This is a genomic window from Prevotella sp. P3-92 (genome assembly GCF_002251205.1).
In the GTDB taxonomy this organism is placed as follows: Bacteria; Bacteroidota; Bacteroidia; order Bacteroidales; family Bacteroidaceae; genus Prevotella.
Window position 1 is genome coordinate 115,344 of the sequence record NZ_NPJE01000062.1, and the last position, 57,000, is coordinate 172,343.

Consider the following 57,000-nt stretch of genomic DNA (forward strand, 5'->3'; position numbering starts at 1 on the left):
GCCAAGAAATATCCGTTGGCGACGGACTGATTCTGACAACACACATCCATGAGATTAGAAACAAAACATCCAATTTACACCATTCCACAACACGCCAAGACTCTAACAAGATCGCTTCTGATCATTTGAAACAACAAAATCATTCTAAAAACCAAAACCACAGCACCTTCGACTATCAACGATTTATGGCAAGCAGAGGATTCACAGGCGAAGCATACGTACGCCCCTTTGATTGGGACTGGGGAATTGTGGATATCAGCCACCTCTCACGCATCGAACGCCTACGGCTGCGCTTCATGACCTATCGCAGCATCCTGCTCAAGCATATCCAAGAATGGAAACTGGACAAAGCAACAGAAGGAGTCATCAAAGCCATGACATTAGGCGACCGCTCCGACCTCTCTCCTACCGTCAAAACCACCTATACTCAGGCTGGAGCCTCCCATATCCTCGCGCTGAGCGGCATGCACCTAACCATCATTTTCTTCATCATCAACCTTTTGATGAACTGGCGAAAAGCAGAACTCATTTCCCAAGCCATCATCGTGACCACATTATGGGCCTATGCCTTACTGGTAGGACTATCGCCAAGTGTCACACGTTCGGCATTCATGATATCTGTCTATGCCTTGCTTTCTGTTGGCTATCGTGACTCCGCCCCTATCAACACATTATCATTCACAGCCATTGTCATGCTAATAATCAATCCATTAGCATTATACGACGTCAGCTTCCAACTCTCCTACGTTGCCGTATGCGCAATACTATTAGGAAACAGTTTCTTTAAAAAAGTCATCCCCATCGAATGGCTCATGAACCATCGGATAGTCAAATGGATATGGGGCATAACCCTTGTATCCCTTGCAGCACAAATAGGAACGGCCCCTTTGGTGGCTTATCACTTCGGAGTTTTCAACCCCTGCGCCTTGTTGGCAAACTTCTTTCTTATACCCCTTGCCACCCTAACCATTATCCTCACCATCCTCGCCCTGACAACAATATGGTTTCCGTGGCTATCCGACCTATTTGTCATGGCCCTTTCGTTCGTGGTAAAAACCATGAACCACCTACTTCAATTAGTCACAGAAATACCATACAGCCACCTCAATTTTGAGCCTTTTAGTGTGGTTTTGACACTATTTATTTACATACTCATGGGATTTGCATTTATTTTATATATAAAATATCTTAAAATGCATTGTATTATCAAATAATTGTGTACTTTTGTAACCATAAAACAAAAAAAACAATATTAGTACTAAACAACAAATTCATTATGACAAGTAACAACATTCCTCAAGTCAAGCTCGGCATCGTAGCCGTTAGCCGTGATTGTTTCCCCATTGCGTTGTCAACACAGCGTCGTGAGAACATCGTTAAAGCCTACAAAGGCGAAGTTTTCAACTGCCAGACAACAGTAGAGAACGAACAAGATATGCTCAAGGCCATTGAAGAAGTAAAAACTGCAGGTTGCAACGCATTGGTTGTATTCCTCGGCAACTTCGGTCCTGAGACTCCTGAAACTTTGATTGCTAAGAACTTCGACGGTCCTTGCATGTTTGTCGCAGCAGCAGAAGGCGACGGCGACATGATCAACGGCCGTGGTGATGCTTACTGCGGTATGCTCAACTGCTCTTACAACCTTGGCATGCGCCACCTCAAGGGCTATATCCCTGAGTATCCTGTAGGTACAGCAGAGGAAGTGGCTCAGATGATGGCAGAGTTTGTTCCCATAGCTCGCGTCATCCTTGGTCTCAAGGGCTTGAAGATTATCACCTTCGGTCCTCGTCCTCAGGACTTCTTCGCCTGCAACGCTCCTATCAAGGGCTTGTATGAACTCGGCGTAGAGGTTGAGGAGAACTCAGAGCTCGACCTGCTCGTAGCTTACAAGAAGCACGAGAACGACCCACGCATCGACGCTGTATGCGAGGATATGGCAAAGGAGATGGGCGAAGGCTGCTACTATCCTACTCTGAGCCGCCGTCTGGCACAGTTCGAACTCACCCTGCTCGACTGGGCAGAGGAGCACAAGGGTTCACGCCAGTATGTGGCATTTGCCGACAAGTGCTGGCCTGCATTCCCAAGCCAGTTCGGTTTCGAGCCTTGCTACGTAAACAGCCGTCTCGTAAGCCGCGGTATTCCTGTTGCCTGCGAGGTTGACATCTACGGTGCTCTCTCTGAGTACATCGGTATATGTGCAAGCGACGATACCGTCACTCTGCTCGACATCAACAACTCAGTGCCTAAGTACATCTACGATGAGGACATCATCGGCAAGTATGGCTACAAGCTCACCGACACCTTCATGGGCTTCCACTGTGGTAACACTCCTCAGTGCAAGATGTGCTCCAACCGCAAGATCAAGTATCAGCTCATCCAGAACCGTCTGCTCGAGAACGGTGGCGAGCCTGACTTCACACGCGGTACTCTCGAGGGCGACATCGCAGCCAGCGACATCACATTCTATCGCTTGCAGTGCGACTCTCAGGGCAATCTCCGCTCTTACATCGCCGAGGGTGAAGTGCTCGATGTTCCCACACGTTCGTTCGGTGGTATCGGTATCTTCGCAATCCCCGAGATGGGACGCTTCTATCGTCACGTCCTCATCCAGAAGGGTTATCCTCACCACGGAGCCGTTGCCTTCGACCACGTCGGCAAGACCCTCTTCGAGGTATTCAAGTATCTCGGCGTGAAGGATATCGCTTACAACCAGCCTAAGTCTCTGCCTTATCCCACAGAGAATCCATGGGCATAATACGAAAGTAACATTTCCCAAATAAAATCAGCAACGGCTGCCTCCATATCGGATGGCAGCCGTTTTCTTTATTTCCAATCTTTAAGCCCACATCTACAGAAAGGCCTATAAAACAAAAATCATTTCTATATTTGGAAACGTCCCAGACAATAGTCATTTGGTTTCACATCAATATAACCACCTTTTCCACGCACATACTCCATCAACTGACTGAAGGTATGGTTCATGCTGAGCAAAGCAGGATTGCCAACCATAATCATATTCAACCGAGCACGAGTCATAGCCACATTGAGTTTGCGGTCGATAATCACGCCATTCTCTTCAAAAACATTATTGGTCAAGAAGTTGAGTTGATAGGGCTGATGAACAGTAAAACCATAAACGATATAATCGCGTTGACTACCTTGATAACGTTCCACCGTATCGATGGTAATATCGTGAAGGACGGAGATACCGTACTGATCGATTGCATTACGCACAGTTGAAATTTGGTTTCTATAGGGTACGATGACGCCAACAGTCGCTTCTGTAGAAAACGAATGTTCCGTCAGTTTATAGATCTGAAAAACCGTTGCAGCAATCATCCGTGCCTCAATAGCATTTGTTTTTACCGATGGAGACAGACGTGGACGTTCTGCTGCCACGAAAGCGATACGATGTGTTGCCAACATCTTGACAATACCATTATCGGAGTTCACTTGGAGCTGTGGCAACAACTGATGGCCGAGCGGCACTACATCGAGTTTGTCACCATAGAAGGCATGGTTTGGAAAATCGGCAATATCCCGATGCATACGTCCCTGTTTGGTAAGCATATAGACAAATCGTGAATCATAACCATCTGCGGTCTTGAAATGAGCCAGCAAGCGTTCAAACAACGAATTACGACAGTCTGTGAGATGAATATCATGTAGTATGGTTTCGCTGACAGCCGACTCTCTTTCCGATTGTTGCACAACAGCGGGCAACTGTTTGTGGTCACCAATCATTACGATGCGATCTATAGCTTCCTTAGGACCATCATGCGCACTTAGCAATCCTATGAGATGTGGTTCGAGAATCTGTGACGATTCGTCGATAATGGCCAGCGAGAAATGTTTGAGAGAGAAGATAGACAGACTGGCGTTAAATGCCGCTGTTGTACCACAGAACACCCTTGTAGTATCTATCAACCGTTTGACAGCATTTCCTGTTTTCTCCTTGACTTTATTGCTGAGCAGATAATCACAATACTCTTTGGCGCAAGAGAGTTCACTACCAATACGTATAAAATCGAAATCAGCATTCTCTTCACGTATTTCCACCAGTTTGCTGCATATCTCATCAACCGCTCTATTGGTATATGACAACAACAGCACGCTGGTACCTTCTTCCAACAATTCTTCCTTGAGGAGATTGACGAGTCCATAGGAAGTTTTTCCAGTTCCTGGCGGTCCGATAATCAAGAAGAGGTCGCGTGCTTGCTTTGCACGAAGAGTCAAGGTATTGAAGTTACCATAGTTGCCTTTCAACACACACGAAGTATCAATCTTAGGATCGCGTTGCAATAGAATCAGATCACGCCGACTTTTGGTCGCAGAAAGAAAACTATGCATACCGCTATATAATGCATTGGAAGATGATTCAAACATATCATGTTCTATCGCCCACCAATCATCTTGATGGTCATCAAAGATTCTGGGATTCTGGGCATAACGAAGTCGAAGACGTATCTGTTGCTCACCAATATCCTCGATGTTCGCCCTGATAATCATCTGCTGGCAGGCATCAGGCACCTGTTCTTTCTCATAACGATAGAGAATAACGATATCGCCCACACGGAAATTGGTTGCATCAGCCGACTCCGTGTCGTTGAACTTGAAAGTGACACTACAAACACCTATTTGATTACTCTCCATACTATCGATACTGAGGCTATCAAAAATATTTCCTGCCGCCTTTTTATCTTCAAGAGTGGCATGCCAGATATTGGCAAACCCAGAGTCCTCCTTTTCTCGGTTACCCACTTTTGAGAGGAGAGTCTCATTCTCGATAAATCGCATGAATCGAAGATAGTAAGCACGTTCAAGATCTGTAGCTCGTCCGATGGGATCAAGCAAGTCCGATAGTTCTTGCCGTGTATATCTCTCCCACAATCCTGTAGTCGACTTTTTGCTGTTTAGCTTATCGGGGGTGAGTTGGGTTAGGATATCCATACCTTCTTGGGCATACATAATTTCCGACCATGCGATCATATTACGTATCTTAATGGCACGCAACAGCAGTTCGGGACTTTGCGGTACCATGAGCAGACCTTTTTCATACTTGGAATAGAGCAGCATCAGATGTTTGAGTTGTTCGGCATATTTATTGAACTGATACTGAAAAAGTGCACGATACAGGATAATCTGTACAGCATGGCATTCACGAGCTCGTGGCACATCGGGATCATAACCAGGAGTATTATAGCCAACAAACTCGCCTTTTCCTGATTTCTGCTCTATAATGGTATATGTCCCATCCTTTTCATAGAGCAGGTCGAAACGACCTTGTATGCCGAGCACATCGCTGAAGAAAGTCGGTTCGAGCATGACATCATTACTGTTATATTCACCAATAGCCTGAGGCAAATCATGCCCAATGAGTTTATCGATATTCCGCTGTTGCACGGCAGCATCATTTTTAAACTGTGCGAAACCCTGCCTAACCTCGCTACAGGCTATCAGCGCCAACACATTATCTTTAACGAACTCACGGACACTCTCATCAACAGACACATGGCGACCATGAATGGTATCGTCAAGCATACGACCAGCCAGAAGGCCGAGATGGATGGCAAGTGTATTAGACTGTGGTTTGATTTTATTGATGAGGTTGACGACAGCCGACTCTGCATAAGTGGTGAAACAGTTGGCAATATTGGTGATATTGACCAGATAGTCAGGTTCTAGGATTATTAATTCTGGATAATATATTTTACCCCTATCGTCCTTACGGAGACGCACCAGATTGAGCTGTGCTCCATCCCATAAAGCATCTTTCAAATAGCCCCAATCAAACTTTCCCTCACGCGTCAATATTCTATTGTCTTTACCATAGCAAATCTTCAGCGTACTGTTGTTCATCTCTTCCGTTGCCCAGATATAATCATCGTCCCACCGTTCGACAACTACACGCATGACACGCTCATCGAATTTTCCCCAAGTGGTTTTTCTGTCAGCAATGGGGAAATACCGCTTTAACGATTCCGGCAACGGTTTCTTTCCACAGATATGATAGACCAACAATGCAGTTGCCTTGAGGTTATGAGGAAAAGCATCTGCCAGCTTCGACTCCGTAAGAATGCCCTTTCTGTTATATTCAGGGAAGAGTTCTTTTCGCGTCAACTGTATGAGCGATGCCACCCGATATGGTATCTGATATTCCTTGATACAATAGTCTAATTTTGCAAATGCTCCCACAAAGGCGATGCGGCAGTCAGCAATGCCCTGTTCCACAACACGTCGGAACACATCTCTGACCATATCATATCTGACATTGACGGGATCGGTAGTGGTGCATGCCTTTTCTAGCAGCAGATAGAACGATGAAGCAGTATCCGGACCTATGGTTTTTACTGCTGTATGGTTTTGCCCTACCTTTCGTTCCCATTTTTTCTGACTATATACCTTATATTTCATAATTTTGGCATTTCTTTCATATCCTTCGACGTGCAAAGATACAAAATCTATCTCACACGTCCTACAAATTGACAGGATATCATGACACAAGGAAACAAAAACGAAATAGAAAAGGTAGCCTTTCGCTTGGTTGTTTCAAAAGAATTGCTTATTTTTGCAAACACATCACAAAATCCCCCTAAGGATGTAATAGATTATCTACTAAAACAAACTACATAAACAAAATGACAAACAAGAAAAACATTTACCCATCCGGTGTCTTTAAGTGCATCATCATGGTCACACTGTTTCTGACCACTATAACAGTTGAAGCCAAAAAGAAAGCCACACCAGCCACATGGCCTGACGGAACTGTCATGGACGCATGGTTTACAAACAAAACAAAGATCAATCCGGAAACACTCGGCAGACAGTATATGGTTACTGACTACGGCGTGAACAACGACAGTACTATCGTACAAACAACAGCCTTGCAAAAGGTCATAGACAAGGCCGCCAAGGAAGGAGGCGGTGTGGTAGTTGTACCTGAGGGCACATTCCTCACCGGCGCTCTTTTTTTCCGTCAAGGCACACATCTGCATATAAAACAAGGAGGAAAGTTGAAAGGTTCAGACAACATCATCGATTTCCCTGTACTGACCACCCGCATAGAAGGAGAAACCTGCAAATACTTCCCTGCCCTCATCAATGCTGACGGACTCGACGGTTTCACTATCACAGGTAACGGCACTATCGACGGTAATGGTCTGCGCTACTGGCAGGCATTCTGGACACGTCGTTCATGGAATGCCAAATGCACCAACAAGGATGAGCAACGCCCACGACTGACCTATCTATCCAACTGCCGCAACGTTACCATTCAGGATGTGCGACTTATCAATAGTCCCTTCTGGACCAACCACATCTACAAAAGCGACCACGTGCGCTACCTCGATTGTTATATCTATGCTCCTACAAGTGGCATCTATCCTCCAGATCCGAAACGCGGTGCCCCCAGTTCAGACGCCATTGACATTGATGCCTGTACCGATATTTTAGTTAGCGGTTGCTATATGAATGTGTGTGACGATGCCGTGGTATTGAAAGGCGGAAAGGGAACATGGGCCGACCGTGACTCCACCAACGGTCCATGTGAACGCATTCTTATAGAAGACTGCCACTATGGTACTGTTCATGGATGTCTGACGCTAGGATCAGAATCTCTCCACGACCGCAACATCATACTGCGCCGTTGCCATACCGACAATGCCAACCGCGTGCTGTGGCTCAAGATGCGACTCGACACTCCTCAGCACTATGAATATGTGACGGTAGAAGACATTACAGGCTATTGCCGTCGGTTCCTATTCATCCACCCATGGACACAGTTCTTCCAAAAAGGAGACCGTGATCTGCCTCCATCCCGATGCAACAACATCTCCATGCAACGCATAAAGGTAGAAACACCAGATATGTTCGATGTGAAGCCATCCGACAAATACATCCTTGATGATTTCACATTTGACGGGAAACCCATGACATTCTAACAAAAAAACGACGGATGACCTATGACAGAAACAGCGGTCATCCGTCTTTCTTTTAAGAAAACCGTCATATCATCTACTGACTCAAGAAACCAAAGACAATGCAACAACAATACCACTTTGCCGTTGACCTCGGAGCAACAAGCGGACGCACCATCATAGGCGCCATTGCCAACGGCAAGCTACAACAAGAGGAACTGACACGCTTCGACAATCCGCTCATCACCACTGGCGGACATGTCTATTGGGACATCTTCGCCCTTTATCAGGAAATCATCAAGGGACTCACAACTGCTGCCAAACGACAACTCAACATCGTCAGCATAGGCATCGACACATGGGGTGTGGATTTCGTACTCGTGGGCGAAGATGATGCCATCATGCGCAATCCCCTATCCTATCGCGATCCATATACTATAGGACGCATGGAAGAATACTTGGAGCAAGTGTGCAGCAGACAACAAGTATATGGGACAACAGGAACACAATTCATGAATTTCAACTCGTTGTTCCAACTCTATGCCATGCGACAGGAAGGCAATGTAGCGCTAAGTCACGCCAAAAAGATTCTCTTCATTCCAGATGCCCTAACATGGATGTTGACAGGAACAAACATCTGTGAACGTACCATCGCATCGACATCACAAATGTTGAACCCAAGGACTGGAGACCTCGACCCCGCACTGTTAGAAACTGTGGCATTACAACGTAATCAGTTTGGCGACATCGTAGAACCAGGCACTATCGTAGGCCATTTGACAGAAGAGGTACAGCACCTCACTGGACTGGGATCCATACCCGTAGTGGCAGTAGCTGGACATGATACCGCCAGTGCCGTGGCAGCCGTACCTGCCACTGACAAGCACTTTGCCTATCTTTCCAGCGGTACCTGGAGTCTGATGGGTATAGAAACACCAGAGGCCATCATCAACGAACAAAGTCAGGCATACAACTTCACCAATGAAGGCGGTATAGAACATACGACACGTTTCCTCAAAAACATCTGTGGCATGTGGCTCTACGAACGCTGCAGAAAGGAATGGGATGAAGAGGTCAGACAGATGGGGCACGCCCAACTGCAGGCATTGGCCATGAAAGAGACACCGTTCCGTTCGCTCATCAATCCCGACGACAACTCGTTTGCCAACCCTTCAAGTATGACCACAGCCATACAGGAGTATTGCCACAACACCAACCAGCCCATACCGCAAACCCCAGCAGAGATCTGCCGTTGTATCTTCGATTCTCTGGCACTTCGCTACCGACAGGTATTCGGATGGCTGAAAGACTTTGCGACAAGTCCTATCCACGTGCTCCACATCATCGGCGGAGGATCACTCAACAAGCATCTGAATCAGATGACAGCCAATGCCATAGGCATTCCCGTTATAGCAGGACCGCAGGAAGGTACAGCCATCGGCAACATCATGATGCAAGCCCAAGCAACAGGAGGTGTGACTACTATCTGGGAGATGAGACGCATCATAGCCGATTCCATCGAGATGCAACGCTACGAACCTAAAGACAAAGACGCATGGGATGCCGCATACTCGAAATTCTTGAAAATTACAAAACAACAATAATAAAACTAACAAAACAATGAAAACAGATCTGATAGAAAAGGCTTATGCCGTAGCGAAAGAGCGCTACGCTGCCATCGGTGTAGATACAGACGAGGCTATTGCACTACTCGAAAAGCAACAGATTTCACTACATTGCTGGCAAGCTGACGATGTAGTGGGATTTGAGCGCAACGATGCCTTGAGCGGTGGCATACAGACCACGGGAAACTATCCAGGAAGAGCCCGAAACATTGACGAGGTCAGAAAGGACATCGAATTTGTAAAAACCCTGATAGCAGGAAACCATCGTCTCAACCTCCATGAAATCTATGGTGACTTCGGTGGAAAGTTCGTTGACCGTGACCAATGCGGTGTAGAACATTTCCAGAGTTGGATAGACTGGGCAAAAGCCAACAATATGAAGCTCGACTTCAACTCCACATCATTCTCACATCCCAAGAGCGGCAGTCTCTCGCTGTCTAACCCCGACCAAGCCATTCGCGACTTCTGGATAGAGCACACCAAGCGCTGTCGCCGTATTGCCGATGCCATGGGCAAGGCACAGGGCGACCCCTGCATCATGAACATCTGGGTTCATGACGGTAGCAAGGATGTTCCTGTACAGCGTAAGAAATACCGTGAACTGTTGGCTGACTCGCTCGACCAAATCATGGCAGAGAAACTCGATGGAGTGAAAAACTGCTTCGAAGCCAAACTCTTCGGTATCGGACTGGAATCATATACTGTAGGATCACACGACTTCTATACCGCCTACTGTGCTACCCGCAAACAGATGTACACCCTCGACACCGGTCACTACGAACAGACCGAGAACGTTAGCGACTTTGTATCGACCCTTCTCATGTACGTGCCCGAACTGATGCTCCATGTCAGCCGTCCTGTACGTTGGGATTCAGACCACGTGACCATCATGAACGATCAGACGCTCGACCTCTTCAAAGAACTGGTTCGCTCAGACGCGCTCGACCGTGCACACGTCGGCCTCGACTATTTCGATGCCTCCATCAATCGCATCGGCGCCTATATCGTAGGCACTCGCGCCACACAGAAATGTATTCTCCAGGCACTGCTTGAACCCAAAGCCCTGCTCCGTGAGTATGAAGACAACGGCCAGTACTTCGAGCGCCTTGCCCTGATGGAAGAAGCCAAATCAATGCCTTTTGGTGCAGTATTCGACTATTTCAACATGAAGAACAACGTGCCCGTAGGTGAAGAGTATATGGCCTGCGTGCAACAATACGAGAAAGACGTGACATCAAAACGCTGATATTTGTCACAGAGATAACACGAAAAATCACCCCAAACCGCCTCCCCCTGCATCAGAGTGAGGCGGTTTCACCTTATTTATATAGGCTGTTTTTGAAGAATACCACAAACATGGTATGCGGAATGCCCCATATAGGGTATTTCGGGTATGCAGATTTCGCCGTACCTTTGCAACGTCAATCAGACAAACAGGATGAAGCGACAGCATAACATTCCATCACCTGTTACAGAGAACGACACAAAATAAAAAACAATATAAACACAAAATAAAAAAGAAAGGAAACAAGTTATGAGCAACAACAAGAAACTTCACTTCGAGACACTCCAACTGCATGTAGGTCAAGAGCAACCCGATCCAGCAACCGATGCACGTGCCGTACCCATCTACCAGACTACATCATACGTGTTCCGCAACTCACAACATGCTGCCGACCGTTTCGGTCTGCGTGACGCAGGAAACATCTACGGCCGACTGACCAATTCAACCCAAGGAGTCTTCGAAGACCGCGTTGCCGCATTGGAAGGCGGTGTGGCAGGACTGGCTGTAGCCAGTGGAGCAGCTGCCGTAACCTACGCACTGCAAAACATCGTATTGAACGGTGACCACATCGTTGCTGCCGATAACCTCTATGGTGGTTCGTTCAATCTCATCACCCATACACTTGCCAACCAAGGTGTGACAAACACGATTGTCAATGTAAACGACCTTGATGCACTTGAAGCTGCCATTCAGCCCAATACCAAGGCAGTATATGCCGAAACCTTTGGCAACCCCAATGCCGATGTCACCAATATCGAAGCAGTAGCAGAAGTGGCACACCGCCATAACATCCCCCTCATCATTGACAACACCTTCGGCACCCCATACCTCATCCGTCCTATCGAACATGGAGCCGACATCGTCGTTCACTCAGCCACCAAATTCATCGGTGGACATGGTTCAAGTCTTGGCGGCGTGATCGTTGACGGTGGAAAATTCGACTGGAAAGCCAATGCCGATAAATATCCCACACTGGCCAAGCCGGATCCCTCATACCATGGTGCAGTATTTGCTGATGTTGCAGGAGCAGCAGCCTTCGTCACCCGCATCCGTGCCGTCATCCTTCGTGACACCGGTGCCACGATCTCTCCCTTCAATGCCTTCATCCTGTTGCAAGGTCTGGAGACGCTGAGTCTGCGCGTAGAACGCCATGTAGAGAACGCGCTGAAAGTGGTAGAATTCCTCAGCAAGCATCCCAAGGTGGCTAAGGTCAACCATCCTTCGCTCGCCTCACACCCCGACCACGAGCTCTACAAGCGCTATTTCCCTCAAGGCGGCGGCAGCATCTTCACCTTCGAGATTAAGGGTGACGAGAAAGACGCATGGAAGTTTATCGACTCACTGGAGATTTTCTCCCTCCTCGCCAACGTTGCCGACGTGAAGAGTCTGGTCATCCACCCCTATACCACCACACACTCACAGATGAGTCCCGAAGAACTGGCACAGCAGCACATCACCCCCAGCACCATCCGCTTGAGCATCGGTACAGAACATATCGACGACATCATCGACGACCTATCCCATGCATTCGACAAAATATAAACCGTAAATTCTAAATAACTATGGCAAGAATCGCAAAACAACTGACCGAACTGATCGGCCATACCCCATTACTCGAACTCACTAAGTTCTCTGCTTCCCATGGACTGCAGACCCCCATCATTGCCAAGGTGGAATATTTCAATCCTGGCGGCAGTGTAAAAGACCGCATCGCATTGGCGATGATAGAAGATGCCGAACAGCGGGGAATCCTCAAACCCGGTGCAACCATCATCGAGCCGACCAGTGGCAATACTGGTGTAGGCCTTGCATTGGTATCGGCAGTAAAAGGCTACAAACTGATCCTCACCATGCCCGAAACAATGAGCATCGAACGCCGCAATCTGGTGAAGGCATACGGAGCCGAGGTTCGGCTGACCAGTGGCAAGGACGGTATGGCAGGAGCCATCAAGGCCGCCGAAGAACTGCGCGACAGCATACCAGGCAGTGTCATCCTGCAGCAGTTTGAAAACGGTGCCAATCCAGCACGCCACTATGCCACAACCGGTCCTGAAATCTGGCAGGACACCGATGGAAAGGTAGATATCTTCGTAGCCGGTGTAGGCACAGGAGGAACCGTCAGCGGTATTGCCAAATACCTCAAGGAGCAGAATCCCAACGTAAAGATTGTTGCCGTAGAGCCCCTCTCTTCGCCTGTTCTCAACGGTGGTCAGAGCGGTCCACATAAGATTCAAGGCATTGGTGCAGGTTTCGTGCCCAAGACCTATGATGCCTCGCTGATAGACGAAGTGCTCGACATCGACAACGACGATGCCATCCGCACAGGTCGCGAACTGGCACAGCAGGACGGTCTTCTGGTAGGCATTTCTTCTGGAGCAGCAGCCTATGCCGCCTCGGTATTGGCCAAGCGCCCGGAGAACGCAGGGAAAACCATTGTCACCCTATTGCCCGATACCGGTGAACGATACCTCTCTACTGTGCTCTATGCTTTCGACGAATACCCACTATAAGCTTCATATTGACGTTATTTGATAAAAAAGAATAATAAAATTTTGTAATGTAACCTATTTTGGTTATCTTTGTGGCTGAATAACTATAAAGATATTCTCAGCAACAGATGCAAAGAAAACCAAACAAAAGGTTCATATATACATTGGTAGCCATAGTCCTTTTCAGCACTATGGCTGCCAATGCTTCGTCTCCCAACAATCATACAAGAACATACACCAACGAACATCCGCTGATCTATGAAGACTGTTGGGATATGTACCCCTACTCCTTTCTTAACGAGCAGGGCAAGCCCGACGGCTACAACATCGAGGTCATTAAGATGATCTTTGAGAAGCTCAAAATCCCTTATACCATTGTATTAAAGCCAGCCACACAAAACCAGGCAGACCTCAACCATGACAATGCCGACCTTATCGTCGTCAGATCAACAGGATTCTTCAGTCGCTTCGGCCATTATAGCCGCAACTCCATATCACTCATCACCATGAGTCTGGCAACACCAATCGACAAACCCGTCAACATCCATACGTTCAGCGACCTGAGTAAGCAGCGGGTCACTGTCCTCGACAGCGGTATGGTGCATCGCCTGATGATTGACTACGAATGGGGAGCGAATGCCATCCCCGTGAAAGACATCAACGAGGCCATTCTCAGAGTGAGCGATACCGAACAGGGGCAGGTCATCTGGTACAAGCCGTCGCTGGAGTATCTGAAGCGGACGTACGACCTCGACAACATCCAGATTACCGATGTCGATATCCCCCTGGGTGAGGCGCGTTTTGTATCCCACAACCAGCAATTACTAAACCAGATAGACAGTGTCTATACCCTGCTCAATTCCGAAGACCGCTTCGAACCGCTGCAGAACAAATGGTTCTACCCCGATCGTGGCGAATGGCAGATGCCGGCATGGGCATGGTGGCTGATGGGCATTGCCACACTGCTGACCATACCATTGCTGTATAGCCTATACTACTTCCGTCGCAAAGACAGGCAGCTTGCCAAGTCCTACGACTTGCAGAACCAGCGTATGTCGCTGATTCTTGAAGCCAGCGGCGTAAGAATGTGGACCTACAACGTCCACACCAAGTCCTTCAACTGGTATGATCGCGACAGCATGAACTATATCACCTATCCTGCTGAAAAATTCTCTCACCGCTACTACCCTGGCGACTTCAACCGTCTGATGCGTGTCATCGAGCAACTCATAGACGGGAGCATCACCGACGAACAGGTATCGCTTGACATCAAGGCGATGGATGCCGAAACAGGCGACAATCAGGAACACGACTTCCAGATACAGCTCTCCGTCCTGCAGCGCAACAAGAAAGGCAACCCTATTGTCATTCTTGGCACGAAGAAAGATATTACCGACGAACTCCGCATGGAGCAGGATGCCGAAGAGCGACTCATTCGCTACAAGACCATCTTCGACAGTTCGACGATCGGCATCATCGTGTTCAACGCAGAAGGACAGCTCACCAATATCAACGAAAAGGCATGCAGCCTCTTCCAGTGCGACAAGAAAGACATCATCCGCCAGTCGCCCTCTTTCCGTACACTTTTCGAACTCGAAGAGGATCACATCGAAGCGTTGGACGGTGTATCGATGTGTCGAAAGGTGGACTTCGACAATCATCTCACCAGCAAGGAGCTGGGCCATATCATCAACCAGAGCGGCACACAGATCTTTGAGATTCACATGATGGTGGCTTGCGACGAAGCCAACGAGCACGCCAACAATCTGTTGGTGGTCGTAGAGGACATCCGCCAGCACATCGAGATCAAGAAGCAATGGAAAGATAAATTGGCAAGGAAACGAGACCTGCAGCATCAGCTCGACAACTATATCGACCATACCAACTACCTCTTGAAGGTCAGCGGCATGCGCATAGTGCACTATTCTCCAGAAACCCATACGCTGTGTGTCAAAGACAATCTCAGCCATGTGCAGTACGAACTGACCCAGACCCGTTGCATGACATTGGTTCACGAGCGTTCGCAGAAACGCGTCATGCACCTGTTGAGCAAGATGGACAACCGTTCGCAGGAACCTTTCTGCATGGAGGTGATGACCGTCATCCGTTCGGGCGAGAACCCGTTGTGGCTCAGATTCTGCATGACACCTGTTCATGATGATATTGAAGAGAAAGACGCCTATTTTGGCATCTGCTACGACATCAGCGAACTGAAAGCCAACCAACTGCGTCTGGACGAAGCCTACAGCACCGCTCGCGAGATTGAGCATGCCAAAAACAGCTTCCTCAAGAATATGTGTTACGAGATACGCACACCGCTGACCGCCGTTGTGGGATTTGCCGAAATGCTCTCTACCGACATCACCCCAGAGGACGAGCATGTATTCACCAAAGAGATACTCGACAATTCCGACCACCTCCTGCGACTGATAGACGAGATACTCTTCTACTCGCGCATCGACTCCGACATGGTGAAGATCACCCCGACACCCACTGAGTTTACCGAACTCTTCAAGACAAACTGTCAGCGGGGATGGGACATGGCACACCCCAACGGTGTCAATTTCATCATGGAAATACCCTACGACCAACTGGTTCTCAATATCGACGGCAACAACATAGCCCATCTGCTCACATCGCTCATCAGCAATGCCGCCTTCAACACGAAGCACGGTTTTGTCAGAGTGCGTTTCGACTATATCGGTCGCCGTCTCATCATCTCCGTAGAAGACACCAGCGACGGCATCAGCGACCGCGAGCTCCAACTCATCAAGCAGCATACCGGCGGCAGCATCGACGAGCGCATCGGCATCAGTCTGCCCGTCTGCAAGCAACTGGCAGAGATGATGAACGGAACACTGGAAATCAGTTCTGAATCAGGACAGGGCACCATCGTATGGGTCAGCATTCCCTGTCAGGCATCACTTATCAAACGTAAGAAGTTCATTTAACCATGAAAGTTAGTTTTCTGAGACATATCATGACATTGATTGCTGCCCTGCTGACCGTCAGCACGGCATGGGGAGACGCACCGCGCCAGAAGACACAGTACCAGCGCAGATACGACGCTGCCCACCCCGTCATCATTGTGGGCGACTGGGACAAGCCGCCCTATGAATTCCAAGACGACACGGGCAGGCCTGCCGGCACCAATGTTGAGATCATGACAGAAATATTAGACCAACTCGACATCCCTTATAAATTCGTACTGAAAGAGTGGGCCAATGCCCTCAAGACCTTCGAACGTGGCGATGCAGACCTGATTTTTGCCAATGTCGGACGCTACAGGAAACCGCCTTTTTGCTATACCCGCAACATCATCAACTACAACCGCATCGTGGCAGTCACCTGCGGCACAACATCGTCCAACAGTTCACTCAAAGAACTGGTGGAAGCCGGTACGGTATTGAAACCAGCCGACTATACGGAACATTATTTTCTTGAAGAAGACTCATCCTATCTCAGCCAATTGGAATTTCAGTCGCCCACGACAGCCCTTATGGGCGTATTGGCACACGACTTCAAATACTACGTATGGGGTGAAGAACCGCTGAAATGGAAAATCAGACAACTCAATATGGACAAGTCGGGACTCATCCTCAACGATGTGGGCATACCCGTCAGCGAGATCCACGTCATCGGACGCGATACGAAACTCATCGCAGACATCGACTATGTCTATTCCCAACTGAAACAGCACGGACGGGTGGCACTCATCAACGACAAATGGCTGCATCCAGAGCGCATCCGTAAGAAAACCATCCCCATGTGGGGGTATCTGATGATTGGCGCGGTGATGTTTGCCCTGATGTGCTATATGGGCACCCGCATAGCGAGAGGGAGGGTGCGCGCCAAGAGCCAGCGCAACAGCGAACTCGATGCCATGATGACGCGTGCCCTGCAGATGGGCTACCACTACGTATTTCAGTACGACCTTACCTCGCGCATACTGGTCAATCAGTACGGCAGTCTGCTGCCCGACGAGGGTATGTCGTGGTTCGACTTCAGCCAGCGCCTCCACCCTGCCGAACGCAACAACTGGGTGAGACGGCTCGAACAGCTGAGAGACGGCAGCATGGACAAACACGTGGAACTGAGTGGACGATGGAATGCCGGCACTAAAGACAAGCCGATATGGAAACACCTGCGCGGCCACTTCGCCGTCGAGCAGGATGCCTACGGACAGCCAGTAAACATCTATGCCACCATAGTCGATAAGACCCACAACGTAGGACTGATCCACGAAGCCAACAAGATGGAGCGGAAGTTCCTGCAGTTTTTCCAATTCTCAAAGGTGGCCATGGCAGTCTATAACCAAAACGGATGGATAGAAAACAGCAACGAAGAGATGAAACGCATCTGTAAAGCTGATGCGAAAAACGCACGATTGCTGCAGAAGACTTCACTTTTCGACATGCCGATGTTTGCCGACGCCTTCAACGAGAGTCGCCACGACCCCATCTTCCTCTGCCACCTTGCCCCCGCAGACAGCGACCAGGGTCGCGAGGCATGCGTGGAATACAACGTCGTCCCACTCTTCGACTACTTCGGCCGTGTCTCCAACTACCTCCTCATGGCTTACGACATGAAAGCCCAGAGCGACACCTACCACCATCTCATCATGTGTCAGCACGAATGTGATACGCTCCAGCGATACATCGACTATAACGAGAAGCGACTGAAATTCATGTTGAATCACTCCGACTGGACGATGTGGGATCTCGATCTACGCAATAAGATGATCTACTATTCCCACACGCTGAAACATGCAGACTACGTCATCGAGTTTGAGAAATACCTCAGACAGCTGCCCCCGGAACTCTACGACGAATACAAGATCAGCGACGAGAGCATCGGCCTCTTCCAAGGACCATTCCACGTGAAGCGGCAGCTCAACTCCTCCGCATTCAGCAAAGGTCCGTGCGCCCACGACATCTACGGTCGCTTGCGCAAAGGCGACGACGGATCCACTTTGGGCTACAGCGGCATGCTCCACGACATCACCAGACTGGAGAATATCAAGAAAGAAGTGGTCGAGATCAGCGAGAAAACCAAGAACAGCGCCCAGCAGAAGAGCGTCTTCCTCGCCCAGATGACCCACGAACTGCGCACGCCCCTCAACTCCATTGTAGGCTTCTCCGACATGCTGAAATATGCAGAATCAGCCGGGGAGCGTGAACGCTTTATCCACATCATCCGCACCCATTGCGACATCCTGGTGCGTCTCATCAACGGCATCCTCGAAGCCTCCACCATCAACGACAACCCGATGGACGTCAAGCCCGCCGAAGTTGACTTTGCCGAAGAGTTTGAATACCTCTGTCAGTCCATCGAGATCCGCGTGCAGCGCCACCATCTGCGCTTTGTCACCTCCAAACCCCTGAAGAAGCTCAGAGTATCGATCGACATCGGTCGCGTGCGCCAGATATTCAGCAATTTTGTGAGCAACGCATTGAAATACACGAAGAAGGGCAGCATCTGGGTAGGCTATCGCCTGGAGAAGCGCAACGGTCAGATGGGCATCTATGCCTTCTGCGAAGACACCGGAACGGGCATACCCCACGACAAGCAAAAAGCAGTTTTCGATCGTTTCGTCAAGCTCAACGAGTTTGTGCAGGGCACAGGCCTCGGCCTCTCCATCTGTAAGTCCATCGTCACCGCCTGCCATGGCGACATCGGCGTAGAGAGCGAAGTGGATAATGGTTCTAAATTCTGGTTCTGGATTCCTGTGGAGGTTATTGAAAAGGAATAGAGGTAAGGGCGCTTCACCCCGTTCTCATATACCAAAGTTATAGTTTTTCACAATATTTCAACCACTCGACCACGTATCCACGTAACTTACTAACATAGAGATTATTATAGAGCAGTAGATTATTAGATTATCGGCCACACATACAAGCAAACTCTTTGTCAACATCAATCCCATGTGTTGGCAATATCTTTTGCCAAACGTTAGACAATACACTTGCTAAACGTTGGAAAACACCTTTATCAACGTTGGAAAACACCTTTATCAAACGTTAGATAACACCTTTATCAAACGTTAGATAACACCTTTATCAAACGTTGGATAATATTTTTATCAAACGTTGAATAATACCTTTATCAAACGTTGGATAATATTTTTATCAGGCATCGGCAAAAGTCCTGATAAACATGGGCAAGATATTCTCTGGTGGTCGAAGTGTGGTCGAAACACGTAAATATAAAGTCATCGACCACCGCTTAAAGCATTGCGCAATAGCGCATTATGCCTCAGCGGTGGTCGAGTGGTCGAATATTTTTGAAAATCATAAATAAACCTCATCAGACGCTGCACCACATTGGCTACAGCAACTGATGAGGTATCATCCAATATCAGCATTGGACAGTGTGGACTTATGGGCTGGAAGTTATGCCAGCAATGCCTGTTGCAACCAATAGGTCACAATGCCTGCAAGATAGCCGACGAAGGCAATCCACGTGATGCGCTTCAAGTACCAACCAAAAGTGATTTTCTCTAAGCCCATGACAACAACACCGGCTGCAGAACCGATGATGAGCATCGAACCGCCTACTCCGGCACAGTAGGCGAGCAACTGCCAGAATATGCCGTCGATGGCCATGGCACCTGTCTCGGCTACGGGATACATACCCATACAGCCTGCTACCAGGGGCACGTTATCGACTATGCTGGAGAGGACACCGATGATGCCGTTGATGACATAATAGTTGCCGACAAAGACTTCGTTGAGTCCGGTGCCCAAGGCGGTGAGGACGCCGATCTCCTGCAGCACGGCTACTGCCATGAGGATGCCGAGGAAGAACATGATGGTGGAGAGGTCGATGCGCGACAGGAGGTCGCTGACGCGCTTTGCCATAGTGTCGTCTTCGCTAGTATTGTGATGGAAGATCTCGGTCACGGTCCACAGTACGCCGAGCACGAGGAGGATGCCCATGAACGGAGGAAGATGGGTGATGCTCTTGAAGATGGGCACAAAGACCAAACCGCCTACGCCGAGCCAGAAGATGATGTTGCGTTGCACCTTGGTGAACTGGCTGATTTCGGCGGTGACGAGGTTCTGCTCTTTATCAAACTTTCCACTCAACGAATATTGCAGGATGAAGGCGGGCACCAACATCGATACCAACGAGGGGATGAAGATTTCAGTAAGGATGCCCTGAGTGGTGATCACTCCCTTGATCCACAGCATAATGGTGGTGACGTCGCCAATGGGCGAGAATGCGCCTCCTGAGTTGGCGGAGATAATGATCAATGCGGCATAGATGAGACGCTCTTCACGCGACTGTACCAGTTTGCGGAGTACCATGATCATGACGATGGAGGTGGTGAGGTTGTCGAGGATGGCAGAGAGGAAGAAGGTGGCAATAGCCACACGCCACAGGAGTTTGCGCTTGGAGCGTGTCTTCATGATGTCGCGCACAAAATTGAATCCGCCGTTGCTATCGACTATCTCTACGATGGTCATGGCGCCCATTAGGAAGAAGAGGGTGCCTGCGGCATCGCCCAGATGGTGCTCGATCACTTCGGAGATGTGGTGGAGTACGCCGTCAGAGGCTACATCGGGATAGTATGCTCCAGGTGATACCATCAGCAGGGTCCAGCAGACCACACACATGAGCAGCGCAATGGCTGCCTTGTTGATTTTCGTCAGACTTTCAAGGGTTATACAGAGGTAGCCTGCAACAAAGGCGACGATGATGAACATTGTAATTGTACTCATTTTGATGTAATATTTATTGTTATTTATTCAAGTTTCGCAACTGAGGGAATTGATTGAAGTTAAAGAAGTTATCACTCCCTACGGTCGTTCGGGAAGTTAAGAGACAATAGCCTTTTGCCGTAAGACGTAGGACATTTGTCCCTTAACTTCTCTCTAACTTCCCTAACTTCCCTTAACTTCCCACATGCGATAGTTCAATTTTTTATTGTTTGTTGCGCCAACAGAAGGCCAGGCGGAGGGTGTTTGGGGATAGAAGTGCAACAGGGGTGCGCCCTGCAGTCCGCTGCGCATCAGCTGCCATCCGTCATAGCGTGTCTTCTTATAGTTGATATCCACGAAGTTGATTTCCTTGAATTTTCGCCATTCCACACCACGTCTATCGAGATCGCGTATGCGGTTGGCTGGCAGATTGGTCACTTCGATGCGCAGGGTGTTCTTGCCCTTGCGCAAGGCGTCGCGGCAGTCGAGCTGGAAGGGTGCTGCCCATGCACAGCCGATGAACTTGCCGTTGATATATACGCGTGCCGACTCATAGACTTCGCCCAGCGAGATGATGCAGGCCTGGGCGGCTTGCTTTCTGGTCAGGCGGAAAGCGGTCTCATAGACTCCAGTGCCCATGGTCACCGAGGCGGATTCGCCAAGCGTCTCCCAGGTCTGCGGAGTCGGCATGGTGTAGGTTTCGCTGACGCGTGGCGTCTCGTCGAGGAACGACAGGGTCCAGGGGCCGTCCAGCGGCAGGGTCTCTGTCGCTACTGTCATACCGTATTGGCCTGTTGACAGGGGACGGTCGGCAGCTGTTCCTGTTTGCAGGATGATGCTCTCTCCCGACTGAAGACAGACGACAGGAGCGTCGGCAACCATAGGCAGACGGTTCACGTCGCCCGTCATGGGATTGTAGCAGACGATGTGTTGCGTAGGTACGGAGAGACATGCTGCGTTTAAGCGACAGTCGCGGGGCGAGAGATTGACAACGAAATAGATGTAGCCGTCGTCTGTCTTTCTTCTGATCATACGCACACCGGGATTCATTCGCCATGGTTCGGGTTTGGCAAGATGCGCCATCGCCTGTCGGTCTTCACCATAAATAATATAAGGTGTGAGGTTCTGTAACAGGCTCTGAAGTCTGTCGTCAACGGTGGTACCTGTGGGGATGATGATTCCCCTGTAGCGTGTGCCGCCAGGGGTGACGAGCTGTCCGCCATCGACCTTGACCTGTGCCAGTTGGCGGTCGCTGATATAGTCGCAATCGTAGCCGAGGCTGTCGATGCGGAGGATGCTCCGGATAAACTGCGGACATTTCTCGTCCATGGTATGGATGTCGAACTGCATGAGGAGGTCTTCCCCGCCCCTGCGGTCTTTGCTCTCCGACTTAGCATCATCATTGCGAGGACCGCGGATGCGCCACATGTCATGGACGGGCAGATAGACCAGGAAATCATTGTCGGGCTGTCCCATTTGCAGGAACGACTGGCAGCGTTCGATATACTGCATCAAGAAAGGGGCATCGCGCCAAATGCTGTTGGTGGGACTCATATCGACCGATGCATAGAATTTCCATCCGGGCCATGGATCATGCTCCGGGGTGTAGCAACTGCCATGAAAGAAGATGTGGTTGATGCCGCATGAGAACATCAGGTCGATGTCAGGCTTCATCTGCGACAAGGAGGTGCGGAAGTGTTCGGTCAACCAAGTGAGCGTCTCGCTGCTGGTCAGCGGCTTTCCCATCACATGTGCTGCCGACGATGCGTATTTCAGCATCGACACATCGCTGTAGTTCTTCAGGGTCATGCCGGGGTCTCTGCGCAGTCCGCGGATGCCAAACTCGGAGCGTCCGAAACCTTCTATCTCTGGTATATCTACGGCGGCATAAAGATCGAGCAGATTGGCAGGAGAACCGTGGGCTTGGTTTCTCACCGAAACCCCATTGCGGTGTGCCCAAGCCACCCACTGCTGGGTGAAGTTCTCATAGAGCAGGTCGCTCAACGTCTCACGATAGTCGTGGAGCGCCTTATTACCGTCACCACCGTCAAGAAGTTCAGGCAGATGGTCGCGCAAGTCGTAGCCACGACGTTTGAGAAATTCGTCGAAGAGCGAAGGGGTCCAGTTGGCCTTATACACCTCATAGGAGTCGTTGAAGAAGGTATGGGGATAAGGAGTCTTGGTGTATTCAAACGCTTGGGTGAACCTATTGAGATAATGTGCCACCGCCTGACGGTCAAAATGGTCGATGACGAGTCCTTCACCACCGGGTGCAGCGCGTTTCACCTTCTGACGCGTGCGTGAGGCATAGACGCTGATGACGCGCCACTGGCGTGGTTGACTGGTGGGATATACTCTGGTGCATTGCCATTGGGCATAGGGGCGCTCCTTGGCAGGCACTGCCAGTCGGTGCTGGTCGGACGGGCGCTTGTCGGAGGTGATCATGCTGTCAACGAACACGGCCTTGCAGGCTGCCTCGTCTATCGTGACCTCAGGACCTCCGAAGGGCCATCCTGTTCCGCAGTTCATATCTACCTCGATATGATGGGCGGCGGCAATCTGCTGCACGTCGCGCAATGCCGCCATCCACTGCGGAGAGAGAAATGGGAGTTCATGGGCTTCGTTGCCCTTCACACCATAGAGCGGTGTGATTTCCACTGCCCCAATGCCCACACGGGCATACTCGCCAAGGTTCCATTCCAGTCCCTGGTGGTCAACAGCAGATCCCAGCCACCACCATCGGGTGCCTGGACGTGCTTCGGGTTTGGGTGAAGGCCATGTCTGTGCGGTCGTGCCAAAGGCAGTCATCATGGCGATCAGCAGTAGGATATATTTTGTTTTCATTGTTTCACACCTTAATCATATACATCGTTCATATCACACACGGGTTTTATTCGTCCCTGGTGATCATGCGGTAAAACTCCACTCCGCCAAGGAGGAAACATCCGGTGCCGTAGTCTTCAAAATCGGGTACGCGGTCGTAACTCAAAGGCTGACCGGCAGAAGGATCTTTGCCCGTGCCTTGCATCCATCCGAGGAAGCCGTCCTTGTGAACCGCCTGTTGCACCATCCCCTGCCATGCCCGACGGCATGCCGGCTCATATTTACGTTCGTCAAGGAGTCCCTGGCGTATGCCCCATGCCATGCCATAGAGGAAAAGCGCAGTACCGCTTGTTTCGGGCATGGCATAATGGGTGGACACCAGACTGGGATTCCAAAAGCCATCCTCACGCTGACAGTTGAGCAAGGCGCGGCTCATGGCCAGGAAATCTTTTTTCAGTTCCTTATAGACCTTGTCTTTCGGCGACACCTGTTGCATGCAGCGCACCAAAGCGGCATAGACCCATCCGTTGCCTCTCGACCAATAGCAGGGTTTACCATCCGGCTCATGATAGGGCGCCACATAGTCGGCATCGCGCCACCACAATCCGTCTTTGGCATTGAAGAGTCCGCCTGCCAGCATGTTTCTGCTCCAACGATACATCATCATGGCATGTTGCTGGTAACGTTGATCGTGGGTGATGGCTGTCATCTGGAAATAGAGCGGCATGGCCATCTGAATAGCATCAATCCATGTCCACCAGCCATAGAGCGCATTGTTGGCTTTAGGATTGTAGGTTTTCATCTGCAGGTCGAGATTCTCTCTCACCTTACTGATCTTCTCATCGCCTCCAACCTGCAGATAGCGCATCAGGTAGGTCTGACCGCAACACTGGTCGTCGGCATTGCACGTGGTCACACCATAGCGGGGAGTCCACTGATGGGAAGCTGCCCAGCGGTCGGTATAGTCGGCATAGCGCGCATCGGGATCTATCTCGTAGAGCGCCATCAGTCCTTCATAATATACGGCACGGGTCCATAGATTGCTCGTGCGGCTGCGTTTCACCATAGTAGGCAACGTCGGGTCGGCATAGCGTCCCATGAAATAGTTGTTGACGCGACGCAAAACCTGCATTGTTTCTGCTTTTTCGCAGGTACGGGACTGTGCGGCAGTCAGTGCCAGGAAGACACAGACCACCCCTGTGGTACATCGTTTCATTCTCATGTTAAATTGGTTTTATCAGTAGTTTTGTTTGTTTTCAAGGTTCAAAGGTACGACATTATAATCGAAATACAAAATTTTATTTCCTATATTGTTTGTCATTTCGGAATTTCTCCGTATCTTTGTCGAAACAAACGATAACAGTATATAATATGATAGACGTTAAGCAGACATTATCCGCAGCCGAAGAGCGCATGGAGATGGCAACCATGTTTCTAGAAGAAGAACTGAGCCGCGTGCGTGCCGGTCGCGCCAACGTCGCCATCCTCGATGGCGTGCGTGTAGAATCCTATGGTTCGAAAGTACCCTTGAACCAAGTAGCTAACATCTCTACACCCGATGCCCGCACCATAGCTATCAAGCCTTGGGACAAAAAGCAGATTCGCGAAATAGAGAAAGCCATCATGGACTCGGATGTGGGCATCACACCAGAGAACAACGGTGAAATCATCCGTCTGGGTATCCCACAGCCTACCGAAGAGCGTCGTCGCGACTTGGTGAAGCAGTGTAACAAGATTGCTGAAAGAGCCAAGGTGGAAGTGCGCAACGTGCGTGCCGACATCAAAGACAAACTGAAGAAGGCTATCAAAGACGGACTCTCAGAAGACCTGGAGAAGGATGCCGAGAACGACTTGCAGAAATTGCACGACAAGTTCATCAAAAAGCTCGACGACTTGATGGAGGCCAAGAACAAGGAAATCATGACAGTATAAGCCCGTGAAAGGACTCGTCATAAAAAACACCGGCAGTTGGTACACCGTTCTTACGGACGATGGACCAACTGTTGACTGTAAAATCAAAGGGAATTTCCGACTACGGGGGATTCGCTCCACCAATCCGGTGGCGGTGGGTGACCGCGTGGAAATCATCACCAATCAGGAAGGCACTGCCTTCATCACCGAGATTGAAGACCGACGCAACTATATCATCCGCAAGTCTATCAATCTCTCCAAACAAAGCCACATCCTCGCTGCCAATGTGGATCAGGCTCTACTGGTCATTACCGTGGCACGACCGGAGACAAACACTACCTTCATCGACCGTTTCCTGGCTTCGGCAGAGGCCTATCGGGTGCCTGTGATATTGACATTCAACAAGACCGACACCTTGGCTGACGATGAACTGCATTACCAGCAGATGATGATCAGCCTCTATGAAACTGTGGGCTATGAGTGTCATGCCATTTCGGCTGCAACAGGTGACGGGGTAGCTGCACTAACCGAAAAGCTCACTGGAAAGATTACCCTGCTCAGCGGCAACAGCGGCGTAGGAAAATCAACCCTCATCAACTGCATCCTTCCGGATGTCAATCTGCGCACAGCAGAAATCAGCGATGCACACAACACGGGTATGCACACCACAACCTTCAGCGAGATGCTCCGTCTGCCCGATCAGAGCGGTTGGCTTATCGACACACCGGGCATCAAAGGGTTCGGCACCTTCGACATGGAGCGCAAAGAGCTCACCAGTTATTTCAAAGAAATCTTCGAGTACTCCAAACAGTGTCGATTCAGCGACTGCACACATACCCATGAGCCGGGATGTGCCGTTATCAAGGCGGTAGAGGATCACTACATTGCGCAAAGCCGTTATCAGAGTTATCTCTCTATGCTTGACGATAAGGATGAGAATCGCTATCGCGAAGCCTTCTGACTCCACTCGCTATCGAGAAGCCTTCTGCCCCCACTCGCTTACAGACAAACACCAGATGACACCTATCGAAGCACGATATTCCAATGGAGTGTCGTGTTTTTAAGGTTTTAGAGTACTGACTAACGACTTGGTTCTTTGGGATGAAGCAGGCATGCATACCCCAAAAAGCATCAGTCGCTGCAACCCAGAGGCTACAGCGACTGACGGTATATTGAAATATCACATTTTACTCACCTATTGTAATGGTGTATTGTGACATGAATGAAGCACCGGGCTGCAGATGGTTCATTAAGACTTTGTCCTTAAATTCACCTTCCCATCCGCGTGGGTCACCCAATCCATACCATGGTTCAAGACATACAAACGGGGCTTTTTTCTGATAGGGACTCCAGAAAGCCATCACCGGACATTTGTAGTCGAGCGTTACAGCAGGACGACCGTCGGTGTCGAGCAAAGACACACGATGGGTCTGGCAACGATGGAACTTAACGGAGTCGTCCTTGAAATATTCATCGTTGAAACGAATCACACCTTGATCGGTCTCTGCAGGAATCTCTGTCATCTCATGACTACCATCGGCAAAACTCTTCAGATTGGTCATCGGCTGAGCGTTGTCCAATACAAGGGTACCTTTCAGTTCGTCGCCTTTCTTCATGCCTGGCACATTGAAAGCTGGATGACCGCCAATCTGGAAATGGATCTCCTGGGTGTCAGTATTCTCCACATGCCAAGTCACAACAACCTTGTTGCCATCAAGACGATAGCTGATGGCGAGATTGAAATGATAGGGATAGACCTTCAGGGTCTCTTCACTGTCATGAAGGGCATACGTCACGCGGTCTTTGGATTGTCTCACCAGCGTAAACTCGGTATCACGGGCAAATCCATGACGTGGCAAATGATATTGCTTGCCATCAACGGTATAGGTATCGTTGTTGACGCTGCAAACAATAGGAAACAGTATGGGTGAATGTCTCGGCCAGAAATCAGGATCTGCCTGCCAGAGGTATTCTCTTCCGTTGTTGTCTGTGATGCTTTGGAGTTCGGCTCCCAGCGGTGCCACCTTGATGGCTATCCGTTCGTTTTTAAGTTCTACCATATTGTTGTTATTTGTTTTAGATATGTTTCATTATTCGTTTGGAATGACGAAAGTAGCAAAAACTTTTGATATTGACAAACTTTCTGTAAGTCTTTTAGTGTAAATTAACGAAACAACAACCGCAGCGTAGGATGTCACAAAGGACAATCTCTACACTGCGGTTGTAACCGATAACCGATGGTTCGGCGGGAAGATTCCGCTATCAGAACTGTTCGAGCAATCGGATTCGTTCTTCGGTGCTGGGGTGTGTGGCAAAGAGGCCGTTAATCATACTCATCACACTCTGTGCGTGACGACGGGGATGGATAATGAAGAGTTGGGCTACATCTTCACGCTCCACACGTCCGAGGCCTGGATTATTGGAAATTTTACGCAAGGCGGAAGCCAAGGCCAGGGGATTCTGGCACAGTTCGGCACCACCGGCATCTGCCATAAACTCACGTTTGCGCGAAATGGCAAAACGGGTCAGCAGTACAAAGACATAGGCAATGGCTGAGCAAAGCAGGCCGATGAGCAGCACGATGATGACGGAGAGTCCGCTGTTCTTATTGTCGTCGTCACTACTTACATGACGGTTGCCGCCGCCAAACCAGAATATGTTTTGTATGACATGCATCACCATGCTCATCACAGCCGATACTATACCTACGAAGATGATGCTCGTGATAAGCAAGCGGGTATCATGGTTGCGGATATGGGTCAGTTCGTGACCTATCACACCAGCCAGTTCCTCGTCGTTGAGTACCTTCAGCAGTCCGGTGGTGACGGTGACCGTATAGCTCTTGCGGTCAATACCGCTAGCAAAGGCATTGAGCTGCGGATCGTCAACCACACACACTTTTGGCATGTCCATACCTCCTGCAATACAGAGGTTTTCCACAATATTATATACCCGCGGATTCTCCCTGCGCTCTAAAGGGCGTGCGCCTGTGGCTTGTCTGACCATAGACGAGTTGAAGCAATAGGCAATGAGAAACCATACGGCCACACCGCCAATGACCCAAGGAATGGTTTGTAGGAAATAGTCGTTGACTACTGCTGCATCGAAGACATTGACCATATTGCCATATTCGTCATAATAATATGTGCCGAAATAGCTGACCAATGCCAGAAAGATCCATACCATCCCTAAAAGAATGGCGGGAAACAGCAAGAGCAACAAGAGGGTATAAAAATTGTTGCGCTGGATTTGTGTCTGAATACCAACGTATCTCATCGTTCTCACTTAGAATTTGATTTCGGGAGCTTTCTCAAACTGCGCACGTTGTTCCTGGGGTACTTCAAACATGGGTTCAGCATGGAAGCCAAACATGCCGGCGATGATATTGCCTGGGAATGTCTGTACGGCATTGTTGAGTTCACGAGTGGCTGAGTTGAAATAACGGCGTGATGCTGCTAGTTTGTTCTCGATATCCGAAATCTCACCTTGCAGTTGCAGGAAGTTCTGATTGGCCTTAAGGTCAGGATAAGCCTCAAGGGAAACTTTCAAACCTGACAAAGCGGCAGAGAGCTGGTTGTCTGCCTGTACCTTGTCGTTGATGGTCTGTGCGCCCATGGCAGCAGAACGGGCTTCGGTTACACGCTGCAGGAGTTCCTTCTCGTGGGTTGCATATCCCTTAACCGTTGCCACGAGTTGCGGTATGAGGTCAAATCGTTGTTTGAGTTGTACATCGATATTGGCAAAGGCGTTGATACGGTTGTTACGCAGTTTCACGAGATTGTTGTAGAAGAAGATAAGAATCAATGCAATTCCTACCACTGCCAAGATAATAACAAGTGTTGTACTCATAGTTTTTTCTATTAATCTATTAAATGAATATAATTCTTTTCTATTATAGACATCAAAGATACTGCCAAAGTTGCAGATTGACAAAAAAATTAAGCTTTGTTTACATCTTTACTGATAATTTATAGGAGATACAGCAAATTTATATAGGAGAAAGATGGGAGGTACATGGGACCTTCGTATTCCAAAGAGAGAAAACGGAAAAATCCGACTGGCAGTTTCCTTTACGAGGAGAAATCTGTCAATCGGATTCTGTAGAGTGACTTTAAATAATAGTCTAATTCATCTGGCGCAACACTTTCTCATAATAGTTTTGAGTGGCTCGCTTCGAGTAGTTGTGACCTCCATTCCATGCACGAATGGCATACTCCACGTTGTTTGCCTTGTTGTAGAACGACTGTATGAGAAGAAACATCTCTTTCGATTTCTTTGCATTGAATCGGTCGTTCATTGTGTAGCGCTTTTTGCTCTGCCTCATCTGCAGGATGCGATTGCATTCCTTAACGCAGATAGGTGTAATCTGCATGATGCCGCACGACTTACCACTTACGGCTTTAGGATTACCTTGACTTTCTACCTGAATAATCGCGCTGATAACAGGAGTCCAGTCAAACGAGCGTTCATTGTTCTTCGTTCCTGCCGAAGCATTGATGGAACAGGCCATCATGATGGCCAATGTAATCAATACATTTCTAGCAATCTTTGTCATAAATAATCCTGTTAAGCATGACCGTCTCACCACGAGACATTCAACCGTCACACTATTGTTAACGGGCACAAAGGTACGACTATTTTTTGGAACTACCAAACTTTACTCCGAAATGAGACGTTGATTATCAATTAATTAACATAAATCAACTGCTATTCACAGATGGAAATGCATAAAAAAAGGGGGCTTTCGCCCCCAATTATGCATGTTAACAAATCATCAATTATCCTGCTGAAAGAGTGGATCTTCTGGCATCACCATGATGGGTTTCTGATTATAGTCTTTCAGGAGTTTCTCGCTCACATATTTCTTATTGACTACGAGTCGGAACATGTATTCGCGGAACCATCTGTCGGTCATAATGAGGCATCCTTTCTGTCCCCAATCACCTCCCCAGGAGTTTTCAACTTTCCACTTTGTGGCCTTTCCGTTGGCATCAAGATCCACGGCAGTAAGTGTCATGGCATGGGTAGAGCCACTGTCGAATGTGGAAATGCGCTGGGCTTTGTCCATGGTGAATGAAGTACCGAAGAGAGAGGCATAGTCGAAATTCTCTGTATCGGCATAGCCACGTTTGCGGTCAAGTTGCTTGCCTACATCATAGCTGGAATAGAGCTTACGACCGTCTTTGAGCGATGCTACAGCGAGCTGTTCTATCTCATCCATAGGCAAGTTGAGGTACTTCCAGTTGTGCCCATCATAGGTATGGCGGTCGTATTCCACCTCATAGGTCTTATAATAAGGACGACGCGGATCGTTCATCACCATGATAAAAGTGCCATTGATAGGTCCACCAACCACTTCCTCTGCGAATGTCTTTGGAGTATAGTGTTTAACAGGAGTCTTTGCTCGTCCGTCCTTGCCTTTGAAAGCATAGTCAAACTCCTTGACGGGTTCACCAAGTGTAAGGGCAAGGATATTGTAGATTTCAGAAAGGGCGGTTACCTTAGCTTTCTGCACATCGGCTGTTTTCTTGCCATCTGCTACCATCTGGCGCAGTTTCAAACCATGTTCACGCAGTTTGGACTTGACGATAGAGGCCATCTTTGCCGTATTTTCTGCCGAGAAGCTTTCAGGTTGAACACTACTAGGCACAAGGCCGTACTTTTCTACCAAGTCTGCCACACCACAGAATGTTCCTCCGTCATTGATAGGACTTTGGAAGAAGAACTGCACGCGCTGGTCTTCAAATGGTTTCTTCGCATGATCTATCACGCCTTGAAGCATCAAGTTTGCCTTTTCAAGCTGGTCGTAGAAGAACAGATAGTTTTGCGAGAGCGAAACGGTCAACGAGTCTGTGCGTTTGGCAAAATTGCCACGCAGCACATTGAATCCGCTAAACATCCAACATCTTCCACTTGACTTTTGATTGGTGATAGACTGACTGGGTGTCTCCACACTAAAATAGGTATCGAAGGCTCCTGCATTGGCTTTGTTGACAGCCAAGCCGTCGATAGAATTGACAGCTACTGCATTTTGCAGCGCACGACTGGCAGGATTTGCCTGATGTTGCTTTTCAAATTGCTGCATCATCTGCGGAGAGATACCACCGGCATTTTGCGCCTCGGCATTGATGACGAGTAACATGGCTGCGGTTGTTGCCATTGCTGATTTGACGAAGTGTCGAGTAGTTATTTTCATTTGTGTCTTGCTTTTTTGGTTATTGATTTCTTTTTTTGCGTAGTAGTATTCTTCTTTTTGGTTTGCACAGTATTTTTCTTGTTTGTGGAAACAACAGCTTGGGGCTTATAATACTTCATAGCCTCAGGCATCCAGGCCTGTATCTGTGCTATACGTGTGGCATCGGTAGGGTGAGTGCTGAGCCATGATTTCGAGCCTCCACCAGTAGCTTGCGACATGCGTTTCCAAAAATCCACAGCTTTCTGTGGATCATAGCCTGCCATGGCTGCAAAGATAATACCGAGATGGTCGGCCTCACTCTCGTGGTTGCGCGAATATTTCGCACTTGCTCCCTTGGCTCCAAGTCCGAAAACCGTTCCGGCTATATTCTGCAGTCCGCTACTGGCACCTGCACCTTGCATCAAAACGCTGAGGGCTTGTGCGCCATATTGTTGTCTGATGAGCGTACTCATCTGCTCGGCAGAGTGCTTGGCCACCGCATGGGCTATTTCATGTCCGAGAACTATCGCAAGCGAAGTCTCGTCTTGAGTGACAGGCAACAGTCCTTCATAGACCACAATCTTACCACCGGGCATACAGAAAGCATTAACCTGCTTGTCTTGTACGAGATTGAACTCCCACTTGTAGTTGGCAACCTCACTGGAAAGGCCGTTGGCGTTGAGATAAGCCACAACGGCATTTGCAAGGTTCTGCCCCACTCGCTTCACCATGTTGGTATTTGCCACATTCGTGGAAGGTTTGGCGGTTTTCATGTATTCCGCATACTGTTGATTACTGAGGCTGAGCACTTTTTCGTCGCTCACCATCATGTGTTGTTTTCGTCCTGTAATAGGTACCGTCGTAGTGGTTCCACAACTGGCCAGTACGGCTACGGCAACTATCAAAACAATCAATTTAGCTTTATTCATTTTTCGTATTCTTAGTATCTTCTTTCTTATAGACATTAAATTGATATCAAATGCAAAGATACTACTTTTTTTGTACTTTAGCTATTTACAAAGGAAAAACATCATAATATTTACATAAAAAGCACTTCAAAAACCATTATTATACTACTAAAACAGCACGATCCCTACGGGGAAATATTACAGCGTATCAAAAACGCATAAATACGCATACCTATAAAATAAAATAGGGAATGAGACCGTATTTGTTGCATGATTCAGAAAAAAGCTGTACCTTTGTGCTGAAATTCAGAAAACTATTATGGGAAAGATTATTCTGACGGGCGACCGTCCTACAGGAAAACTGCACTTAGGCCATTACATTGGCTCGCTGCGCAGACGTGTTGAACTGCAAAATGCCGGAGGCTACGACAAGATGTTCGTATTCATGGCAGATGTTCAGGCACTGACAGACAATGCTGACAATCCAGAGAAAATCAGACAAAATATCATCGAGGTGGCCCTCGACTACCTTTCAGCAGGACTCGACCCTGAGAAATGCACCTTGTTTATCCAAAGTCAAATACCAGAACTGGCAGAATTGACCACCTACCTGATGAATCTCATCAGCGTAAGTCGCGTACAGCGCAACCCAACTGTAAAGACAGAAATCAAGATGCGCAACTTCGAGGCAAACATTCCCCTCGGATTCTTCTGCTATCCTGTCAGCCAAGCAGCAGATATCACGCTCTTCAAAGCGACTACCGTTCCTGCCGGAGAAGACCAGGAACCCATGTTGGAAGTGACTCGCGAATTGGTGCGTCGCTTCAACCAGACTTATGCACCGGTACTGGTAGAACCAGAAATCATGTTGCCCGAAAACGCAACAGCACGTCGTCTGCCCGGCACCGATGGTAAAGAGAAAATGTCGAAATCACTTGGAAACTGCATCTACCTCAGCGACTCTGCTGCTGATGTATGGAAGAAGGTGAAGAAGATGTCTAACGGAGAGCCACGTATGAGCTTGGACGAACCGGGACATCTTGAAGGAAATGCTGTTTTCACCTACCTCGAAGCTTTCAGTAGCGATGAAGACTTTGCTGAGTTCTGGCCAGAATTTAAGACTCTTGAAGAACTCAAGGCACAATATGTGAAAGGTGGTATCGGCGACGGAACAACCAAAAAGTTCCTCAACAATGTGCTCAATAAATTTATGGAGCCCATCCGCCAACGTCGTCATGAATTCGAGCAGGATATTCCTGAGATCTACAATATTCTGAAAAAGGGTACTGAAAAGGCGCGAGAGACAGCAGCTCAGACCATGTGTGAGGTACGTTCTGCCATGCAGATCAACTACTTCGACGATACCGAACTCATCCGTCAGCAGTCAGAACGTTTCAAGGGTTAAAGACTCTGATAGGCCGAGACTATAGCCGACACAAAACAGACACCAAAGAGATTATAATACAGCAACATAAAAAACGATTGGGTTATGGCAGATTACATCATGAACAACGTATGGCAGGTATGGGCCATCGCGGCCGTTATTTGTCTCATACTCGAATTATCGTCTGGTGATTTCTTTATCATCTGTTTCTCCATAGGAGCTGTGGCGTCGGCTATTGGAGCTGCAATAGGATTGAACATCTATTGGCAATTGGCAATCTTTGCAGCAGTAGCGTTGGCCAGCATCTTCTTTGTGCGCCCGATAGCATTACGCTATCTGCACAAGAACGAGCCCAACCGTCCTAGCAATGCCGATGCACTTATCGGACGAATAGGACGTGTCACAGAAACCATCAAGACGGGAGGCTACGGAAGAGTTGCCATTGACGGTGATGTATGGAAAGCTGTCAGCAATAGCGCCACCGACATCACAGCAGGATCTACAGTAAAGGTTACGGATCGGAAAAGCACCATCATCCAAGTGGAATCAACAACAAGTATAAACGAATAAAACCAAGACATTATGGAAGCATCTTTTTTCACCTATGTGCTCATCGCCATCATCATCTGCGTAGTAGTCTTCGCCAAGATGGCGCTGGTTATCATTCCACAGTCGGAAACAAAAATCATCGAACGTCTCGGTCGTTACTATGCGACACTCAAACCAGGCATCAACGTTATCATACCATTCATTGACCGTGCCAAAGCCATCGTCGTGCTGACACGTGGACGCTATGCCTACTCTGACAATATTGACCTCCGTGAACAGGTTTATGATTTTCCATCACAGAACGTAATTACGAAAGATAACATCCAGATGGAGATCAACGCGCTACTCTACTTCCAGATTGTTGATCCCTTCAAGGCTGTCTATGAAATATCAAACCTGCCCAACGCTATCGAGAAACTCACACAGACCACACTCCGTAATATCATTGGTGAACTGGAACTGGACGAGACACTCACCTCACGCGACACAATCAATACCAAGCTTCGCGCCGTACTCGACGATGCCACCGACAAATGGGGTGTAAAAGTCAATCGCGTAGAACTCCAAGACATCACGCCACCAACAAGTGTGCTCAATGCCATGGAGAAACAGATGCAGGCAGAACGAAACAAACGTGCACAGATTCTGACTTCAGAGGGTGAAAAAGCTGCGGAGATTCTTGCATCAGAAGGTGAGAAAACCGCTATGGTGAACCGTGCCGAAGCACAGAAGCAGCAAGCCATTCTCCATGCAGAAGGTGAAGCACAGGCACGCATCCGCAAAGCAGAAGCAGAAGCAAAGGCCATCGAACTTATCACCGAAGCCGTAGGAAAGAGCACTAACCCTGCCAACTATCTGTTGGCACAGAAATATATCCAAATGATGCAAGAGCTGGCAAATGGCGACAAGACCAAGACTGTCTATCTGCCATACGAAGCCACAAATCTCCTGGGAAGCATAGGAGGTATAAAGGACTTGTTTAAGACCACAGAATAACCAACACCTTAATATAATATATAGAACAAAAACAAACAACCCTATAAAAGAGATATGAAGAAACAACTCAAAAAGGTACTCGTGCTCGGTTCGGGTGCCCTGAAAATCGGACAAGCCGGAGAGTTCGACTACTCAGGCTCACAGGCACTCAAAGCCCTGCGCGAAGAAGGTATATCATCGGTACTGGTAAATCCAAACATTGCCACTATCCAAACCTCGGAAGGCGTTGCCGACAAAGTGTATTTTCAACCCGTCAATACGTATTTCGTAACAGAAATCATCAAGAAAGAACGTCCTGATGGCATCCTGTTGGCATTCGGCGGTCAGACAGCCCTCAACTGCGGTACCGAACTCTATCTGTCTGGTGTTCTTAAAGAATATGGTGTAGAAGTGCTCGGCACAAGCGTAGAAGCCATTATGAACACCGAAGACCGCGACCTCTTCGTCAAGAAACTGGCAGAGATTGACATGAAGGTACCCGTGAGCCACGCTGTAGAAAACATGGACGATGCGCTCAAGGCAGCCCATAATATCGGATTCCCCGTAATGGTACGTTCTGCCTACGCATTAGGCGGACTGGGCAGTGGTATCTGCCCTGACGAGAAAACATTCATATCTCTGGCAGAAAGCGCATTCACCTTCGCACCACAGATTCTCGTAGAAGAGAGTTTGAAAGGATGGAAGGAAATTGAGTTCGAGTGCATCCGCGATGCCAACGACCACTGTTTCACCGTAGCTTCAATGGAAAACTTCGACCCTCTGGGCATCCATACTGGTGAATCTATCGTAGTGGCTCCTACCTGCTCATTGACCGAGCAACAGGTGAAGATGTTGCAGGATATCACTACTAAATGTGTACGCCACTTGAATATCGTAGGTGAGTGTAACATCCAGTTTGCCTTCAATGCAGAAACTAACGACTACCGCATCATTGAAATCAATGCACGTCTGAGCCGTTCATCTGCACTTGCTTCAAAAGCAACGGGCTATCCCCTAGCCTTCGTAGCTGCCAAGATTGCTTTGGGCTACACGCTCGATCAGATTGGCGAGATGGGAACAACATCATCAGCATACGTGGCTCCAAGCCTCGACTATATGATTTGTAAGATTCCACGCTGGGACCTTACAAAATTTGCTGGCGTATCACGCCACCTCGGTTCATCCATGAAGTCGGTCGGTGAGATTATGAGCATCGGACGTTCATTTGAAGAGATGATCCAAAAGGGACTCCGCATGATTGGACAGGGTATGCACGGATTTGTAGGCAATGACCACACACGCTTCGATGACCTCGACGATGCATTGGCAAACCCAACAGACCTCCGTATCTTTGCCATCGCACAGGCCATGGAAGAAGGATATACTATCAAGCGTATCGAGGAATTGACCAAGATTGACGTATGGTTCCTTGAACGATTGAAGCATATTGTTGACCTGAAACATCAGTTGATGGAATACAATGCCGTAGAAGACGTACCCGCCGCCCTTATGCTTGAAGTGAAACAGGCAGGATTCTCAGACTTTCAGATTGCACGTTTCGTACTCAAGCCACAGAGTGGCAATATGGAGAAGGAAAACCTCAAAGTACGTGAGATCCGCAAACAGATGGGTATCATGCCTTCGGTAAAACGCATCCCTACTGTAGCATCTGAACATCCAGAACTGACCAACTACTTGTATCTCACCTATACACACACACCAGCATTTGCTACCCCCGACGGCAAAGCATACAAGACCGCACACGACATCAGCTATTATAAGAACGAGAAATCTGTAATCGTTCTCGGTTCTGGCGCCTATCGCATCGGTTCAAGCGTAGAGTTCGACTGGTGTTCGGTTAATGCAATCAACACTGCACGCAAACTCGGCTACAAGTCGATCATGATCAACTACAACCCCGAAACCGTATCGACCGACTACGACATGTGTGACCGCCTCTATTTCGACGAACTGTCGTTAGAGCGTGTTCTTGACGTCATCGATCTTGAAATGCCACGCGGTGTCATCGTCTCTGTAGGTGGACAGATTCCAAACAACTTGGCAATGAAGCTCTACCGTCAGGGTGTTCCTGTATTGGGCACCTCTCCAGTTGATATTGACCGTGCCGAGAACCGTGACAAGTTCTCTGCCATGCTCGATAAATTAGGAATTGACCAGCCACGTTGGCGCGCTCTGACTTCGTTCGACGATGTCAAGGAGTTTGTAGATGAAGTTGGTTATCCCGTACTGGTACGTCCATCCTATGTACTCTCAGGTGCAGCCATGAACGTATGTTACGACGATGAAGAATTGCATCGTTTCTTGAATATGGCAACCGAAGTATCCAAGGAGTTCCCCGTAGTGGTAAGCCAGTTCATGCAGGAAACAAAAGAGATTGAGTTTGATGCTGTCGCCGACAAGGGTGAGGTTATTGAATATGCCATCTCTGAGCATGTGGAATATGCCGGTGTCCACTCTGGTGACGCAACCATGGTATTCCCCGCACAGCATATCTATTTCTCAACTATCCGCCAGATTAAGAAGATTTCCCGCAAGATTGCACAGGAACTCAACATCAGCGGACCATTCAACATCCAGTTCCTTGCCAAGAACCGTGAGGTGAAGGTTATCGAATGTAACCTGCGTGCATCACGCTCATTCCCCTTCGTATCGAAGATTCTGAAGCGCAACTTCATCGAGACAGCAACCAAGATTATGCTTGATGCTCCCTATTCTCGTCCAGCCAAGAGCGAGTTCGACATCGACCACATCGGTGTCAAGGCATCACAGTTCTCATTTGCCCGTCTGCAGAATGCCGATCCCGTACTCGGTGTTGATATGAGCTCTACCGGTGAGGTAGGCTGTCTGGGCGATGACCTCAACGAGGCTTTGCTCAACGCACTCATCGCCACTGGCTACCGTCTTCCCAAGAAGAGCGTTCTCATCTCTTCAGGAGCCGCAAAGGGTAAGGTTTCATTGCTCGAACCAGCCAAGCAACTCGTCAAGAAGGGTTACGAGGTATATGCCACACCAGGCACAGCCAAGTTCTTCAATGAGAATGGTGTGAAAGCCACTGCCGTCAACTGGCCCGATGAGGAAGGCGACAACAATATCATGCAGATGATTGCTGACCACAAATTCGACTTGATTGTCAACGTTCCCAAGAACCACACCAAGCGCGAATTGACCAATGGTTATCGCATTCGTCGCGGCGCCATCGACCACAACATCCCCTTGATGACCAATGTGCGTTTGGCAAAAGCCTTCATTGAAGCCTTCACTGCCCTCCGACTTGAAGACATCAAGATCAAGAGTTGGCAGGAATACAATGCTTAATAACAAATATGATTAGATATTATCTCATACTCCTGTGCATGTTGTTCACAATAGGGCTTCATGCACAGGAGTCTCCTAATTCACGTCAAGCGCGGCGTATGTTCAACGAGGCCTATCAAAAGGTTTATGGTCCTCAAGGTTCACGTTTAAGCTATAGTGTCAATATCATAGGCATCTACAAAGCCCAAGGAACTATCTGGACCAAAGGGAAAAGCAGTAAATTTGTAGAAGACCGCTACACAGCATGGAACGACCAAATCACCTACACCCGTGTAGATCGGAAGAAGAGAACCGTTACCATCTATCGTTCTGACGATGAATCACGCGATAAATATGCCTCAAAATTCACATTCAAGCCCGACAACTACAACTACCATATTGCTAACGACAAGCGTGGTTATGTCATCACACTAAAGGCAAAAAAGGGCGTTAAGGGCATCAAAGAGGCTGATGTACTGCTCGACCACCACACACGAAATCCCATCAGCATCCGTGTGAAGGTAGGCTTTTTCCACACTACAATAAAAATAACCAATTTCAAAACGGGTGGTATCAGCGATCAAGCATTTGTATTCCCCCGTCACCAATACAGCAATTACGGAATTATCGACAACAGATAAGACAATGGAGAAAAAAGGATTGGTACTTGAAGGCGGTGCAATGCGCGGACTATGGACTGCTGGCGTCATCGATGTGATGATGGAAGCAGGCATTAAGCCCGACGGTATCATCGGCGTATCTGCAGGCGCAGCATTCGGTTGCAACTATAAGTCACAGCAACCAGGACGCGCCATCCGTTATAACAAACGATTCGCCAAAGACAGGCGCTACAGCGGTTGGCATTCACTCTTCCGCTCTGGCGACTATTTCAATGCCGAATTTGCCTACCATATCGTTCCCCACGACTACGACATCTTCGATTCAGAGACATTCGCCAACAATCCCATTGAGTTTACTGTGGTCTGCACAGATGTAACAACAGGAAAAGCAGTCTATCATCAATTAGACCATATTGATTATGAAACATTGGAGTGGATACGTGCCTCTGCCTCCATGCCTATGGTTTCAAGAGTTGTTTCTATCGGCAATCACCAACTGCTCGACGGTGGTGTCAGCGACTCCATTCCTTTGGCCTATTACGAGAGTCAGGGTTATAAACGTAACATCGTCATCCTAACCCAACCAGCAGGCTATCGCAAGTCTCATAACGCTCTGATGCCTCTCATGCGTTTGGCACTCCGTCATTATCCCAATATGATAGAAGCCATGGATCAGCGCCATCTGATGTATAACAGTCAATTGGACTATGTGACACAAGCAGAAAAGGAAGGTCGATGCCTTGTCATTCGTCCGGAAGGCAAGATTCCCATTGGCCATCTCTGCCATGACCCCAAACGCATGCAACTGGTTTATGAACTGGGACGCGAAGTAGGTTACAAGCAGTTGGATGCCATCAAGGAATATTACCGTTAAATACCCCTCTGCATCAATACGCACTATACAGACGATTACAATTAGTGTATAGCGCAATCAGAATAAAAGAATATCAACTAGAAGGAAACAGTAGAATATGAGAATCGACATTATCAGTGTATTACCCGAAATGATTGAGGGCTTTGTTCACGAAAGCATTCTTGCACGTGCCGAAAAGAAAGGGCTGGCGGAAATCCGCCTGCACAACCTGCGTGACTACACGCTCGACAAATGGCGTCGTGTGGATGACTATCCGTATGGCGGTTCTGCCGGAATGGTCATGCAGTGTGAGCCTATTGACCGATGTATTACTGCCCTGAAGGCTGAGCGTGATTACGACGAGGTGATATTTACCTCACCCGATGGTGAGCAGTTCAATCAACATATTGCCAACGACCTATCATTGAAAGGCAACCTTATCATCCTCTGCGGTCACTATAAAGGTATTGACCAGCGCGTTCGCGACCATCTCATCACAAGGGAAATATCTGTTGGCGATTACGTGCTGACAGGAGGCGAACTGGCAGCAGCCATCATTGCCGATGCTGTTGTACGTGTAGTGCCTGGCGTGATTGGTGACGAACAGAGTGCTCTGTCTGACTGTTTCCAGGATGATCTATTGGCAGCCCCAATCTATACTCGCCCTGCCGACTATAAAGGTTGGAAAGTACCAGAGATTCTGCTTAGCGGTAACGAGGCCAAAATCAAAGAATGGGAATTGGAACAGGCCTTAGAACGCACACGCCGTCTCCGCCCCGACCTATTGGGCGAATAATCCAAACAGCCCCTACAAAATAATTTCCATCTGATTTTGCAATCAACAAGATGCAAAGTCAGATGGAATTGTTATACTCCAGTCAATTGTTCCTGATTGACAAAGCGTTCACCAAGCATAAAGCCCTCCTCATAGAGCCGTTCCAGTTTTTCCACATCACGTGTTACTCTTCCCACCTCCATGGGTCGTTCAGGACGTATGACCATGATCTCTCCCCAATCCTCCATACGTTCGATAAGTTCCAACTGGCGATTGTATTCCGCAACACGACGACTCAATGCCACACGCAGTCTGGGATAACGAGAATACACAAAACGCGGCACCTTCAAATCAGGTTCCGACGAGCGATAGCCACGGTTTCTCGTCAATATCACCACATGTTCAGTATGTCCAGTATCCATGGAACGCACAACCGGAATACTATCTACAATACCTCCGTCAAGCATCGGTATTCCATCAACCTTAGTAATCTGTGCCACAAAAGGCAAAGAAGAACTCGCCTTAACAATCTGTGTAAGACGCTGATGGTCGTAACGCTCGGAGAGATATTCCGCCCTTCCCGTCAAACAATTTGTGGTGACGGCTTCAAACACAGCTGGATTATGTTCATAGGTATCATAATCGTAAGGCACAATCTCATTTGGAAAACGATCATAAAGAATGTTTGCATCGAATATCGTACCATCTTTGATGAGTTTCTTAAGCGAAATATAATCATATTTCTTCAACATATCAATATTGGAGTAACGTGCCCTTCGTGCTTGATGGCTCATATACGACAATCCATTACAGGCACCCGCCGATACTGCCACAACATATGGAAACCATATCTCATGTTTCATAAAGGCATCAAGAACACCCGAAGTGAATACGCCACGCATTCCTCCACCTTCCAATACCAATCCTGTTTTAGCGGTTATTTTCATATTTCTCTCCCGTTATCGTTGTTCATACAATCTTATTTCGGCTGCAAAAGTAGTATTTTTTGAGTTAACAGACAAATCACAACTATAAAAACATTGAAAAATGGCATATCTATCGATTATTTTTCGTAACTTTGCGCATACTGAAAACCAATTTCTATAAGATATGAAAAAGATTCTCGTTTCTCTCTGCCTAACACTGGCAACAATGACCGTCAGCGCCAAGACTTATTCCGTCAGTTCGCCCAACGGACTGATTACCGTCAATGTGTGCACCGACAACCAACTACAATGGGATATCCGAAAGGATAATACCGTCATACTGCAACCATCCGCAATCGGACTGAAAACCGACATCATGGATTTCGGACAGAACGTCAAGGTAAAGAAGACTCGTTCGTCAAACGTGAGGAAGTCTTCCGGCAACTATGGCCTACTGCAAATGGTATGCAATGGGCTGATTGTCGAGTTTCGTGTGTTCAATGATGCAGCAGCCTATCGCATCGTCCCCACCAAACCCTTGGCAAAGGTAGTCAACGAGACCGCAGAATTTCGTTTCGCTGCAGACTATGAAGCATTCATCCCTTACGTCAACGACAATCGTGCAGGAGAGCGCTGGTGCTACTCGTTTGAGTCATACTACGACCGTCAGCGTCTCTCTCAGATGTTTGCAGACTCACTTGCTATCACTCCCACAGCCATCTGTCTCCCAGAAAAGCGCAAAGCCGTTGTGATGGAGGCAGACGTAGAAAACTATCCCGGCATGTATCTCAAAAAGGGGAAAGGCAATAGTCTTCAGGCAGCATTTCCTCCCCTGCCATTAGAAGAGGAGATAGGCGGTTACAATCGTCTGAACCTTGTACCCACACAACGTGCAGAACATATTGCCGAAAACGTAAGTCGCCTGCCATGGCGCATCGTTGTGATCAGCGACTCAGACCGTGAACTATTGGGCAACGACATTGCACGCCGCCTTGGTCCTGTATGCCGCCTGACAGACACCTCATGGATTAAACCCGGGAAGGTAGCATGGGACTGGTGGAACAACACCAACCTGACAGGTGTCGATTTCCGTGCCGGCATCAATACGGAAACTTATAAATACTTCATCGACTTTGCCCGCAAGAACAAACTCGAATACGTCATCATTGATGAAGGATGGAGTGATCCCGAAGACCTACTCCACTTCTCTGACAAGATGGATATGGCAGGCATCATCGACTATGCCCGTCAACAGGGTGTCGGTGTCATTCTCTGGTCGTCATGGCGCAACCTCATTCAAAGAGGTCATGAAAAGATGGAAGAGATAATGAAACACTATGGTGATATGGGTGTGAAAGGCTTCAAGGTTGACTTCTTCGACCGTGACGACCAACGTGTCATCCAGTCTGTCTATGAAGTAGCCGCATGTGCAGCACGCCATCACCTTTTGCTCGACCTTCACGGCATGCGTCCTTTCGGCGTACAGATAGCATATCCCAATATCGTCAATTTCGAAGGAGTGAAAGGTCTGGAGAACTCGAAATGGGAACCACGTGTCGGTGACGGTCCACTCCACGACCAACCCATGTACGACGTCACCATCCCCTACCTCCGTGCGTTGCCTGGTCCGTTTGACTATACTCCAGGCGCTATGGTCAATGCCGTTCGATCACAGTTCTTCGGCAACAACGACCATCCCATGAGTCAAGGCACCCGTGTTCATCAAATGGCTATGTACACCCTGTTTGACGCTCCACTCCAGATGTTGGCTGACAGTCCTTCAAAATACATGCAGAATCAAGAATGTACCGATTTCATTGCTGCCGTTCCTACCGTCTTCGACGAGACAGTCGCCCTGGCCGGTGAGATGGGCGAATATGCTGTAGTTGCCCGTCGCAAAGGTAACACCTGGTATGTAGCAGCCATGACCAACTGGACAGCACGCCATCTGACTATAGACTGTTCGTTCCTTGGCGATCACCGCGCCACAGCCGACATCTTTGCCGATGGCATCAATGCTGATCGCGAAGCAACCGACTACCAGCATCAACGCATTGAAGTAGATGGCAAGAGCCGTCTGCCCATCTATATGGCTCCGGGTGGAGGATGGACCGCCATCATCCGCTGACATATAGCTATCATCAAGAGATAAGAGTTCGATGGAATCATTGCTTCCACCGAACTCTTCTTTTTGTAGTCCAAAGTAAAAGTGCTTCAACAATCACTACTGTCTTGCCTTGCCTTTGTCATCAAATAAAAAAAGGCAACATGCAACAATCATGACACTACTCGCAATAGCATAACAGTCACTTTTGTCCCGCCTTGACACTCTTTATCACCCTTTTAGACAAAAAACACGATGGATGACCTTCATAAGAAAAGCCATCCATCGTGTTATATATTAATAAGGTGGGAATCAGCGGATGCGATCAGCTGCCCTAACCTTACGTTCATCGGAGAGAATACCCTGACGCGCCATAAAACAAAGTATAATGGCAATAGCAGGGAACACAGCAGCAATATTAACATGGAAATCTGCTGCATTAGGAGCCAGGAACTTGCTGAGCACAGCCAGTGCCACATACCATATCACATGGAGCATGATGTTAATCAGGCAGAATCTCGCCTGCAGAGTGCGCTGCGTATAGCGGAAGATGGTATAGACACTCAGTGATGCTGCCAACAGCATGACCATAAACAATGGCCACGGCAAGTAGCTGAGCGCTCCACTCGGAGTTGTCATCCACAAGCTATAGACACGGTGCAGAGTAAATCCATCGGCACTTACAGTAGCCAATGGGAAACACAATGCCAAGACGCTCATCACGGCAGCCAAGAAGAGAAAGATGGTCTGCTTACGCTGTATCATGACTGTATTAGTTCAGTTCTTCGCTATTCTGTTCGCGAGCAGGATCACGCCAGTAGATTTCGCCATCTACAAACTCCTGTGTAGCGAGCAGTGTAGGTTTCGGAAGTTTCTCGTAGTAGCGTGAGATTTCAATCTGCTCACGGTTTTCAAACACTTCCTCGAGTGAGTCGTTATATGAGGCAAACTCAGCCAGTTTCTTCGACAGGTCTTCTTTGATCTGAACGCTAATCTGGTTGGCACGCTTCGCGATGATAGCAACACTCTCATAAAGGTTTCCTGTCTCGTCACAGAGATCCATGATGTTACGGGTAACGGTGTTAACCGGTGCTTTTGATTTCTTGTAATCCATTGATATTTATCTTAAACTATTTTACGCTGTTAATACTATCTTACTGTTTATTGCTGATGGAACATCAATCGCCAGTGATTTTCTTGCACTTGGCAATATACTTGTTGGCACGAGATGCTTCTTTAGAATCGGGATACTCATTGAGGAATCCATAACATTCATCCTCTGCATCGCGATAGCGCTCCAGTTTTTTCTCTTCAGAGGAATTTTCTGCGAGGTCAAACTTGCTACGCATGATAAGTACCGCAAACTCTTCGCGCAACTTGGTATAGGGGTATGTTTTCAACGCATTCTGCGCGGTAATGATACATGCTTCATAGTTACTCTCTGTGTTGGCATTGATATTTCCGAAATATCCCCCGAGGTTGTAATACAGTTCAGCCGAGAGATACTCTTTCTTCACGAGATTGTCCTGCAGGTCGAACAGGCGCTGCTGTGCCTCTGCCCTCAATTTAGAATCAGGGAAGACATCCAAGAACTGCTGATAGGCATTGATAGCGCCTACTGTAGGCGTCTGGTCGAGTCGTGGTTCAGGAGTGCTTTCGTAGAGCGACTGTCCCACATTGAAGGCAGCCTGCTCTGCAAATACACCTTTTGGATAGGTGGCATAATATTTCTTAAAGGTAGCGCTGGCAGCTTCAAAGTCGTGGTTGCAATACTGTGACAGTGCCAAAAGATAGAGGCTCTCTTCTGCGGTATCAGTACCTTTTCTGAAAGTTACCACATCCTGCAGCAACGAAATGGCCTGTTGAAACTTGCCTTCTGCAAAGCACTGCTTGGCAAATTCATACTTATAATCATTGTCTGGTGACTTATAGACATTGTTAAACTCTGCGGCACAACTGCACATCAGAGCAGCCATACAGAAGATAATGATTGACTTCTTGTTCATTCTCATACTTTGATTTGACGTGCAAAATTACTCATTTTCTACCGAAAAGCAAAGGTTTTCAAACGATTTTTAGCAATTAGTGCGCTGCAATAACTTTTTTTACGAGGAAAATATGTAATTTTGCATTTCTATGAAGTTTGAACTGACCTCCAACTACCGACCGACGGGTGACCAGCCAGAGGCTATCCGCCAGTTGACCGACGGTATCACCCGTGGCGATGCCGCTCAGGTATTGTTGGGTGTAACAGGATCAGGAAAGACCTTTACCGTGGCAAATGTCATTGCCAATGTCAACAAGCCCACCCTCATCCTGTCACACAACAAGACATTAGCAGCCCAGCTCTACGAAGAGATGCGGGGTTTCTTCCCACACAATGCCGTAGAATACTACGTGAGCTATTACGACTACTATCAGCCTGAAGCCTATCTGCCATCTACTGATACGTATATCGAGAAAGACCTCGCCATCAACGAAGAGATCGACCGACTGCGTCTGAGGGCTGTCAGCGCATTACTCTCTGGCCGAAAGGATGTGGTCATCGTCTCTTCTGTCAGTTGCATCTATGGTATGGGAAGTCCTGTTGCCATGCAGGAAAACGTGATAGAGGTTCACAAAGGTCAGATATTAGACCGCAATGCACTCCTTCGCCGACTCGTCTCTGCACTTTATGTGCGCAACGATATAGAACTGAAACGCGGTTGTTTCAGGGTCAAAGGCGACACGGTAGATATTGCCATGGCATACAACGAAGTCATTCTGCGCATCACCTTCTGGGACGATGAGATTGATGCCATCGAGGAACTGGACGCCATGACCATGGATCGGCTGTCTTCCTTTGACGAATACAAGCTCTACCCAGCCAACCTCTTTATGACTACTGAAGAGCAGACCTCCATCGCCGTCCGTCATATTCAGGACGACCTCATGAAGCAGATAGCCTATTTTGAGGAATTGGGCGACGATATCAAGGCGCAGCGCATCAAAGAGCGTGTGGAATACGACATGGAGATGATCAAGGAGCTGGGCCATTGCTCGGGTATCGAGAACTACTCGAGATATTTTGACGGAAGACAAGCGGGCGAGCGTCCCTACTGTCTGCTTGATTTCTTCCCCGAAGACTACCTGATGGTGATTGACGAAAGCCATGTCAGTGTGCCGCAGATCAGTGCCATGTATGGTGGCGACCGCGCCCGAAAGCGCAATCTGGTGGAATTTGGTTTCCGTCTTCCTGCCGCCTTCGACAACCGTCCGCTGACCTTCGATGAGTTTCAAGCCATGACCCATCAGGTCATCTATGTATCTGCCACACCAGCCGACTATGAACTCCAACAGGCGGAGGGTGTCGTCGTCGAACAGCTGATCAGACCCACCGGACTGCTTGACCCAGAGATTGAGGTAAGACCCACCGAAAATCAGATTGACGACCTGATGGAAGAGATCCAGCAGCGCATCCAATGCAAGGAACGCGTATTGGTGACAACGCTCACCAAGCGCATGGCAGAGGAGCTCAGCACCTTCTTGCTCAACCACGGCATTCAAACCGCCTATATCCATAGCGAAGTGGCCACGCTCGACCGCATCAAGATACTCGAAGACCTGCGCAACGGCACCTTCGATGTCTTGGTAGGTGTCAACCTGCTCCGTGAGGGTCTCGACCTCCCGGAAGTATCGCTCGTTGCCATCATCGATGCCGACAAAGAGGGATTCCTTCGTTCACACCGCTCACTCACCCAGACGGCAGGCCGTGCCGCCCGTAACGTCAACGGCAAAGTCATCATGTATGCAGACCGCATCACGGCATCCATGCAACTGACCATCGACGAGACGCTGCGCCGCCGCATGAAGCAGATGCACTACAACGAGGAACACGGCATCACCCCGCAACAGATCAAGAAGAATCTGAAGCAGAGCGACCTGCGCCAGGAGACAGAGGGTACGGAACAGAAGGGCTACAAAGCCTATGCCGAACCTGTCGCATCCGCTGCCTTTGCCGCCGACCCCATCATTCTTCACATGACGAAAGAACAACTGGAAAAGAGCATTGCAGAGACCACCCGACTGATGAAGGCAGCCGCCAAAGAACTGGATTTCCTTCAGGCAGCGCAATACCGCGACGAGATTATCAGATTGCAAAAGGAACTGGAATTAAAATAAATTATCACATTTTTTTAGGTCATTCGCACGATATTTCGTACTTTTGCACCATTATAAAAGAGAATGAGACAGATGAAGAAATGTATATTGATGTGTGTCGTCATGGCCATGACCCTGACCGCCACAGCGCAAAACACCTGGGAAGAACCCGAAAAGAAGGAGGAGAAAGTTGCCGTTGTCGAAACGAATCCGATGGAGAAATACCTCAAGGGTGCAGTTCCCGAAGTGAACGGCAAGGTGACTTTTACCAAGACCTTTGACGCTCCGGGCAAGACTGCTTTTCAGATTTACAACATCCTTGGAAAATACCTGCAAGGCGTGACTCGCGAACCCCAGCAGATCAACAGCCAACTCATCAAGGCCGACACCGCCACCTATGAGATTGACGTCAAACTGGAAGAGTGGCTCGTCTTCCAGAAGACAGCCCTTGTGCTCGACCAGACCCGTTTCTTCTACACCATCAAAGCCCTGTGTGCCAACGGCAAAGCCACCCTCACCCTGTCCAACATCCGCTATAATTACGATGAGGAGCGCACCCCCATCCGCATCAGCGCCGAAGACTGGATTACCGACCGTGTGGCAGTCAACAAGAAGAACACCAAGCTGTATCGCCACAGCGGCAAATTCCGCAAATGTACTATCGACAGAAAAGATTACCTTTTTGAACAAATAGAAGGATTACTCCAATGAGAACACTAAAAAACATACTCAACACCATCTTCATTTTCGGAGCCATCATCGGCATGTATCTTTATTATAAAGGAAACGATGCCGGAACCATCGTTATCATGGTGGCTATGGGTTTCAAATTTGTAGAAGTGGCATTGCGCCTCTTCAAAAAAGATAAAGATAAAGACCTACAGTTTTGAACAAGTTTATCATCACGCTGGCATGCACCCTGAGCATGACCCTCAACATCGTGGCGCAGAGCAATCCCACCCGCATCACCGATACGGGCGACGGCTTCAACGTGACCGACGATAACTCCACCCGCAGTTTCAATCCCAACCATCGGGATTCCGTGGCAGACAAAGAGATCCCCATGGGTGTCCATACCTGGACGGTTGACAGACGCTATGGCGATGTCACTCCGGCTGTTACCGACACCCTGCCCCACCTCTACCAGAACTCCATCTTCAACACGGGTGTGTTTGGCGAGTACAATACCATCGGCAACAACTATACGCCGCGCATCAGCCGTATCATCATGGATCGCCCGAAGACCTCGGAGTTCTTCTTCACCCAGCCTTACGACTTCACCATGAAGGAGCCCGATGCGTTTCAGTTTGTCAACACGCTGTCGCCGTTCACCAATCTAAGCTACGACAACTGTGGCGACAAGCAGAACGGTGAAGACCATATCGACGCTAAATTTGCTGTCAATGCCAACAAGCGGTTGGGCATCGGTTTCGACCTCGACTACCACTATGCCAGAGGTTACTATCAGAACCAAAGCACCTCCCACTTCGGTGCATCGCTCTTTGCCTCGTATATCGGCGACAAATATCAGATGCATGCCCTGTTCTCTACCTACCATCGCAAGGCGGCTGAGAACGGCGGTATCACCGACGACAACTATATCACCCACCCAGAGAGCTACGACGACCAGTTTAGTGAGAACGAGATACCGACGGTGCTCTCTAAAAACTGGAACCGCAACAATTCCAACCACCTGTTTCTCTCCCATCGCTACAATATCGGCTTCTACAAGCGCGTGGCGCTGACCGAAGCGGAAAAGAAAGCCAGGGCGTTTGCCAAGGCGTCAGCCCAAGACAGGAAGCAGCGCGACAACCTCCGCAACAATCAGGATGGTGACGATGCTAACGGCAACAAGCGCCGCAACAACAGGCGCACCACCAATCCTGTTGCCACGGGCAGACCCGACGGAGCCCGCATCGCAGGCGATCTGCCCAAGACTGGCGAGAAACCTGCCGATCCAGACTCCACCCGTATTCAGGTCACCTCCCAGCAGATGGCAGACAGTTTGCTGGCTGTGCAACACCAGAAGGATTCGCTCGACGCCAACACCAAGCGCATCTACGTACCCGTCACCAGTTTCATCCACACCCTCGACATCAATAGCTTCAGTCGCATCAATCAGGCGTATGCCTCTCCTGCCGGCTATTATGCCAACACCTATTATAAATATGATGACCGTGGCATCTATGGCAACGACTCCATCTACGACCAGACGAAATACCTCTCTGTCAAGAATACCTTTGCCGTAGCGCTGATGGAGGGCTTCAACAAGTATGCCAAGGCCGGCCTCAAGGCCTTCGTCAGCTACGACCATCGTAAATACCAGATGCCCGACCTGTTGCAGGAGGGTGACGAAGGCTACTATATGCGCAGTTGGTCTGAAGGTCTGGTGAGTGTGGGCGGACAGCTGTCGAAGACCCAGGGGCGCACCCTCCATTACAACCTCGACGGTGAGTTCTTCCTGACGGGCAGCAACGCTGGTTCTGTGAGTCTTAATTTCAATACCGACGTCAATTTCCCCTTGTTCGGCGATACTGTGCGACTGGCTGCCAAAGCCCATTTCGACCGCATCACGCCAACCTTCTTCCAGCGCCAGTACCACTCCAAACACCTGTGGTGGGACAACGGCGATATGAGTAAGGAGATCCGTTCCGGCATCGAAGGCATCTTCACCATCGACAAGACCCACACCCAGTTGCGTGTGGCTGTCGAAGAGATCAAAAATTACACCTACTTCGGCATGGAGTATGCCATCGACGAAAAACATAACTTCACAGGGCTGCAGGGCGGTGTCTATCAGGAGGGTGGCAACATCAACCTCCTGACAGCCCAACTGCGTCAGAACTTCAAGTTGGGACCCTTGCATTGGGAGAACATCGTGACTTATCAGCATTCGAGCAACAAGGACGTGCTTCCCGTGCCCACTGTCAATATCTTCACCAACCTCTTTTTCAAATTCCTGGTCGTGAAGCAGTTGACCGTAGAACTGGGTGCCGATGCCACCTTCTTCACCAAATACTACGCGCCCGACTATCTGCCTCAGATCGGCCAGTTTGCCGTACAGAAGAATGTCGAGTCGCGTGTGGAACTGGGCGGCTATCCTTTTGTTGACGTCTATGCCAACATGCACCTGAAGCGCACCCGTTTCTTCGTCATGATGAGCCATGTCAACAAGGGTATGGGCAACAAGATGATGTTCCTTGCACCCCACTATCCACAAAACGGAAAAGTACTGCGTATCGGTGTTTCCTGGAATTTCTACAACTAAACCTCAATCGGGGTTAACCGACAGGTAATCCTCGCATCACCCTACCTGCCAAAGATACCGTCACTCAGCGCCAACGGTTTGTTCATAACACTGTTCAAACCATTGGCGCAACTGTTTCGGATTGACCAGTATTTCGCGCAGCGCCTTGAGGTTGCGCTCGTTTTCCGACCCTTGTATCCAGAGTCGTATATATCCCGTTGCCGCATATTTGTTTTCCAGGTGCGATTTGAATCGCTTCCATTGTCCTTCGCGGTCAATGTCCGGGTAGTTGTCCAGCCCAAACTGTATCACCCGTCGGAACACCACCTCAGGGGCAAGGTCGCGGTCTGCTTCTGCCACAATCTTTCCGTAGATGCTCCGTGGGGCATGTGAGGCAGAGGCGCGGTGATCCTCCACCGCCTCCTTCATGATTTTCAGCTGATCGGGCGAGAACCATCGTTTCAGCCGGGCGTCCTGCATCAGTATCTTGCCACTCGTCAGATGATGCACGGCACGAGGTCCCGACAGTCCGAGGTCGTGGTATGCCGCCACGACATACACCATGTTGATATCCGCACCTGTAGTTTTCGCCAGCGCCAGCGACCGTCTCACCACTCTCGTGACGTGTTCCATGCCGTGGGCACGGTCGAAATCAGCATACCGAGGGAGGATCTGTGTCTCCACAAAATCAATCAAATCAAGACTGGGATTATTGTTGTTCATAGAAAATGGGCTTATTTTTTGCAAATGTACGCAATAATCTGTACTTTTGCAAGACTTTACAGACAAAAAAACATATAATGAACGAAGAGAATATCAAACAAAACTCCTGGAAGGCCTGGCTGTTGGCAGTCCGTCCCAAGACCCTCACCGGTGCCGCCGTACCCGTCATGATAGGTAGCGCCTTGGCGCATGTCGATGCCCAAGCCTATGGCGACGATGTCTTCAACTGGCTGTCGGCATCCCTGTGCCTGCTGTTTGCATTGGTCATGCAGATCGACGCCAATCTCATCAACGACTTCTTCGACTATGCCCATGGCAACGACGACAGCACCACCCGTCTCGGTCCTTTGCGTGCCTGCACCCAGGGCTGGGTGTCTCTCGATGCCATGAAGCGTGCCATCGCCCTGACCACATGCGTGGCGTGTGTGGCAGGTCTGCCCCTTATCATCTTCGGCGGTCTTGAAATGATTCTGGTCGGCATCTGCTGCGTAGCCTTTTGCTTTCTCTACACCACCCACCTGTCCTACCTGGGCTTGGGCGACATCCTCGTGTTGATCTTCTTCGGCATCGTCCCCGTCTGCATCACCTACTATATTCAGTTGCATACCGTCACGCCTTCTGTCGCTATAGCGTCCGTTGCCTGCGGACTGGTCATCGACAGTCTGCTCATCGTCAACAACTATCGCGACCGCGACAACGACCAGCGCGTCGGCAAGGTCACCCTTGTAGTGCGCATCGGTCCGCTTTGGACAGAGCGCCTCTACCTGCTGTTGGGCGTGGCGAGTTGCCTGTTGGGGATCGTGTTCTGGTATCAGGATCATCCCCTCGCCTTTTTCCTGCCCCTGATCTATCTGGTGCTCCATGTGTTCACCTGGTTGAAGCTGCGCCACATCAATCATGGTCGTCGCCTCAACGAGTGTCTGGGGGAGACCGCCCGCAACATGCTGCTCTACGGCATCATGGTGTCGGTGGGGTTGCTCCTTCTTTGAAGCAGAAGAAGTAGAGGCACGCCAGTATCGCCAGCAACACCAGTGTTACAATGGTTTTCAGCAGACAGCCTGCTATGCGCTTGACTATCACAAAGCCGATGATAATCATGACCAACAGTATGATATATATTTGCATGGTTTCTATTCAGCAATTACTTAAACAATGATCGGAATGAGGCGGGGATGGGTGTTTCAAACTCCATCCGTTCGCGTGTGACGGGATGCACCATGCACAACATATAGGCATGGAGGCAGAGTCTGTGGAGCGGATTGTCGCCGTTGCCGTATTTCACGTCGCCACACACGGGATGTCCCATGTCTGCCGTATGCACACGGATTTGGTTCTTGCGTCCTGTTTCCAGTTTAAACTCAGCGAGGGTATGTTCGGTGGTGCGCTGCAACACCTTGAAATGTGTCACGGCATATTTTCCGCCGTTATCCACAGGCGATGAGTAGGTGACATACGCCTTATTGTCTTTCAGCCAGTTTGCCACCGTACCGCTGTCGTCCTTCATCTCTCCGCTGACCACAGCCACATAGCGTCTGTCGAAGACGATATCGTGCCAGTTGTGTTCCAGCACCTGTTCTGTCTCGATATCCTTGGCATATACCATCAGTCCGCTGGTATCGCGGTCGAGGCGATGCACCACGTGTGCAGTACATTTCTGGTGACTCTTCCTGAAATAGTCGTCGATCACCGTTTTCACGTTCAGCGAACTGTGTCCTGCTGCCATCGAGAGTATGCCGATATTCTTTTCTATCACGATAATCCATCGGTCCTCATATACTATTTTCAGCCATCTGCTCTTAAACTGCGTTTGGTTGCGCTTGGTGCGACTGACTGCCACCTTCATGCCTGGTTTCAGCAGGAAGTCGAATTGGGTGACGGTTTTCCGGTCCACTCTCACTCCCCTGCCCTGCAGTGTCAGTTTGATTTTGTTGCGACTCTGTTCCACGGTCTCGAGCAGAAATTCCAGTAGTGGCTGTTCCCTCTTCACCGTATAATGGGCATAATCGCCCTGCTGATTATAAGGATTATATTTCATTGTCATATCATCTATTAACCAAAAATGCTTCACCTTTAACCATAGTCAAAAGCACACATTGTGCAAAGGTACGAATAAGCGAGAGAAATACAAAAGAAAAATACCTTTTTCTTTTGTACTTCCGAGCGGAAGTACCTTCGACCGACAGGTCAGAGGTACGAATAAGCGAGCGAAATACAAAAGAAAAACTCGTTTTCTTTTGTTTTTCCGAGCGACAATAAAAAAGGGAGCACCAACGTTTCTGATTTACCTTTGGCTTATTCTGTCGCGACTCAACATAGTGAAACCGAGCTTTCACTCTGTCTTCGCTGCTCCAGAATATCCGTGTGACATTAAAAAGGGAGAGGAAAATTTCTGCGTTCCGTGGATAAAAACATGTTTGTTACTTTTGTCCTTACAGGACGTTTGGTAAAATAACCATACACACCCAGGGTGTTACCCTGGGCTATGAAGATGTTGCCCCATTCGGGGCGTTAGTACCCCAACAAATGGTTATAACGCCAAGCAAGGGCGGACTGCTAATAACGACAAGCTGTGGCGGGCTGAAAGCCCAATGGCTTCCTTAGCCCAGGGCAACGCCCTGCGGACATGATGTAGCATATCAAACAACGTCCTGTAAGGACAAAAGTAAATACTGGTTGGTTGACAACAAAAATCTTTTTCGTGTGACATTAAAAAAGCAGCGGCGCATCACGCGTCACTGCTTTCAAGTTGAATTATGATTAATTCAAGTTTCGCAACTGAGGGAATTGATTGAAGTTAAAGAAGTTATCACTCCCTACGGTCGTTCAGGAAGTTAAGAGACAATAGCCTTTTGCCGTAAGACCTAGGACATTTGTCCCTTAACTTCTCTCTAACTTCCCTCTAACTTCCCTTAACTTCCCTCACACCAAACCTCACACCAAATCTCAAACTAACTGTGCTTGCCCAACCGTTGGTCTATCACGCAATCCACTCCGATAAGGCTGCCGGAGAATATCAGACACTGTGCCACAAACCACAATACCGACTCGCTGATCTCGCCCGTGGGCGGAGTGAAGAATCCCATGAAGGCAAACACGATGGCTGTGATGATGCAGAGCAATGATGCCGTCTGCTTATAACGGATACTCTTCATGATAAGAATCTGCGGTTAAGCAGTGCCCCTCTCGCCTCAGGGGAGCGAGGCACTGCGGTTAGGTTCAGCCCTCCACTCCGCTACCGCCGCTTGGGGTACCGCCAGTTGACGAGCTGCCGCCGCCACCGTTTGAACCCGGGTTGTTGTCGGTCACCTTTCCAGGGATGGGCAAGAGTCCCTCCTTGTTGGCCTCCTTGATACCCATGCACTCGTAGGCGTAGCGGTCTGCGCGAGTCGTTGAGGAGTTGTTAAACTTACCGCCGAGCTTCTTGCCGCTGAAGGGGAGGAAGCGGAGGTTCACACCGGCAATCTGTGCCACATCAAACTTGGATGGGTCATCGACCGCCTTCTTGCCGTCGTTGCGGATGGAGTTGTAGAACGTTCCGAGTTCGCCCAGCTTCACCTTGTAGCCCTGCGCCAGCAGTTCGTTGATGCAGTCAACCATTTTGGTCATCACTCCGATCACCACGTCGCGGGTATAGACTGATCCGTGGTCTGAGATGTGGGCTGCCAGCTCGTCAAGGTTCACGGTGCCCTGCGAAACGGGTTGTGCGTAATACTTGGCGTAGGCAGTGCTCTTGGTGTTCATGCACTTCTGCAAGCAGTAGCGAATAGTAGTTAGTGTACTCATAATAGAAACGAATTTAGTTAAACAGAAGAAAATTGTCGCCTGCAAAGGTACAGGTATGCTTGGACGAAATGTCAGTTAATGTCACTTATTGCCACTTATGCCGTGTTAAAAGAACTTAAAGTCGGACGCTGCGCCTCGCTTCTTTTGCCCCATTGCGGCAAAGGCAGTAACTTTGCGTAAAAATAAAATCATCTGATCATTATGCCTACACTACGTCCTTACACCTCCATGAGCCGCACCCGTCTGGCACAGCTCTACTGCCCCGACGTCACTCCTCGCCATGCCTGGCGCACGCTGAAAGCATGGATGGATCGCTGCCGTCCGCTCATCGCCCGCCTCCGCTCGCTCGGCTACGACGGCCGTCAGCGCATCCTCTCGCCTGCCATGGTAGCCGCCATTGCGGAGTATCTCGGAGAGCCTTAAACCGCCTAACGGCAATCGACGAAGGCGATTGGCAATATCCCCTTCGACGATTGGCGTTATCGCCACCGCCGAACGGCATACCTCGCGCGCGCCCCTGTTTACTGCCGATTCGGGCAGTTTCCCGAAAAAACGGTTACGATTTGAAACCCTTGTTGCATGGAAATAGAAACTTTAACAGAAGTGTTAATGCGAATTAACGTTTTTTTTGTTTGTTAACGCAACGCGTATTCAACTGGCAAGTGCAATCGGTACTATTGTATGTTGTCTATCTCATCGTTAAGAACTTGCTGGACAGCGACAGTAAGCAAATCACAGTAGGCATTCATTTCCGATTCTGTGTCATACTGC

The 57,000-nt window shown here is 48.9% G+C and carries 44 protein-coding genes (1 of these 44 cut by a window edge); 25 read left to right on the plus strand and 19 right to left on the minus strand.

Annotated features, from left to right (window positions below):
* Positions 1 to 1,214: the 3' portion of a ComEC/Rec2 family competence protein gene (locus tag CIK93_RS10895; RefSeq protein ID WP_094447382.1), read on the plus strand. 373 nt of this gene lie to the left of the window's left edge; 1,214 of the gene's 1,587 nt are visible here — the last part of the coding sequence; its start codon lies beyond the left edge, outside the window; its stop codon occupies positions 1,212 to 1,214.
* Positions 1,215 to 1,276: 62 nt separating this feature from the next.
* Positions 1,277 to 2,755 (plus strand): L-fucose/L-arabinose isomerase family protein, encoded by a 1,479-nt coding sequence (locus tag CIK93_RS10900; protein ID WP_094447383.1) that lies wholly within the window; start codon positions 1,277 to 1,279, stop codon positions 2,753 to 2,755.
* Positions 2,756 to 2,880: 125 nt separating this feature from the next.
* Here CIK93_RS10900 and CIK93_RS10905 read toward each other — a convergent pair whose 3' ends face one another.
* Entirely contained in the window at positions 2,881 to 6,414 is a 3,534-nt protein-coding gene (locus CIK93_RS10905) for a DEAD/DEAH box helicase (protein ID WP_094447384.1), read from the minus strand.
* 275 nt (positions 6,415 to 6,689) lie between these two features.
* On the opposite strand from CIK93_RS10905, the gene CIK93_RS10910 reads away from it, so the two are divergent.
* The 7 genes from CIK93_RS10910 (at position 6,690) to CIK93_RS10940 (ending at position 19,067) form a co-directional block, all read left to right on the plus strand.
* The gene (locus tag CIK93_RS10910; protein ID WP_254046336.1) at positions 6,690 to 7,940 is read left to right on the plus strand and encodes a glycoside hydrolase family 28 protein; all 1,251 of its coding nucleotides are present in this window, start codon (positions 6,690 to 6,692) and stop codon (positions 7,938 to 7,940) included.
* Between the two features lie 98 nt (positions 7,941 to 8,038).
* On the plus strand, positions 8,039 to 9,520 hold the full coding sequence (locus CIK93_RS10915) for a rhamnulokinase family protein (RefSeq protein WP_094447385.1): 1,482 nt from the start codon (positions 8,039 to 8,041) through the stop codon (positions 9,518 to 9,520).
* 16 nt (positions 9,521 to 9,536) lie between these two features.
* The gene (locus CIK93_RS10920; protein ID WP_094390447.1) at positions 9,537 to 10,787 is read left to right on the plus strand and encodes an L-rhamnose isomerase; all 1,251 of its coding nucleotides are present in this window, start codon (positions 9,537 to 9,539) and stop codon (positions 10,785 to 10,787) included.
* 288 nt (positions 10,788 to 11,075) lie between these two features.
* On the plus strand, positions 11,076 to 12,368 hold the full coding sequence (locus tag CIK93_RS10925) for an O-acetylhomoserine aminocarboxypropyltransferase/cysteine synthase family protein (protein ID WP_094439118.1): 1,293 nt from the start codon (positions 11,076 to 11,078) through the stop codon (positions 12,366 to 12,368).
* Positions 12,369 to 12,388: 20 nt separating this feature from the next.
* Complete coding sequence (gene cysK, locus CIK93_RS10930) at positions 12,389 to 13,336, plus strand: cysteine synthase A (protein ID WP_094390445.1); 948 nt, start codon at positions 12,389 to 12,391, stop codon at positions 13,334 to 13,336.
* A 170-nt stretch (positions 13,337 to 13,506) separates the two neighbouring features.
* A complete protein-coding gene (locus CIK93_RS10935) occupies positions 13,507 to 16,266 on the plus strand; it encodes a histidine kinase dimerization/phospho-acceptor domain-containing protein (RefSeq protein WP_158215515.1) in 2,760 nt (919 codons plus the stop codon).
* Between the two features lie 2 nt (positions 16,267 to 16,268).
* Positions 16,269 to 19,067, plus strand: coding sequence for an ATP-binding protein (locus CIK93_RS10940; RefSeq protein WP_094447387.1), 2,799 nt, complete (start codon positions 16,269 to 16,271; stop codon positions 19,065 to 19,067).
* A gap of 640 nt (positions 19,068 to 19,707) precedes the next feature.
* Here CIK93_RS10940 and nhaD read toward each other — a convergent pair.
* From nhaD to CIK93_RS10955, 3 genes are all read right to left on the minus strand, one after another.
* Complete coding sequence (nhaD, locus tag CIK93_RS10945; RefSeq protein ID WP_094447388.1) at positions 19,708 to 21,039, minus strand: sodium:proton antiporter NhaD; 1,332 nt, start codon at positions 21,037 to 21,039, stop codon at positions 19,708 to 19,710.
* A gap of 162 nt (positions 21,040 to 21,201) precedes the next feature.
* Complete coding sequence (locus CIK93_RS10950) at positions 21,202 to 23,862, minus strand: glycosyl hydrolase (RefSeq protein ID WP_094447389.1); 2,661 nt, start codon at positions 23,860 to 23,862, stop codon at positions 21,202 to 21,204.
* Positions 23,863 to 23,908: 46 nt separating this feature from the next.
* Positions 23,909 to 25,057 carry a glycoside hydrolase family 88 protein gene (locus tag CIK93_RS10955; RefSeq protein WP_094447390.1) on the minus strand — a complete coding sequence of 383 codons (1,149 nt, stop codon included), beginning with the start codon at positions 25,055 to 25,057 and terminating at the stop codon, positions 23,909 to 23,911.
* 155 nt (positions 25,058 to 25,212) lie between these two features.
* On the opposite strand from CIK93_RS10955, the gene frr reads away from it, so the two are divergent.
* Together frr and rsgA are read left to right on the plus strand one after the other, a co-directional pair.
* Entirely contained in the window at positions 25,213 to 25,773 is a 561-nt protein-coding gene (gene frr, locus CIK93_RS10960) for a ribosome recycling factor (RefSeq protein WP_094390439.1), read from the plus strand.
* A 4-nt stretch (positions 25,774 to 25,777) separates the two neighbouring features.
* On the plus strand, positions 25,778 to 26,713 hold the full coding sequence (gene rsgA, locus CIK93_RS10965; RefSeq protein ID WP_094447391.1) for a ribosome small subunit-dependent GTPase A: 936 nt from the start codon (positions 25,778 to 25,780) through the stop codon (positions 26,711 to 26,713).
* A 226-nt stretch (positions 26,714 to 26,939) separates the two neighbouring features.
* Here rsgA and CIK93_RS10970 read toward each other — a convergent pair whose 3' ends face one another.
* The 6 genes from CIK93_RS10970 to CIK93_RS10995 form a co-directional block, all read right to left on the minus strand.
* Positions 26,940 to 27,812, minus strand: a complete 873-nt coding sequence (locus CIK93_RS10970; protein WP_094390437.1) for an aldose 1-epimerase family protein — start codon at positions 27,810 to 27,812, stop codon at positions 26,940 to 26,942.
* Between the two features lie 202 nt (positions 27,813 to 28,014).
* On the minus strand, positions 28,015 to 29,028 hold the full coding sequence (locus CIK93_RS10975; protein ID WP_094435527.1) for a M48 family metallopeptidase: 1,014 nt from the start codon (positions 29,026 to 29,028) through the stop codon (positions 28,015 to 28,017).
* A gap of 9 nt (positions 29,029 to 29,037) precedes the next feature.
* Positions 29,038 to 29,601, minus strand: coding sequence for a LemA family protein (locus CIK93_RS10980; protein WP_094390435.1), 564 nt, complete (start codon positions 29,599 to 29,601; stop codon positions 29,038 to 29,040).
* A 274-nt stretch (positions 29,602 to 29,875) separates the two neighbouring features.
* Complete coding sequence (locus CIK93_RS10985) at positions 29,876 to 30,307, minus strand: lytic transglycosylase domain-containing protein (RefSeq protein ID WP_094390256.1); 432 nt, start codon at positions 30,305 to 30,307, stop codon at positions 29,876 to 29,878.
* Positions 30,308 to 30,526: 219 nt separating this feature from the next.
* Entirely contained in the window at positions 30,527 to 31,912 is a 1,386-nt protein-coding gene (locus CIK93_RS10990) for an aminopeptidase C (RefSeq protein ID WP_094390257.1), read from the minus strand.
* Positions 31,913 to 31,944: 32 nt separating this feature from the next.
* Complete coding sequence (locus CIK93_RS10995) at positions 31,945 to 32,856, minus strand: M48 family metallopeptidase (RefSeq protein WP_094435792.1); 912 nt, start codon at positions 32,854 to 32,856, stop codon at positions 31,945 to 31,947.
* A gap of 298 nt (positions 32,857 to 33,154) precedes the next feature.
* Between CIK93_RS10995 and trpS the strand changes: the two genes are divergently transcribed.
* The 7 genes from trpS (at position 33,155) to trmD (ending at position 41,327) form a co-directional block, all read left to right on the plus strand.
* Positions 33,155 to 34,240, plus strand: a complete 1,086-nt coding sequence (gene trpS / locus CIK93_RS11000; RefSeq protein WP_094390258.1) for a tryptophan--tRNA ligase — start codon at positions 33,155 to 33,157, stop codon at positions 34,238 to 34,240.
* An 84-nt stretch (positions 34,241 to 34,324) separates the two neighbouring features.
* Positions 34,325 to 34,789, plus strand: coding sequence for an NfeD family protein (locus tag CIK93_RS11005; protein ID WP_094390259.1), 465 nt, complete (start codon positions 34,325 to 34,327; stop codon positions 34,787 to 34,789).
* Positions 34,790 to 34,801: 12 nt separating this feature from the next.
* Positions 34,802 to 35,764, plus strand: a complete 963-nt coding sequence (locus CIK93_RS11010) for an SPFH domain-containing protein (RefSeq protein ID WP_094390260.1) — start codon at positions 34,802 to 34,804, stop codon at positions 35,762 to 35,764.
* Positions 35,765 to 35,818: 54 nt separating this feature from the next.
* Positions 35,819 to 39,079 (plus strand): carbamoyl-phosphate synthase (glutamine-hydrolyzing) large subunit, encoded by a 3,261-nt coding sequence (carB, locus tag CIK93_RS11015; protein ID WP_094447392.1) that lies wholly within the window; start codon positions 35,819 to 35,821, stop codon positions 39,077 to 39,079.
* An 8-nt stretch (positions 39,080 to 39,087) separates the two neighbouring features.
* Positions 39,088 to 39,699 (plus strand): hypothetical protein, encoded by a 612-nt coding sequence (locus CIK93_RS11020; protein WP_094390262.1) that lies wholly within the window; start codon positions 39,088 to 39,090, stop codon positions 39,697 to 39,699.
* 4 nt (positions 39,700 to 39,703) lie between these two features.
* Positions 39,704 to 40,552 carry a patatin family protein gene (locus CIK93_RS11025; protein WP_094390263.1) on the plus strand — a complete coding sequence of 283 codons (849 nt, stop codon included), beginning with the start codon at positions 39,704 to 39,706 and terminating at the stop codon, positions 40,550 to 40,552.
* A 97-nt stretch (positions 40,553 to 40,649) separates the two neighbouring features.
* Positions 40,650 to 41,327 carry a tRNA (guanosine(37)-N1)-methyltransferase TrmD gene (gene trmD / locus CIK93_RS11030; protein ID WP_094390264.1) on the plus strand — a complete coding sequence of 226 codons (678 nt, stop codon included), beginning with the start codon at positions 40,650 to 40,652 and terminating at the stop codon, positions 41,325 to 41,327.
* A 71-nt stretch (positions 41,328 to 41,398) separates the two neighbouring features.
* Here trmD and CIK93_RS11035 read toward each other — a convergent pair whose 3' ends face one another.
* Positions 41,399 to 42,253 (minus strand): patatin family protein, encoded by an 855-nt coding sequence (locus tag CIK93_RS11035; RefSeq protein ID WP_094390265.1) that lies wholly within the window; start codon positions 42,251 to 42,253, stop codon positions 41,399 to 41,401.
* Positions 42,254 to 42,416: 163 nt separating this feature from the next.
* On the opposite strand from CIK93_RS11035, the gene CIK93_RS11040 reads away from it, so the two are divergent.
* Positions 42,417 to 44,360: a glycoside hydrolase family 97 protein gene (locus CIK93_RS11040; RefSeq protein ID WP_094447393.1), complete on the plus strand. Its 1,944-nt coding sequence runs from the start codon at positions 42,417 to 42,419 to the stop codon at positions 44,358 to 44,360.
* Positions 44,361 to 44,648: 288 nt separating this feature from the next.
* On the opposite strand, the gene CIK93_RS11045 is transcribed toward CIK93_RS11040, so the two are convergent.
* From CIK93_RS11045 to CIK93_RS11055, 3 genes are all read right to left on the minus strand, one after another.
* Positions 44,649 to 45,101 (minus strand): DUF4293 domain-containing protein, encoded by a 453-nt coding sequence (locus CIK93_RS11045; protein WP_094447394.1) that lies wholly within the window; start codon positions 45,099 to 45,101, stop codon positions 44,649 to 44,651.
* A gap of 7 nt (positions 45,102 to 45,108) precedes the next feature.
* Positions 45,109 to 45,450, minus strand: a complete 342-nt coding sequence (locus CIK93_RS11050; RefSeq protein WP_094390268.1) for a DNA-directed RNA polymerase subunit omega — start codon at positions 45,448 to 45,450, stop codon at positions 45,109 to 45,111.
* Between the two features lie 64 nt (positions 45,451 to 45,514).
* Positions 45,515 to 46,342: an outer membrane protein assembly factor BamD gene (locus CIK93_RS11055; RefSeq protein WP_094390269.1), complete on the minus strand. Its 828-nt coding sequence runs from the start codon at positions 46,340 to 46,342 to the stop codon at positions 45,515 to 45,517.
* A 130-nt stretch (positions 46,343 to 46,472) separates the two neighbouring features.
* Between CIK93_RS11055 and uvrB the strand changes: the two genes are divergently transcribed.
* From uvrB to CIK93_RS11075, 4 genes are all read left to right on the plus strand, one after another.
* Complete coding sequence (gene uvrB, locus CIK93_RS11060) at positions 46,473 to 48,497, plus strand: excinuclease ABC subunit UvrB (protein ID WP_094447395.1); 2,025 nt, start codon at positions 46,473 to 46,475, stop codon at positions 48,495 to 48,497.
* A gap of 72 nt (positions 48,498 to 48,569) precedes the next feature.
* Positions 48,570 to 49,187 carry a DUF4468 domain-containing protein gene (locus CIK93_RS11065; RefSeq protein ID WP_158215516.1) on the plus strand — a complete coding sequence of 206 codons (618 nt, stop codon included), beginning with the start codon at positions 48,570 to 48,572 and terminating at the stop codon, positions 49,185 to 49,187.
* A complete protein-coding gene (locus tag CIK93_RS11070) occupies positions 49,184 to 49,366 on the plus strand; it encodes a hypothetical protein (RefSeq protein ID WP_094390272.1) in 183 nt (60 codons plus the stop codon). The genes CIK93_RS11065 and CIK93_RS11070 overlap by 4 nt, the downstream gene beginning before the upstream one ends.
* Positions 49,363 to 51,744: a putative porin gene (locus CIK93_RS11075; protein ID WP_254046787.1), complete on the plus strand. Its 2,382-nt coding sequence runs from the start codon at positions 49,363 to 49,365 to the stop codon at positions 51,742 to 51,744. The genes CIK93_RS11070 and CIK93_RS11075 overlap by 4 nt, the downstream gene beginning before the upstream one ends.
* Before the next feature lie 60 nt (positions 51,745 to 51,804).
* Here the strand turns inward: CIK93_RS11075 and CIK93_RS11080 are convergent, their stop codons facing one another.
* A complete protein-coding gene (locus tag CIK93_RS11080; RefSeq protein WP_094447398.1) occupies positions 51,805 to 52,446 on the minus strand; it encodes an HD domain-containing protein in 642 nt (213 codons plus the stop codon).
* A 77-nt stretch (positions 52,447 to 52,523) separates the two neighbouring features.
* On the opposite strand from CIK93_RS11080, the gene menA reads away from it, so the two are divergent.
* Positions 52,524 to 53,435 (plus strand): 1,4-dihydroxy-2-naphthoate octaprenyltransferase, encoded by a 912-nt coding sequence (menA, locus tag CIK93_RS11085; protein WP_173815141.1) that lies wholly within the window; start codon positions 52,524 to 52,526, stop codon positions 53,433 to 53,435.
* Here the strand turns inward: menA and CIK93_RS13730 are convergent.
* The 4 genes from CIK93_RS13730 to CIK93_RS11100 all read right to left on the minus strand — a co-directional run bounded on the left by CIK93_RS13730 (position 53,404) and on the right by CIK93_RS11100 (position 56,229).
* Positions 53,404 to 53,571 carry a hypothetical protein gene (locus CIK93_RS13730; protein ID WP_158215517.1) on the minus strand — a complete coding sequence of 56 codons (168 nt, stop codon included), beginning with the start codon at positions 53,569 to 53,571 and terminating at the stop codon, positions 53,404 to 53,406. The genes menA and CIK93_RS13730 overlap by 32 nt on opposite strands.
* Before the next feature lie 16 nt (positions 53,572 to 53,587).
* Positions 53,588 to 54,481 carry an RluA family pseudouridine synthase gene (locus CIK93_RS11090; RefSeq protein WP_094447399.1) on the minus strand — a complete coding sequence of 298 codons (894 nt, stop codon included), beginning with the start codon at positions 54,479 to 54,481 and terminating at the stop codon, positions 53,588 to 53,590.
* Positions 54,482 to 55,394: 913 nt separating this feature from the next.
* A complete protein-coding gene (locus CIK93_RS11095) occupies positions 55,395 to 55,598 on the minus strand; it encodes a hypothetical protein (protein ID WP_094390559.1) in 204 nt (67 codons plus the stop codon).
* Between the two features lie 64 nt (positions 55,599 to 55,662).
* The gene (locus tag CIK93_RS11100) at positions 55,663 to 56,229 is read right to left on the minus strand and encodes an HU family DNA-binding protein (RefSeq protein WP_094447400.1); all 567 of its coding nucleotides are present in this window, start codon (positions 56,227 to 56,229) and stop codon (positions 55,663 to 55,665) included.
* A 201-nt stretch (positions 56,230 to 56,430) separates the two neighbouring features.
* On the opposite strand from CIK93_RS11100, the gene CIK93_RS11105 reads away from it, so the two are divergent.
* The gene (locus tag CIK93_RS11105) at positions 56,431 to 56,652 is read left to right on the plus strand and encodes a DUF4248 domain-containing protein (protein WP_094447401.1); all 222 of its coding nucleotides are present in this window, start codon (positions 56,431 to 56,433) and stop codon (positions 56,650 to 56,652) included.
* Positions 56,653 to 57,000: the final 348 nt, after the last annotated feature.

What these genes read in the sequence shown, in the direction of transcription:
- CIK93_RS10900 (WP_094447383.1), top strand. Translation starts at nt 1,277, where the DNA reads ATGACAAGTAACAACATTCCTCAAGTCAAGCTCGGCATCGTAGCCGTT.
- CIK93_RS10905 (WP_094447384.1), bottom strand. Translation starts at nt 6,414, where the DNA reads ATGAAATATAAGGTATATAGTCAGAAAAAATGGGAACGAAAGGTAGGG.
- CIK93_RS10910 (WP_254046336.1), top strand. Translation starts at nt 6,690, where the DNA reads ATGGTCACACTGTTTCTGACCACTATAACAGTTGAAGCCAAAAAGAAA.
- CIK93_RS10915 (WP_094447385.1), top strand. Translation starts at nt 8,039, where the DNA reads ATGCAACAACAATACCACTTTGCCGTTGACCTCGGAGCAACAAGCGGA.
- CIK93_RS10920 (WP_094390447.1), top strand. Translation starts at nt 9,537, where the DNA reads ATGAAAACAGATCTGATAGAAAAGGCTTATGCCGTAGCGAAAGAGCGC.
- CIK93_RS10925 (WP_094439118.1), top strand. Translation starts at nt 11,076, where the DNA reads ATGAGCAACAACAAGAAACTTCACTTCGAGACACTCCAACTGCATGTA.
- cysK (WP_094390445.1), top strand. Translation starts at nt 12,389, where the DNA reads ATGGCAAGAATCGCAAAACAACTGACCGAACTGATCGGCCATACCCCA.
- CIK93_RS10935 (WP_158215515.1), top strand. Translation starts at nt 13,507, where the DNA reads ATGGCTGCCAATGCTTCGTCTCCCAACAATCATACAAGAACATACACC.
- CIK93_RS10940 (WP_094447387.1), top strand. Translation starts at nt 16,269, where the DNA reads ATGAAAGTTAGTTTTCTGAGACATATCATGACATTGATTGCTGCCCTG.
- nhaD (WP_094447388.1), bottom strand. Translation starts at nt 21,039, where the DNA reads ATGAGTACAATTACAATGTTCATCATCGTCGCCTTTGTTGCAGGCTAC.
- CIK93_RS10950 (WP_094447389.1), bottom strand. Translation starts at nt 23,862, where the DNA reads ATGAAAACAAAATATATCCTACTGCTGATCGCCATGATGACTGCCTTT.
- CIK93_RS10955 (WP_094447390.1), bottom strand. Translation starts at nt 25,057, where the DNA reads ATGAAACGATGTACCACAGGGGTGGTCTGTGTCTTCCTGGCACTGACT.
- frr (WP_094390439.1), top strand. Translation starts at nt 25,213, where the DNA reads ATGATAGACGTTAAGCAGACATTATCCGCAGCCGAAGAGCGCATGGAG.
- CIK93_RS10970 (WP_094390437.1), bottom strand. Translation starts at nt 27,812, where the DNA reads ATGGTAGAACTTAAAAACGAACGGATAGCCATCAAGGTGGCACCGCTG.
- CIK93_RS10975 (WP_094435527.1), bottom strand. Translation starts at nt 29,028, where the DNA reads ATGAGATACGTTGGTATTCAGACACAAATCCAGCGCAACAATTTTTAT.
- CIK93_RS10980 (WP_094390435.1), bottom strand. Translation starts at nt 29,601, where the DNA reads ATGAGTACAACACTTGTTATTATCTTGGCAGTGGTAGGAATTGCATTG.
- CIK93_RS10985 (WP_094390256.1), bottom strand. Translation starts at nt 30,307, where the DNA reads ATGACAAAGATTGCTAGAAATGTATTGATTACATTGGCCATCATGATG.
- CIK93_RS10990 (WP_094390257.1), bottom strand. Translation starts at nt 31,912, where the DNA reads ATGGCAACAACCGCAGCCATGTTACTCGTCATCAATGCCGAGGCGCAA.
- CIK93_RS10995 (WP_094435792.1), bottom strand. Translation starts at nt 32,856, where the DNA reads ATGAATAAAGCTAAATTGATTGTTTTGATAGTTGCCGTAGCCGTACTG.
- trpS (WP_094390258.1), top strand. Translation starts at nt 33,155, where the DNA reads ATGGGAAAGATTATTCTGACGGGCGACCGTCCTACAGGAAAACTGCAC.
- CIK93_RS11005 (WP_094390259.1), top strand. Translation starts at nt 34,325, where the DNA reads ATGGCAGATTACATCATGAACAACGTATGGCAGGTATGGGCCATCGCG.
- CIK93_RS11010 (WP_094390260.1), top strand. Translation starts at nt 34,802, where the DNA reads ATGGAAGCATCTTTTTTCACCTATGTGCTCATCGCCATCATCATCTGC.
- carB (WP_094447392.1), top strand. Translation starts at nt 35,819, where the DNA reads ATGAAGAAACAACTCAAAAAGGTACTCGTGCTCGGTTCGGGTGCCCTG.
- CIK93_RS11020 (WP_094390262.1), top strand. Translation starts at nt 39,088, where the DNA reads ATGATTAGATATTATCTCATACTCCTGTGCATGTTGTTCACAATAGGG.
- CIK93_RS11025 (WP_094390263.1), top strand. Translation starts at nt 39,704, where the DNA reads ATGGAGAAAAAAGGATTGGTACTTGAAGGCGGTGCAATGCGCGGACTA.
- trmD (WP_094390264.1), top strand. Translation starts at nt 40,650, where the DNA reads ATGAGAATCGACATTATCAGTGTATTACCCGAAATGATTGAGGGCTTT.
- CIK93_RS11035 (WP_094390265.1), bottom strand. Translation starts at nt 42,253, where the DNA reads ATGAAAATAACCGCTAAAACAGGATTGGTATTGGAAGGTGGAGGAATG.
- CIK93_RS11040 (WP_094447393.1), top strand. Translation starts at nt 42,417, where the DNA reads ATGAAAAAGATTCTCGTTTCTCTCTGCCTAACACTGGCAACAATGACC.
- CIK93_RS11045 (WP_094447394.1), bottom strand. Translation starts at nt 45,101, where the DNA reads ATGATACAGCGTAAGCAGACCATCTTTCTCTTCTTGGCTGCCGTGATG.
- CIK93_RS11050 (WP_094390268.1), bottom strand. Translation starts at nt 45,450, where the DNA reads ATGGATTACAAGAAATCAAAAGCACCGGTTAACACCGTTACCCGTAAC.
- CIK93_RS11055 (WP_094390269.1), bottom strand. Translation starts at nt 46,342, where the DNA reads ATGAACAAGAAGTCAATCATTATCTTCTGTATGGCTGCTCTGATGTGC.
- uvrB (WP_094447395.1), top strand. Translation starts at nt 46,473, where the DNA reads ATGAAGTTTGAACTGACCTCCAACTACCGACCGACGGGTGACCAGCCA.
- CIK93_RS11065 (WP_158215516.1), top strand. Translation starts at nt 48,570, where the DNA reads ATGAAGAAATGTATATTGATGTGTGTCGTCATGGCCATGACCCTGACC.
- CIK93_RS11070 (WP_094390272.1), top strand. Translation starts at nt 49,184, where the DNA reads ATGAGAACACTAAAAAACATACTCAACACCATCTTCATTTTCGGAGCC.
- CIK93_RS11080 (WP_094447398.1), bottom strand. Translation starts at nt 52,446, where the DNA reads ATGAACAACAATAATCCCAGTCTTGATTTGATTGATTTTGTGGAGACA.
- menA (WP_173815141.1), top strand. Translation starts at nt 52,524, where the DNA reads ATGAACGAAGAGAATATCAAACAAAACTCCTGGAAGGCCTGGCTGTTG.
- CIK93_RS13730 (WP_158215517.1), bottom strand. Translation starts at nt 53,571, where the DNA reads ATGCAAATATATATCATACTGTTGGTCATGATTATCATCGGCTTTGTG.
- CIK93_RS11090 (WP_094447399.1), bottom strand. Translation starts at nt 54,481, where the DNA reads ATGAAATATAATCCTTATAATCAGCAGGGCGATTATGCCCATTATACG.
- CIK93_RS11095 (WP_094390559.1), bottom strand. Translation starts at nt 55,598, where the DNA reads ATGAAGAGTATCCGTTATAAGCAGACGGCATCATTGCTCTGCATCATC.
- CIK93_RS11100 (WP_094447400.1), bottom strand. Translation starts at nt 56,229, where the DNA reads ATGAGTACACTAACTACTATTCGCTACTGCTTGCAGAAGTGCATGAAC.
- CIK93_RS11105 (WP_094447401.1), top strand. Translation starts at nt 56,431, where the DNA reads ATGCCTACACTACGTCCTTACACCTCCATGAGCCGCACCCGTCTGGCA.